Here is a 57,671-nt window from a genome sequence, read left to right on the forward strand (position 1 = left end):
TGGGGAATTCTGAAGAGAGAGCGATACTATGGAAAACGATACACTGATAGAGGTACTCTCGTAAAAATGATTGTAGATTATATAGATTACTATAACAATAAACGTTTGCAAAGGAATCTCGGAATTTTAACACCAATGGAAAAACACGAAATTTACTTGCAAGCTGCATAAAAACTGCCAGCAGATAAATTTCTGCTGGCAGGAAAATTTATATTTTTTCAATTGTCTACTTGACGGGAAGCAGTTCAGTTAGTGCGACAGCCCCTTATTTTTTACTTCTGCTTACAGCTCAGAAGTTCTTTTTAGTTATCGATCAGCTTTGTGGAGCCGTTCCAGCTGTACAGCTTACGAAGCTCTTCGCCGACAGCCTCTAACTGATGAGCGGCCTCTCTCTTTCTCATAGCCATGAAATGAGGAGCACCTACCCGGTTCTCGGTCAGCCAATCCTTTGCAAAGGTACCATCCTGGATATCAGAAAGGATCTTCTTCATTGCCTTCTTGGTATCCTCGGTTACGATCTTCGGTCCGGTGATGTAATCGCCGTACTCAGCTGTATTGGAAATGGAATATCTCATTCCGGCGAAGCCGCTCTCATAGATCAGATCTACGATCAGCTTCATCTCATGGATACACTCAAAGTATGCACTCTCAGGCTCATATCCGGCCTCAACCAGTGTCTCGAAGCCTGCCTTCATCAGGGCAGTTACACCGCCGCAGAGAACAGCCTGCTCACCGAACAGGTCGGTTTCTGTCTCTTCACGGAAGGTTGTCTGAAGAACACCTGCTCTTGCGCCGCCGATAGCCAGTGCATAAGCCAGTGCCAGGTCATGAGCCTTTCCTGTAGCATCCTGTTCAACAGCGATCAGGCAGGGAACACCCTTGCCGGCCTGGTATTCGCTTCTTACGGTATGTCCGGGTCCCTTAGGAGCGATCATGGTAACATCGACATCCTTGGGAGGTCTGATCTGACCGAAGTGAATTGCGAATCCATGAGAGAACATTAACATATTTCCGGGCTCCAGGTTGGGCTCTACGGATTCCTTATACATCTTTGCCTGCTTCTCATCATTGATCAGAATCATAATGATGTCAGCCTTCTTTGCAGCCTCTGCTGCTGTATATACCTCAAAGCCCTGTGCCTCAGCCTTTGCCCAGGACTTGCTGCCCTCGTACAGACCGATAATGACATGGCATCCGGATTCCTTTGCGTTCAGCGCCTGTGCATGTCCCTGGCTGCCGTAGCCGATGACTGCGATGGTCTTTCCCTCAAGAAGAGATAAGTTGCAATCCTCCTGATAATAAATCTTTGCCATAACTTTTTCCTCCATATAGCATGTTGTAAAATAAAATGTCTTTATGGACACACAAGATGTGCGTCCGGCTGAGGAAGTCCTGCTTCTCAGTCCGGTGAAACGGTGCCTCTGGGGAGACCCGTAATACCTGTCCTTGCCATTTCCTTCACTGTAAAGTCGCCGATCAGACGGATAAAGGCATCAACCTTTGCCTGGTTGCCGGTAAGCTCTACGATCATGGAATCCTCCGCCACATCAATGACCTTTGCGCGGAAAATATTGACGACCGACATCAGTTTTTCCCGTTCCTCCGGCTTCACTCCGATTTTAATAAGAAGGAGCTCTCTGCACACGGCAGTGGAATGAGATTTTAATTCTGTAATGTCGATCACATCGACCAGCTTTTCCAGCTGTCTGCGGATCTGCTCCAGGATCTCGTCATCGCCCCTGGCCACAACGGTCATTCTGGAATATAACGGATTCTCCGTCTCGCCGACAGTCAGACTGTCAATGTTATAACCTCTCCGGCTGAACAGCCCGGAGATCCTGCTTAAAACACCAGCGGTGTTCTCAACCAGCAGTGAGAATACTGCTCTGCTCATAAACATCCTCCCTTTTCAAACTCATGGAATCCATCTCCAAAAGGATTATCCCAATAATATCACACCAGTTCGGGAATTTCAATCGTTGTTCCTCGTTTTTTGTTATATTTCCCCCATATTTCCATATCCATTAGTTATACCTTTTATTCTCATTACACATAATCCGGATTTCTATCATGATTTCCTAATAATGTTCAGGCTTTTTTTAGAAACCATACAAACTCCGGTCACAATTGCCTGATATACTTTAAGCATAACAGAAATGAAGCTGATGGTAAACAAAAGCGCGCGATACGCTGTCAGCTTCGCCAAACAACAACTACCATTTATATAGATTGTCTTTTTCATACTCCGGCCGGTGCATACGCACCGGCCACTCCTCTCTTATTCCGAACAATCTCCCTCCGTCTTATATCAATTTCCCTAACAGATGAAGATTCAGCTTTCGAAGCAGCAGCACCGGATCCATTCCATGCTCCAGCGCCGCTTCCTCGATCGTTTCCCCGCCCGCTGATACGCAGCCGATACAACGCATCCCGGACTCCGCCAGAAGAGCTCCGGCCTGCTCATACTGCTCCAGCAGATCACAGATCAGCATATCCTTTTCGATCATTGTTGCTCCTCCTGTTTTCTTAAACAGCCGGAAATGGCCGCACCTTTTTGCTGGTACGGCCACTTACCTGATTTCATGGAAGCCTCACGCTCCCCGAACAAGTTTCTCTGATTTGCTTACTCGATTACCTTGAGCCAGCCCTTGGGTGCCTCAAGACGTCCCATCTGGATTCCGGTCAGCGTCTCATAAAGCTTCTTCGTTACCGGGCCCATCTCATTCATACCGCTGGGCATGCAGATTTCTTTTCCATGATCTACAATCTTTCCGACAGGAGAGATAACAGCTGCCGTACCGCAAAGACCGCACTCTGCGAAATCCTTTACCTCATCGAAATAAACCTCGCGCTCTTCTACCTCCAGGCCAAGATACTCTTTTGCCACATATACTAAGGAGCGGCGGGTAATGGAGGGCAGAATACTGGAGGACTTAGGTGTTACTACCTTATTGTCCTTTGTTACAAACAGGAAGTTTGCTCCGCCGGTCTCCTCAACCTTGGTTCTTGTCTTGGGATCCAGATACATATTCTCATCAAATCCGTTCTTATGAGCCGTTACGATGGCATGAAGGCTCATGGCATAGTTTAAGCCACCCTTGATGTGACCGGTTCCGCAGGGAGCCGCACGGTCAAAATCGCTGACGCAGATGGTAAGAGGCTTTACGCCGCCCTTGAAGTAAGGACCGACCGGTGTGCAGAAAATCCGGAACTCAAACTCATCGGCAGGCTTTACGCCAATAACCGCATTCTTTCCATACATATAAGGACGTAAGTACAGGGTCGCACCGGAGCCATAGGGAGGAACGTATGCTTCATTTGCCTTTACGACCTGGGCAACTGCATCCACGAACCTGTCCTGAGGGAATACAGGCATCTCCAGACGTGCAGCACTGTCTGCCATGCGGTCTGCATTCAGGTCAGGGCGGAATACAACGGTCTGTCCCTTCTCTGTCGTATAGGCCTTCATCCCCTCAAAGCAGGTCTGTGCATACTGAAGCACGCAGGCACACTCGCTCATAGTTACCATGGGATCGGAAATCAGAGCTCCCTCATCCCAGGCCCCGTCCTTATAATAGGAAACAAATCTCTTATCTGTCTCCACATAGCCAAACCCAAGGTTTGCCCAGTCAATATTTTTTTTCTCCATTTTGATATTCTCCAATCTGCCTTTCCGGCCATTTTCTCATAACTCCATAACAATCCAGTTCCGATTCATTTTGCTGATTCATTTTGCTGAATCGTTACCACATTGTTTTTATTATATCTCAAGGATTTTACTTTGTAAACTCCCCTTGACAGCCCTAAGCTATAACGGTTTTTTCTGTCAGCTATAACCAGTTCGGTCATGTAACTTTTTATATAACCGGACTTCCAATCATACAAAAAGCCTCCCAGGTACTATGTGACCGGGGAGACTTTTGACTGCTACTCTTTCGTCTGCTCTTCTGGATCCGATTTCTCGGCTCCAGGATTTCTTCCATATTATTTCTTGTTCGGTGTCTTGATGATCGCAGGCTTCGGCGAGATCTCCCCTGCCTTCGTCAATGCGATCTTGGTAAGGGTCGGTCCAACCAGTTCATAAATCAGAACCGAAAACAGCGTGATATTACGGATAATCCGGCCATGCTCACCCATCGTCTGTGTTACAGTCATGGACATACCAAGGGCAACGCCTGCCTGGGGAAGCAGGGTAATTCCCAGATACTTGTGAATCATTTCACCACACTTCATTAACTTGGATCCAAAGTAAGCACCGGTCCATTTTCCAATTGAGCGGGCAATGATATAAATTACACCAATTCCGACGATTGCAAGATTCTGGAACACACTCAGCTCCAGCTCTGCACCGCTCAGTACAAAGAATAAAATGAACAACGGAGCCGTCCACTTGTCTGCCCGCGCCATCATATCCTCAGAGAAATGACAGATATTACAGAAAATGGTACCCAGCATCATGCAGACAAGAAGAGAAGAGAAGCCGATATGAATTCCTCCTACATCAAACTCTACCATGGCAAGCGCAACCGTCAGAAGTACAAAGGTGATCACAACGGAAAGACGTTTGCTGTTCGACTCGAAATATTTTTCTGCAATCGTAAGAAGCCATCCCATAACGGATCCCAGAAGAAGCGACAGGATCACTTCAATCAGCGGCTCTACCAGGATCGAGGTGATATCGAGACTGCCGCTGATAAATGCCCTTGCCACACCGGAGGAAATAGCAAATACCACAAGTCCGATTGCATCATCCAATGCTACGATCGGCAGAAGGATTCTGGTAAGCGGACCGTCCGCCTTATACTGACGGACTACCATCAGGGTTGCCGCAGGAGCTGTTGCTGTTGCAATTGCACCAAGAATCAATGCCATGGGCATCGTTACCACATTAGGCATAGCAAAATGAAGCCCGATCATTATGACATCCACAAGCACCGTTGCAGACAGAGCCTGAGTGAAGGCCACAACCGTTGCCTGCCTGCCAATCTGCTTTAACTGCTTCAGACGGAACTCATTTCCGATATCAAATGCAATGAAACCAAGTGCTACATTACTGAATATATCATACTGCTTTACATTGTCCGTGCTGATAAAGCCGAGACCATGAACACCGATCTGTCCCAGCACATAAGGGCCAACCAGAATTCCGGCTACCAGATAGGCCGTAACCGCCGGCAGCTGCATAACCTTTGCCACACGTGACATGATCAGTCCCGCAATTAACGCAATGCTTAAACTAAACAACGCTTCCATAGCTTTTCCTCTTTTCTATCTTTCTTTCCTGTCTTCCTTTTTAACAGAGGAAATTATAACCCTTATTTTTCAAAAAGAAAAGTAACTATTTTCATAAATTTTTTAGATTTTTTATAAAAATTTTGGTAAAAAAAGTCAACCGTCCGTCCATGTCCGACAAAGCAGCTTCTATATATGCCTTCAGACGGACATGGATGAACGGCTTTTTTCCATACATCCCTAGGATAACAAAATCCTGTCATTATCCAGTGCTTTTCCGGTTCCCAGCTTAAACTGCTCCAGCAGATCCTCCACAGTCATGCCTTTCCGTTTTTCACCTGCCACATCAAGCACGATGTCTCCATCTGCCATCATGAGCGTCCGGTTTCCCAGCTCCAATGCCTGATGCATGTTGTGAGTCACCATCATACAGGTAATCTTGTTATCGGCAACAATCTGTGCTGTCAATTTCAGGATTTTTTCTGCTGTAGCCGGATCCAGCGCCGCAGTATGCTCATCCAGAAGCAACAGCTCCGGCGGCACGATGGTCGACATAAGGAGGGTCAATGCCTGGCGCTGTCCGCCGGACAGTAATCCCACCGGCTGGCTCATGCGGTCTTCCAGTCCCATGTCCAGCAGGCTTAACCGTTCCCGGAACAGTGCCTTGTCCTTTTTGGAGATCCGGCTGAATGGCGCGGCTCCCTTGGAGGTTCTTAAAAACGCCAGAGACAGATTCTCCTCGATCGTCATATGAGGGGCTGTTCCCCGTAAGGGATCCTGAAACAGCCTTCCAATAACACGGCTCCGTTTGTATTCCTGGACAAACGTAATGTCCTTCCCTGCCAGGGTAATGGAACCCTCATCCACATAAAAGCTTCCTGCGACTGCATTAAATAAGGTAGATTTCCCTGCACCGTTGGAGCCGATGATGGTCACAAAATCGCCCGGTGACAGATGGAGCGACAGTCCGCTCAACGCTTTCTTTTCATTGACGGTCCCAGGATTAAAGGTTTTCGAAATGCCTTCGATCTTAAGCATTGCCTTTTCCTCCTCTCCGTCTTGCACTCATCTTCCGCTTCTGAAGCGCGGCATAGCTTTTTAAGGTCGGCATGGCAATGGCAAGACCAACGATGATCGCCGTTACCAGCTTGAGACACTCAATAGGAACGATCTTGGTTTTCAGTACGATCGCATAAATAAAACGATACACCACACTGCCCACAAATACAGAAATGATCCCGCGCCGCACCGAGCCGCGTCCTACAATGGTCTCTCCGATGATGAGGCAGGCAAGCCCTACCACCACGATTCCGGTTCCGCCATTGATATCTGCCGCCTTCTGCATCTGTCCGACAATCGCTCCGGACAACGCGGTCAGCGCATTGGCGATGCAGAGACCGATGGTTATGGTAAAGACCGGATTCACCGAGGATGCGCGCACCATGTCACGATTATCGCCGGTCGCCCGGATCGATAAACCGATCCGGGTTCCCAGAAACCAGATAAGAAGCAGACCCATAAGGATAACGATCACCGCTGCCAGAATAAATTCATACCAGCTTCCACCGATACCAGTCGTTTTAAAAATCGTAAACACCGTACTCTGCTTTAACAGATTTACATTGGAGCTCCAGCCCATAGCCATCAGGTTGATGGTGTATAATCCGGTATTGGTCACGATTCCGGCAAGAATGGATGGCACTCCCAGCCTCGTCTGCAAAAATGCCGTAACAAACCCGGCGCAGGCGCCTGCCAGCATGGCTGCAGGAATTCCCAGGAAGGGATGCCCCTTTGCCGCCATGGAAACAGACACTGCCATTCCCAAAACAAACGCGCCGTCCGTGGTCAGATCGGCAATATCCAGTACCCGATAGCTTAGAAACAGCGCCATGGGCACCAGGGCATACATGAACCCCAGCTCCAGGGCTGTCTGTGCAATAAAAAGCATAAGAGCTCCCTTCTGATCATCTTAATCTTCGCTTGTAGTTACTTCTACGACCTGTCCCATGCTGTCAAATACGGAGTAGTCGATTCCAAGTCCGGCCGCTGTTTCTGTATTGACGGTGATAATGCCTCCGTCCATCTTATAAAAATCTTCCATGTCTGCCATTCCCTTTGTGATGGCTTCATAAGCAAGATCTGCTGTCTTTGTTCCAAGATCTGTATAGTTGACTCCGCAGGTTGCGAATGCACCGTTTCTTACAAAGGAATCCGCTCCGGTATAATGAGGGATCTTTGCATCAATAAAGGTATCGGCAAGAGCAAGCTCTGCGGACATTACCACGTTATCGGTAGGAGTAAAGATCGCATCCACCTGATCGGATACCAGAACACTTGCGGCAGCGATCACTTCATCGTTGGTGTTGCCGGTTGCCTCGGTGTAAGAAATTCCCTTGGCATCCAGATATGCCTTTGCTTCCTCGATGGGCTTTGCGGAGTTTGCTTCCGACAAAGAATACAACAGCCCCACCTTCTTCACATCGGGATTCTGAGCCAGCATCATATCCAGAATAAACTCGGTGTTCAGTGCATCACTGGTTCCGGTCACATAATCGATTCCGGTAAGCTCTGCAGCCTCAGGATCCGAGATTGCCGCATAAACAACCGGTGTCTTTGTCTCCTCTGCACAGGAGGTCATAACCTGTGCCGCCAGGGTTGCAACGGGAATGATCGCATCCACATCATCGCTGATGGCCTGATCGCCGATCTGCTTTAAGGTCGTCTGTTCTCCCTGTCCGGAGTAAATTTCATATTCAATGGTGATTCCGTCTTTCTTGGCGATCTCATCCAGCTCCGCTCCTATGGCGTTGGCGATCTCATCCAGAGACGCATGATCCATCTGTTTTACAATGGCTACCTTGTAGGTGTCCTTGCTTCCATCCGTCTTTTCTGTTCCGGCTTCGGTCTTTGCTTCCGCAGTCTCGGCTGCTTTCGTCGTTTCTGCTGCTTTTGTGGTTTCCTTTGTCTCACTCTTTCCACAGGCTGCCATGGACAATGCCATCGCTGCACTCAGTACCACTGCTGCTGCTCGTTTTACAAGGCTCATTCTTTTCATATTCATTTCCTCCATCTTTTTGCTGCGGGGATCTTCCCGCCCGGGTTTCCCGGATCTTCAAGTCGTGGCGGCAGATGGATTCCCGGTTTTGCCGGAACCGGAAAATGAAAGAAGCAGGAATTTTGTTTCACAGGAGGCACTTCCCTGTGAAATATTTTTATTTCATAAGATGCACTTCCCTGTGAAATAAAAAAAGCCTCTGTCCCACACTGGGACAAAAGCTGCTGCTTCTGCGATACCACCCAAATTGACGTTAAACGTCCTCTCGCTTTTCACGTACCATCTATACGTGTCCCGATGGATAACGGGTGGGTACCCGTCGGTCCCTACTGAAAAGCTCCCGGCGCTGCATTCCGCCTCCGCTTCCGTTCGGTCCGCCCTCCGAAGTCCATTCACCTGCCGCTCCCTGTCCCCCTCCCACCGCTGGGGACTCGCTGAAAGTTCGCTGTACCGGCTACTTCTCTCCGTCATAGGTTTCGCTGTCTGGTTTTCCTTGATTATAATCAGTCTGCCGGGGAATGTCAACCCCGGCAGTGAAATTTTTTATCTGTGAAACGACAGTGCATTTTTTATCTGCATTTTTATCTGCATTTTTATCTGCATTTTTATCTGCATTTTTTATCTGTCTTCAGCTGTGACTGAACCTCTTGCGTTTCTGCTTTCCGAAATCTCCTTCGGCAGTACAGAAAAAATACCAGATTGATCAGGATGCCGAACACGGTCGCAGCAGGCGCCGCAAGTCCGATGGCCGTCAGGCTCGCCTCCGGCTGGATACTCATATACCAGGACACAGGGAGCCGGACTAAAAAGGTCTGGGCAATTCCCTGTATCATGACAAACAGAGTCTGTCCGTGCCCGTTATAGTAGCCGATGAAGCTGAACAGGATACAGGTTACAATGGCTTCCACACTGAAGCCCTTCAGATACTGGGCCGACCGCTCTACCACACCGGCGTCCGATGCAAAAATCCGGGAAAGCAGATCTCCCCGAAAATATGCGATCAGTGTGATCATCACACCGATTGATGCGCCGATCACCATGCCGGTGACCATAGTGCGGACCGCCCGTCTTTCTTTTCCCGCACCCACGTTCTGAGCCACAAAGGAAGACATGGACTGCATGAGGGAACCGGGTACAAGCATGATAAAGCTTACAATTTTATTGGCCACGCCATAACCGGAGGAAGCCTCCAGTCCCAGACGATTGATAAACGCGCAGAGTGCCATAAACGAAATCTGGGTCAGCAGCTCCTGAAAGGCGATGGGAATGCCTACGCGGACAAAGTTCCCGATCTCCGGATTAAACTGCACATCGGAGCGTTTCATGGTAAACGGCAGCTTTTCCTTTCGGATAATCACCAGTGACAGAATCACGCTGACCGCCTGCGCCATGACGGTCGCCAGCGCCGCGCCGGCCACATTCATGTTGAGGACTGCAACAAAGAACAGATCACCGACAATATTCACCGCACAGGCTATGGCCACAAAGATCAACGGAAGTCTGGAATTTCCCATCCCGCGGAAGATACTGCTGATCACATTATATGCCACAATGAAGAACACGCCGCCTCCACAGATCCGCACATAGGACACGGTCAGATCCAGCGCCTCTTCCGGCGCCTGCATGAGTCTTGCCAGCGGTTTTGCAAATACCAGCATGCAGACCGCGATCACCACTGACAGTACCGCAAAAAAGCAGACCGCCCCGCCAATGACTTTTCCGATCCGGTTTTCTTTCTTTTCTCCGATATACCGGCCGATCAGCACCGTCACTCCCATCGAAAGTCCCGTCACCACAAAGACAACCAGATTGATGATGTTGCTTCCTGTCGAAACGCCGGAGATTCCTGCCGTAGTGCCAAACCAGCCTACTACCAGGATATCCACCGCTCCGTACATGGCCTGAAGGACCAATGCGCCCAGGATCGGAATCATGAATCTCAGCATTTTTCCGACAATGCTTCCCTGGGTAAAATCATTGGCCCGTTCCTTTCCTTCTTTCTCTGTCATGCAAATTCTCCTTACTGTCTCAAATCCAATCATCGGTTTCCGACAGAGCTGTTTTCCTCTTCTCCGTCCTGCCGTTTCCATATATCTAACAGACAAATCAAATACTTTCCTATTCTAACCGCTTCAAATGGAATGTTCAATAGTTTTCTGGATGAAGTATTTTCACAGACCGGAACGGCCCCTGTCATTGCTTTCCCCTCCTGTTTATGTTATTATCTAGGAAGAATTCCGGGGCGTTCTGCCCTGTGACAGGAGGAATAGCATCATGCGGCTTTCAAAGATTCAGCACGCGCTGACTGTAAAAAAAATTCAGTTTCAATATACAGAGGAGGATGGCTGCGGAAGCCTGGATTTCCAGTTCCGCGGACTGCGCTATCACATCTGGGAGTTTGAGGATGAGGGAGTCCGGGGGGTTGATACCAATGTCAAATGTGCGGGACGAAGCGAGGACATTCTCGGCGATTATGATACGGAACTGTCCGAACTGATCTTAACCTGGCCGGATATGGCGATTCCCGGTTAGGCACGGAAAGGAGCCCTTTATGATCTTACTTGTATGTGTGGATGACGCTCTCGGTATGGCATTCAATCACCGCCGCCAGAGCATGGACCGGGCACTGCGGGACCGGCTTCGGACTGTCTGCGCCGGGAAAAACCTGTTTCTGAGTCCCTATTCCATGAAGCAGTTTGAAAAAGATCAGGCTGATACGGATCTCACTATGGAGGCCTCTGATTCTGCAGCTACGGCTTCTTCCGGTACAGCTTCTACTGCCTTACCTGTTCGTTTTCATGCGGATGACTCCTATCTGTCACAGGCAGGAGCCGGCGACTTCTGCTTTGTGGAAACCGACGATGTTCTCCCACTGGAATCACAGGCGGAGGCCATGATCCTATATCGGTGGAACCGCCATTATCCATCCGATCTGACCTTTCGGATTCCGCTCGCCGGACATGGATGGCGACTGACGGCAGTAACGGAGTTTCCCGGCTTTTCCCACGAAAGAATCACGGAAGAGGTTTATAAAAAATGAATATAAATTCCAGATTTTCCCGACTGCCGGCATATCTGCTGGCTCTCTTTTTGTCCGTATCCACGGTATTGACGGGCTGCGGAGCTGTTTCTTATTCCAGTGTACAGACTGCTTCCCCGTCAGCAGCGGATACTTCTGGCGGGGAGCTCCGCTACGGCGATCTGGTCATTCCGGCTTACTCCGGCAAACCATACACCGTTTTAGCAGATAATGTTCCCACCTTCACTCCGTCTGAGGAAACAACGACCGCCTTTGAAGCCTATCACGCGCTTGACCGCCTGGGCCGCTGCGGCACCGCCTTTGCCTGCCTGGGAAAGGAACTCATGCCAACGGAAAAGCGAGGCGATATCAGCCAGGTAACGCCATCTGGCTGGCACAGCATCCGTTACGATTTTGTGGACGGCGGTTCTTTATATAACCGCTGCCATCTCATCGGCTTCCAGCTTTCCGGTGAAAATGCCAACGAAAAAAATCTGGTTACAGGGACTCGCTATCTCAACGTAGATGGTATGCTTCCCTTTGAAAACATGACTGCCGATTACATCAAAGAAACCGGAAATCATGTACTGTACCGCGTCACGCCCGTTTTCACCGGTGAAAACCTGGTCTGTGACGGCGTGATCATGGAAGCAAAATCCATGGAGGATGACGGGGAGGGAATCCTGTTTTATGTGTTCTGCTACAATGTGCAGCCCGGTGTTTCTATCAACTACGCTACCGGCGAAGCCAGCGAAACCGTAGATTCCGGCCCGGCTTCCGAAAGCCAGACCGCTGCAATGCTTCCGACAGCAGACAGTTCTTCTGAAAACAGGCAGGTAAATGCCGGCATTTCTGAGACAGACAGTGCAGAAGCCGCTTACGTTCTGAATACCAACACCAGAAAATTCCATCTGCCTTCCTGCCCCAGCGCCTCTGATATCAGTCCGGAAAACCGGATGGATTACTATGGTACCAGAGAGGCTCTGATCCTGGAAAATTACACGCCATGCGGACGCTGCAAACCATGAACTGTGCAGAACTATCCTGTATAAAAATCTTTCGTGATATGGGAAAATCCCCGGAAGTTTTTCTCTTCCGAGGATTTCTTTTACTTTTTATGCACTTATTGTTTATTCGTTTACCGTCCACTTCCAGGTGCACCAGTTCAGCTGCATTGCATCATCGTAATCAATTCCGCTGATCCGCTTATTATATGCTGCCAGTATATTGGAAGAATAGAGATAGCATACTGCAGAGTCATCCAGCAGATACTGCCAGATCGTCACATATTCCTCTTCCTTTGCTGCAATATCCAGAATTCTGTTTGCTTCGTTAAACAGCTTTGTATAAGTCGGCTCCTGAATGCAGGGGAAATTGGTGGTTCCTTCATTATTCAGCCATCCCAGAGGCTCGCTGGGATCGATACCGCCGGCAGAACCGCACATACTAAGATCATACTGTCCTTCACGCATCATCTGCAGCAGAGTTGCAAAGTCATACTGTGTGATATTTGTCTTTACGCCGATTGCCTGTAAATCCTGCTGGATCAGAACCGTAGACTGAATACGTACTTCATTTCCGGTAGGAACGATCAGCTCCAAAGTCTGATTAAAGTCAAAACCATTTGCTTCAAGCTGTGCCTTTGCCTTTTCCGGATCATATGCCGGAATCGTCAGCCTGGATTCATCTACAAACGGATGCTCATCAGAGAACGGGGCATAGAGAACCGTTCCCTCGCCCTCCAGCAGATGATCTACAATTGCCTGACGGTTGATTGCCATATTCAGAGCGTTTCTGCAGGCTGCATTGGGGATCTTGTCACTGGTAGTGTTGATGATCATTGCCTGATAAGCAAAATTTGAAACAGACTCGGTATCCAGCTCTTCATCTTCCTGTGCAGCCGGCCAGTCGGAAAGAGGAAGAGATGCAACACCTGCGCCTGCAACCACATCGATCTCGCCGCTCATCAGACCGGAAAGAAGCTGTGTTCCCTCTACCACACGTAATACCAGACGGTCAATGTCGGGAGTGCCGAGGAAATAATTCTCATTCTTTACCATTTCGATCCGCTCACCGTCAATGGAGGAATCATAGATAAACGGACCGGAACCGATCATATGATCCTTCCAGGTCTGTGCTTCGTTAAGCTCAGCCATGGTATACTGGCTGTAGATATGCTCCGGAACCACATAGAAATAACGGTTCATCATGGTCAAGAACGGTAGATCGTTCATTGCTTCTTTGAACACGATCCGTACTGTGTAATCATCAATCTTCTCAAAGCCGAAATTTTCTTCATCCTCACAAACGCCGCCAGACGTCGTACCCTTTACATATTTCATCTGATCGCGCTTTACCGAATTAAATTCCGGATTGGTATCCAGCTTTGCGCTGAAAATCACATCATCCGCCGTTACCGGCTCCCCATCACTGAACGTTGCTTTCTTATTCAAATGGATGATCATATTGGTATAATCTTCAGCCACTTCATAGCTTTCAGCCAGTCTAGGCTCTACGGTACCGTCTTTCTTTGTTACCCAGAGACGGTCATAAATCTGATCGGAGACAATGTCTGTATAGTTTCCGGAATCAAAGTAGGGACACCAACTTGCCCACGCATTGGTGATCGCCACCGTAACCGTCTTATTTCCGGTACTTTCTGTTCCTGCTGCTTTGGTTGTTTCCACCGCAGTCTCACCTGCAGCACTGCTCTTCGTGCTGTCAGTCTTTGTTTCGGAAGTCTTGGCCCCACCGCATGCTGCCATACCCAAGGCCATAATTCCTGCCAACACAGCCGACATGAACCGCGTTGTTTTTTTCATAATTTTCCTCCTTCTTGCCTGCTTTCTCACTTTTCATGCAGGCATGAACCTCACATCATGTTCTTGCATAAAAAAAACGGGGTTTCGTTTCTCGCAATCTCCCGATTTTCGGTTCGTAGTATAACATTATGGGTTCTTGAAGTCAATAGGGGGATCTATTTTCCGTCATCCTGTCTAAAAGGTTAACAAAGATTTATAATTCAACCAACGAAATAACAATATTCATAAGAGCTCTTATGATTCATACAGAAAAAGAAGATGGGAAAACCCATCTTCTTTTCAAAATTCCATACATTTTTTATTTTTCCGTTTTTCAGTCGATCACATTGACTGCACAGTACGGTGTCATACAGTACATGGAAGAAATTCCGATGCCATGAGCCTCGTCGATGGCGTGGATCACGCGGCCGCCTCCTATGTAAAGTGCCACATGGTAAATACTTCCGCCGCTCGCATAAAAGATCAGATCACCGGGCTGAACACTGCCTAAAGAAACCTGTCTTCCGTCTCCGGCCTGTGCTCTGGAGGTTCTGGAAAGGCCGTAGCCGAAATGTCCCAGCACACCTCTTGTAAAGCCGGAGCAGTCTGTTCCGTTTGTCAGGCTGCTGCCGCCCCAGACATACGGATTTCCGATAAACTGCTTTGCATACGCCACAATCGCATCTCTTTCGGAAGAATTTGCCGCTGCCGCTGCCTCTTCCTCCCGCTCCTTAGCTGCTTCCTCCTGAGCTTTTTCTTCCTCCAGGGAAACCGCTTTGTCAAACTTGATATAAACATCCATATACTGTTCCGCCACATAGCCGGTCACAGCATTTCCGTTATCATCATCACCAAGGGAAAGCTTTACAAATCCATCGGCCTGCTCCAGTACCGTATACGTTTCACCGCTCCAGAGCTTTGTGATCACATCACTGGTCGTATTGGGCTCCGTGCGGACCCGGAGGCCGCCCTCTTCCACATATCCGAACATCTGACCAATCTCCAGGGCCAGAGCTTCCGCTTCATCGCCGGTCACAAAATATTCTGCCTTAATATAACCTTCCACTGAACCGGAATGGATCTTATACCAGGTTCCGTCCTCTGCTTCCACCGTTTCCTCGATGGTCGCTGCACAGTGGTTATAAATCTTTCCGACAACCACGCCCGCGGTACCGGCCGCATCACGGATATTTACATAATCCTCATCGCCGTTCACTGTGGAGACCGCCACATTCTCATAAGGAGATGCCTGTGCTTCCTGCGCCGTCTGTGCCGCCTGGGCCACATTCTGGCCTGCTGCCGCAGCAGTCTGTCCCATGGCCTCCAGCGAAACGGTCTGCGCTGCCTCTGTACTCTGTGCTGTTTCATTTATATTCTGATCCTGAGAAGCCGCTGTTTTCGGCTCTACGGTCACCAGACTGGTCGCTCCCGGCATGGCAAAAGCTGTCGTGCTCATCATCATCGCCACACATGCACATCCGATCACGATCAATGTTCTAGTTCTCTTCATGAACTTCCTCCAGACTTTTCCTGTTACATTTTCAAGTGAATTATTACAGATTTGTTACAACAGCTATTAGTATAACAGGAGACGCCTGGCTTGTCAACCGCCTCAGACTTTAAAACAGCATAGTGAAAAAGTTTTTAGTCCCTTTTTATAATTTTTTCAGATTTTCCAATCCGTCTATTTTGCCACAGGATATTCGTTGCATAAGAGCCGATACGGCACTTCATCCTCCTCAATGGCAGGGAAACGTCCCAGCTTTTCATAAAACCGGTTATCCGTATTGTCATCATTGCACATGGATACTTCACCGATCAGAACCGTTCCCGTCCCGGCCTCTACGTTGAAATCATGGTACATATACGGATAGATCGTAATACTCTCACCGGGCTTTAAGCATACCTGCGTGCCCGCCGGGACCTGATACTCCCGTCCATCCGTATGAACAGTAACTGCCTCATCAGAAAACTTCCCGTCGTCCTCCTTATCTGCCATATAGACCCGAATCAGAAGATTTCCGCCGCCCCGGTTAATGATGTCCTCCATTTTATTCCAGTGGAAGTGCATCGGTGCATACTGCCCCTCCTTGACCATCAGAAGCTTTTCCGCATACACCTTGGAATACTTGTCCTTCATCTTCTGATTTCCATTGCGGATCGTCACCAGGGAAAATCCCAGCGTCTCAAAATGTCCCTCGCCATAGTCGGTGATATCCCAGCCCAGCATATTATCGCGGATCTCATCATATTCATGACTCTTGGCCTGCCAGTCCTCCGGCGTCCAGTGACAGAACGGCGGCAGTTCGAAGCGGTGCTCTGCAATCATCGCTTCCATTTCTTTAATTGCCTTGTTAATCTCCGATCTCTTCATAAAACCCTCCTGTTTTTATAAATCAGGTGCAGGCTCCACGCCCGCACCCGTTTTCTTCCCTTAGATTTTCCTTCTTACACCTATGCCTGAAGCAACTTACTTCTCAATGACAGAAGCACCAGGCTCATCAGAATCATGATTGCAATATTCACCAGTGTGCTGATTATGCCTAATACACTGGTCTGCAGTCCGGAGCTGGAAGCTGCCGCCATGGTTATCACCAGGATCAGAAGCTGGAGTGCTCCAAGGATAAAATTCATAACGATCACAAACATGGACAGCTTCTTTGCCGGCCAGCCGCTCTGGCAGATCTGGACTGCCGAGCTTACGCATCCGCGAAGCTTCACCAGATAAAGGATCACCAGGATCATCACGATCACAAAGATCACCATCAGAACCGGAAGCATTGCCAGAAGTGTCAAGTATGCCTCATAAGAAACAATATACTGGCTCAGCAGATTACTGTTGGAAAGTATGGACTGCATGGCAAACAGGAGCACCAGAAGCAGTGCAAAGCCCACGCAGGCCAGAACCAGAAGTGCAATCAGGGAACCGCGCACCAGCCCAAGGCCGCTTCCCTGCATCACACGGCCGCTCTTTGCCTCTCCGTAGCTCTTCCAGAGACCAATGCAGATCAGGATCATCGGAATCATCATCAATATGCCGAGGAACACCGTCATCATCAGGTTACTCTCCCCGTTCAGTGTTCCCGTCATAGCAGACTGACCGGTAAATAAAGAGATCAGAGACAACACCAGATTCGCTGTCAGAAGTATCGTAAAGATCAGAAACATCGTTGAACTGATGGTTTCTCTTAATGCCCGCTGCGCTATGGTTTCTCCGCCCGCTGCACCATACACGGGCTGGCCATAGCCCTGATTTCCGTATTGCGACTGACCATAGCCCTGGTTTTCGTACTGCGGCTGACCATAGCCCTGGGTTTCATTCTGCGGCTGGCCATAGCCCTGGTTTCCGTACTGCGACTGGCCATAGCCCTGGTTTCCGTACTGCGACTGGCCATAGCCCTGATTTTCATTCTGCGGCTGACCATAGCCCTGGTTTCCGTACTGCGGCTGGCCATAGCCCTGATTTTCATTCTGCGGCTGACCATAGCCCTGGTTTCCGTACTGCGACTGGCCATAGCCCTGATTTCCATACTGGGGAGTTTCTCCCTGACTGCCATACTGAGGCTGGCTGTACCCTTGCTTTCCATACTGGGGAGTTTCTCCTTGACCTTCATAGGTGCTTTGCCCATAGCTCTGGTCATTTGTGTAATTGTCACCCATACGCTTCTCCTCTCTGTTCTGTTCAAGACCTGCTTCTCTCATCTGTGTCTCCGATTTACTGTCGATTCAGACATCCTACCTGCATTATAACATAAAACACGCGCCGATTGACAAAATCTTTCTGTGAAACCAGAAAAAATGTCAGTCGGCGCGCTTCTTATACGATTTTCTGCCTACTTTGCAGGCTTGGGATTGGAGTTTCCTACCTGCGCCCGCTTCTCATCGGACAGAGTCGCCCGGTACAGCTCATACCACTCTGCTCTGGAAAGCGTCACATTGGAGGCCGTACAGATATCCTTTAAGCGCTCCTTGTTTGTTGTTCCGATCAACGGCTGGATCTTTGCCGGATGACGCAGGATCCATGCGATGGCAATGGCGGACGGAGATACGTTCTTTTCCTCTGCCATGCGGTTTACTACGGAATTCAGGATCGGATACTGGTCATCCTTCATGAATACGCCGCCGTAGAACCGAACCTGGAACGGTGACCAGGCCTGTGCCGTCATCTTGTTCATTCTCATATAAGTAAGAACTCCGCCGTTACGGTCCACATTGTCTGCCTCATTGAGCTGAACCGAATCCGTAGGATCGATCAGCGTCGTATGAGCCACGGAAAGCTGCATCTGGTTGATGATCAGCCGCTGGTTGATGCAGGACTGAAGATACATCAGATCCATGGTCTTGAAGTTGCTGACACCGAAATACCGAACCTTGCCGCTGGTGTGGAGAAGGTCAAACGCCTCTGCCACTTCCTCCGGCTCCATCAGCGTATCGGCCCGATGTAAAAGGAAGCTGTCCAGATAATCCACCTTCAGACGCTTCATGCTGTTCTCTACCGATTCGATAATATGCTCTTTTGTCGTATCAATGTAAAGTGTTTTTTCCGTATCGCGGATCAGCGCACACTTGGACTGAATCATGATCTTATTGCGAAGTCCGGGATTCCGCTCCAGGATCCGGCCGAAATATTCTTCGGAGGCACCAAAACCATAAACATCCGCATGGTCAAAGAAATTGATTCCCTCATCCACTGCCGTCAGCACCAGCTGCTCCGCATCCTCAAAGGGGATCCGACAGTCTCTCATACAGCCAAGAGCCATTTCCGAGGCTTCCATCACGCCGCCGATCATAATGTGTTTCATATTCTTCCTCCTTTTTCATATCCGATTTGCCCGCCACCTACTGCAGGTGTAATTTGATTTCATCATATCATATATGCCGGCCTTTTACCATACGCTATCCTGCCATGTTGCTGTCAGCATTTCGTTGACGCCTTTTCCCAAACCAGTTATAATAAATACGATGTACATTTTTATCATGGATGAATAGAAAGGACTCCTCTTTATGTGGACTGCCAACAACTGGAATGATTATGAAGTGATCGATACCTCGAACGGGGAAAAGCTGGAGCGCTGGGGGAATTATCTTCTGGTGCGGCCTGACCCGCAGGTGATCTGGAATACCCCCCGAACAGAACGGGGCTGGAAAACATGTAACGGCCACTACCACCGCAGCAGCCGTGGCGGCGGTGAATGGGAATTTTTCGATCTGCCGGAGCAGTGGAGCATCGGCTACGAACGGCTGGGACTTACATTTAATCTGAAGCCCTTCAGCTTCAAGCACACCGGACTTTTTCCTGAACAGGCCGTCAACTGGGACTGGTTCTCCGAAAAAATCAAAGCCGCAGGCAGACCTGTCAAGGTTCTGAATCTCTTCGCCTATACCGGCGGTGCGACTCTGGCATGTGCTTCCGCAGGAGCGGCAGTGACTCATGTGGACGCCTCCAAGGGCATGGTAACCTGGGCGAAGGAAAACGCAAAATCCTCCGGTCTTTCCGATGCACCGATCCGCTGGATCGTGGACGACTGTGTAAAGTTCGTAGAGCGGGAGATCCGCCGCGGAAACCATTACGACGGGATCATCATGGATCCTCCCTCCTATGGCCGCGGGCCGAAGGGGGAGATCTGGAAGATCGAGGACGCCATTTTCCCGCTGGTGGAGCTCTGTGCAAAGCTTCTGTCTGATGATCCGCTGTTTTTCCTGATCAATTCCTATACCACCGGGCTTGCCCCGTCGGTGCTCTCTTATATGCTCGGCATAACCTTAAAGAACTATCAGGGAACCATTTCCGCCGATGAAGTCGGACTTCCGGTCACAAAGACCGGACTGGTGCTCCCCTGCGGAGCCTCCGGGCGCTGGGAAAGCCATTAGGCTCCCAGCCCCAGTCTCTGCTTCACATTCTCTTCATAGGAATCCCAGTCCAGCTGTTTTCCTTCTTTTGCTGCCGCCTTGATCTCTCCAATTTCCTGGTCGGTAAGCTGCAGTGTCTCCCGGAAGAAGGTTTCGATCTCCATACGAAACTGATTCAGCACATCTTCATTATCCCGCACGATCCCGTCGGAAACTGCCTCATCAATCATCTTCAGGGCCTGGCAGTCACCGGACAACGCATAGGAAATCCCATAGTAGGCCGATGAAGCTGCAGGCTCCTCAAGAGCTTTCTTCGTCTGCTCCATGGCTTTCATCCAGTTCCTTGTACTTCCCACTTCCCAGTATTTCTGATACTCTGAACCGCTTACTCCGGCGTTCGTGTAGGCATCATAAAGCCCCTGATAATCACCTTTTTGATAATATTCCTCCAAAACCGCCACGACATCTGCACCTGATTCCTTTGTGCCCTGCTTTCCCCGCTTCTGGATCATGGATTTCGCCACCAGAACGAGAAGCACCGCAAATGCACACAGGGCCACTGTTCCGAGCAGCCATTTCAGCCGCCCCTCTCCGCTGTTTTCTTTACCGCCGCGGTGTCTGCCTTGGATCGTCATGCTCTGTTTTTCCTCGCTTTCTGTTTTTTTATGTTATAATAAATACACCTATGATATCACATGAAAGGATTTTTTCTATGAAGAATCTTACTGCTTACGTTACCGGCGCTTCCCGCGGGATCGGGCGCGCCATCGCTCTGCGTCTCGCCCGTGAGGGCTGCCGTCTGGTAATCTGCTCCAGAGGAGAAGAGACGCTTCTGAAAACAAAAGCGGATATTGAAGCCCTGGGAACGGATTGTCTGGCTATCACCGCCGATGTGGGCGATCCCTCAGACTGTGAACAGCTTTTTGATGCAGCCCGCTCCTTCGGTACTCCGGATCTTCTGATCAACAATGCCGGGATTTCCCGGATCGGACTTCTTCAGGACATGTCGCCTGCTGAGTGGAATCAGGTCATCGGCACCAACCTTTCCTCCGTGTTTTACTGCTGCCGCCTGGCCATTCCCTTCATGGTCTCGGCCCATGCCGGGCGGATCCTGAATATTTCCTCCGTCTGGGGCTCGGTCGGTGCTTCCTGTGAAGCGGCCTATTCCGCATCCAAGGGCGGCGTCAACGCGTTGACAAAAGCGCTGGCAAAGGAGCTGGCTCCCTCCGGAATTCCGGTCAATGCCATCGCCTGCGGTGCCATTGACACCACGATGAACCAGTTTCTGGATGAGGACGAACGGACGGCACTGATTGACGAGATCCCCGCCTGTCGTCTTGGAACACCGGATGAGGTCGCCGAGCTTGCTTTCCAGCTTCTGACCTCCCCCGCCTATCTCACCGGACAGATCATCACGATGGACGGAGGCTGGCAGTAATCTTTACTCCGAAAACAGCAGGATTTCCCCGTCATGCTCCGCATAATAAGGCGCTTTGCCTTTTTTTATCACGGCCTTTCCTCCGGTGGCCTCGGTGATCTTTTTGATGAACCCGTCACAGATCTCCTCCGGAGCCATGACGCGGGCAGTCACCGATTCGGTGTATTCCGTATCCAGGATCTGTACACCGTTTTGCACGGCAAGATACTGGAGCTTTCCAAGCCCGTTGTAATCACAGGTGATGAACAGCTCCTGCCCCGGCTTTTTATGAAGGATAACACTGTGCTTCAGCCCTTCCTTTACCGCACCGGAATATGCCCGCACCAGTCCGCCTGTTCCAAGCAGGGTTCCGCCAAAGTATCTCGTCACCACCACACAGATATTATGGATCTGTGCACCGGTGATCACATCCAGCATGGGCCGGCCGGCTGTTCCGCCCGGTTCTCCGTCGTCACTGCATCGGAGCGTTGGATTCACAAGACCGACAGAAAACGCACTGCAGTGATGCCTGGCATCCCAGTATTTTTTCCGCACCTCTTCCATAAACGAAGCTGCCTCTTCCTCTGATTTTATCGGGCGCACCTGTGCAATAAACCGGGATTTTTTTTCGATCAGTTCTCCCTCACCGCCGCGGTAAGCCTCCAGATAATCTGTTCTCATAGATTTTCCTTTCCTCTCCTTCGTTTTACGCCCTCATTGTAATACAGATTTCCCATCGGGGCAACCATCGTTTTTACTATTACCCCTTTTATCCCTGTCTGTTTTTTGGTATACTGAAGGTCTAGGAGGTCACTCTATGAATTATGGAAAAAACGGATTGAAAAAGCAGCTCCGCCATCTGACTTCTTCTGGTGTCCGGCACAGGAGCCGGATCGCGGTCACTGCGTTCAAAGCCTTTTTATTTGGGATTTTCGGTCTGCTGACCGTTCTGATTTTCATCGGCCTCGGCATGTTCCGCGGGATTCTGAATTCCACACCGGATCTGGCGTCTCTCGATATGTCGCCTAATGCATCCGCTACGATCCTTTATGACGCCGGCGGGAACGAGATCCAGACTCTTGTAATGGCAGGCTCAAACCGCCAGCCGGTAGAATATTCCGAAATGCCGAAGAACCTGATCAACGCGTTTGTCGCCATTGAAGATTCCCGGTTCTGGACCCATAACGGTGTCGATGTCAAGGGCTTTGCCCGGGCGGCCGTCAGCGCTGTCACCTCCGGCGAGCTGGATCAGGGCGCCAGTACCATCACCCAACAGCTTATTAAGAACGTGGCGTTCGGCGGTGGAATGGAATCCTCCCTGGGTGCCAAGATCAAGCGAAAGATCCAGGAGCAGTATCTGGCAATCCAGCTGGAGAAAACCATGGATAAGACGATTATCCTCCAGAATTATCTGAACACGATCAATCTTGGCGCCAACACGCTCGGTGTAGAGTCGGCTGCCCAGCGTTATTTCGGGAAGCATGTCAGTGAACTGGAGCTTTCCGAGTGCGCCGTTATCGCGGCCGTTACCTCGAACCCCACCCGCTACAATCCCATCACCCACCCGGAGGAAAATGCCAAACGGCGGGATATTGTGCTGGAAAACATGTTTGATCAGGGCTATATCAGTACCGATGAACTGAAGGAAGCCCAGCGGGATGATGTTTACACGGAAATCGCGGATCATGATACCGCACGCGAAGCGGAATCCTCTGTTTACAGCTATTTTGTTGATGAAACCATCGTCCAGGCGCTGGCTGATCTGGAGGACGCCGGCTATTCGGAAGCGGAGGCAAGAAACCTTCTTTACAGCGGCGGTCTGCGGATCTACACGACCCAGGATCCACAGCTTCAGACCATCATGGACGAGGAGATCTCCAACCCGGACAATTATGCCCATACAGAATTAAAATACAGCTTTACTTACCGTCTGTCCGTCACTCATAAAGACGGCTCCACCGAGCATTTTTCAGAAAACAATGTCCGAAGCTATATGCGCCAGAAGAACGGAGCGGCCTTTAAGCTGATCTTCGCCACGGAAGAGGAAGCACGCGCCTGTGCCGCTGAATATCGCAGCACAGTAGTCGGAGGCGATGACACGGTGGACGGCGAACGGCTGGATATCACACTTCAGCCTCAGGGCTCCTGTGTCCTCATGGATCAGGAAACCGGTTATGTCCGTGCCATCAGCGGAGGCCGCGGGGAAAAGACCGCTTCCCTCAGCCTGAACCGTGCTACAGACAGTCTCCGCCAGCCAGGTTCCACCTTCAAGGTTCTGACGGCGTTTGCTCCTGCTCTGGACAGCGCCGGTGCGACTCTTGGAAGCGTTTACTATGATGCGCCTTACTCCTTTGAGGATAAGACCTTCACCAACTGGTGGGGCGATGAATACGTGGGATATGCCAATATCCGTGACGGAATCGACTACTCCATGAACATTATCGCATTAAAGACCATGATGAACACCGTCACCCCCCAGCTCGGTTATCAGTACGCACTGGATTTCGGGATCACCTCTCTGGTAGAGAGCGAGACCGGAGCCAATGGAAAGGTATACAGTGATATTGGTTCTGCCCTCTGCCTCGGCGGTATTACCCATGGTGTCAGCAACCTGGAACTGACAGCCGCTTACGCTGCCATCGCCAACAAGGGGGTTTACACCAAACCGGTCTACTATACAAAGATCGTAGACAGCAATGGAAGAATCCTTATCGACAAGGAGCCCGAAACCCATACCGTTATCAAGGAAACCACCGCATGGCTTCTGACAGACGCCATGCAGGGAGTCTGCGTATCCTCTCATCTGTATAATCACGGAAACATCGGAACCAGTTCCTTTGAGACCAAGATCGAAGGGCTTCCCACTGCCGCAAAGAGCGGTACGACCACCGGAAGCAATGATATCTGGTTTGTCGGTTATACGCCTTATTATACCCTTGGCGTATGGCAGGGTTTTGATGAAAACACCTCCGTGACGGAAAGCTCCGATGTCCGCCAGCTCTGGTACAGCATCATGTCCCGCGCCTGTAACGGTCTCCCGTCAAAGGAGTTCCCGGAACGTCCCTCCTCCATCGAGGAGGTCACCATCTGTCACAAATCCGGGAAGCTGGCGATCCCCGGTGTCTGCAATGCCGACCCGGCAGGAGATATGACTTATACGGAATATTTCGTAAAGGGTACCGCTCCTACAGAGGTCTGCGATCACCATACCAGCGTCACCGTCTGCACCTTAAGCGGCTGCCTTGCCACTGAGTTCTGCCCGCCGGAATTAAAGTCCAACCGGGTCTACCGGACGATCACGGATGAATCCACCGGAAGTACCGATGACACCAGCTATCTGCTGCCGGCGGCCCTGAAAAACAGCTCCTGCTATATTCATACAGGAAGCGCATTCCCGTTCCTGGAGCCGTCTTCGGAGGCCGATGAAAGTAATTCTGACAGTCTGAATAACGGTTCTGAAAGTGGCTCCGGAAACCAGAATTCTGATCATCCTGGAAACAGTTCCGGAAGCGGAACCGGAAACAACAGCTCCGGCGGAAGTCCCGGTTCCGGAAACGCAGCACCCGGAAACGCCCCCGGTCTGCTGGCTCAATAGCGTATAAAAAGATCCATAGTGCACACACTGTTCTTATGACAGAAAGGTGGTGTACTATGGATTTTTTTAAAGCATTTCTCATTGGCGGCTCGATCTGTGCGCTGGTTCAGATCCTCATGGATCATACGAAGCTCATGCCCGGACGCATTATGGTGCTCCTTGTCTGTACCGGAGCTGTTCTTGGATTTCTGGGGCTCTATCAGCCCTTTATCGACTGGGCCGGCGCCGGCGCCTCGATTCCTCTTCTCGGCTTCGGAAATACACTGTTTCGCGGTGTAAGGGACGCCATTGACGAAAAAGGCGCCCTCGGCCTCTTCCTGGGCGGGTTTCGAGCCGGTGCCGCAGGAATCAGCGGGGCGCTGATCTTCGGTTATCTCGGTTCTCTGTTCTTTGAACCGAAAATGAAAGATTAAAACCAGATTAAACACATTATTCAAACCGGCAAAGCAGTCTGTATGATCCGAACCGAAGCATAACACACTGCTTTCCTTTAATAAAACACATGACTTCCGATAATGATCCCGTCATAGCCGGGAAGCACCGTCCGGAAATGGAGCAGACCGCCGATATAGTTTTCGGATCCACTCATGGCCACCTGGGCTGCTCTGGTACACTCCGAAGGTACACCGTTTTTCAGGGCCTTCTGATACTTGGGATATCCCCAGGGGCTGAACTGTCTCTTCTGGGACAGCACGCCAAGCATGGTATTCGGATACCGGCTGCTGGCGATCCGGTTCATAATGACATTTCCGACAGCAACCTTCCCTTCCCAGGGCTCCATGTTAGCTTCCCGGTAGATCATGGCTGCCATCAGTTCCAGATCGCTGTACGCCGAATAATCAAACTCATCGGAGGACTGCGTCGGCGCCTGGGTTGGTGCTTCCGTTGGTGCAGGAGCCTGTGTCGGTGCACTGGTCGGTGCCTGGGTTGGTGCTTCTGTGGGTGTCTGGGGCGGTGCCTGCGTCGGCGCAGGAGCCTCTCCGGACGGCTCTGCCGAACTGTTTCCGGAATTCTGGCTTCCATTTTGTGACGAATCCGAGCGGTTGTCTGCCGTCTGATTTCCGTTCTCAATCTGTGCCAGCTTATCCTCCGCCTCCAGCTCCCGTTTCTGAAGCTCCGAGCGATACTGAGCCAGCTGTCCCTTCGTATCCTCCAGATCTCCGCTGCACTGATCCATCTTATCTGCGGTATCGGCGATGGCCGCCAGAACCTCGTTCTGTTTTTCCTGCGTATCCGCCATATTCTGATCCAGATTGGTCTGCTCCGCACGCAGATCACTTTCCTTCTGCGCCACCAGCTCCTTGGTCGCCTTGTAGGCCATCAGCATATTCCGGTCGTAGTCCGCCATCTCCACAGCATATTCTGCCTTGTTTAAAATCCCTGAAAGGCTGTCCTCTGAAAAAATCAGCCCGACAAATCCACCATCCCGGTTTTCATACATATACTGGATCCGTTTTTTCATGGACGCATACTGGGTGCTCTCCGTCTCTTTGGCCGCTTCCAGCTCCTGTTCGGTTCCCGCAAGCTGCGTTTCCAGCTCTGTCTTCTGAGCTGCCAGTGCTTCCAGTTCCGCATCCAGATCATCAAGCTGTGCTTCCAGATCACTCAGATATCCCGCCAGCCGTTCGCTGGCTTCTTCCAGGCTCTTCGCCCGAGACTCTGCCTGACTGGCACGTTCCTCCAGATCATCTCCTGCTGCCATCGCTCCGAGCACCGGAGCGGCCGCCAGAAGAAGCGCCAGAATACCGATCCATCTTCTGTGTTTTTTCATATAATAAATCTCAGTCCTTAAATATCAACACTTCCGGTCTCAGTCTCGTTGATAACATAATATACCTTGTTTTCCTCAACCTTGACATACAGCTGCATGCTCTTAATGTCACCGATCTTATTTTTTTTCGCTGTCCAGTCTTTCTTTACCAGCGCGATCATTTCCTTATCGGAAACATCCTTGCCCATGTACTGAACCGAAATTCCGGTCTTTACTTCTGTCTTCTTCGCCGCAGTCTTCTTTACTGCCTTCTTTGCTGCCGCTGCGATCTTTTTCCCGGTCTTTTCTGCTGCTTCTGCTGCCTTTCCGGCTGCCTCTGCGGCCTTTTCCGCTGTCTTGGAAACCAGCTCCTCGGCCTTTACTGTCTCCTCAGCCTTCACTTCCTCCGCCTTCGGTTCTGCTGCTTCCGCTTTTACCTCTTCTGTCTCGGTTTTTACTTCTGCCGTCCCGGCTTCTTTCTGAACTTCAGGTGCTTTCTTTGTCTCTGCTGCTTTTACAGAGGCCGCTGTTCTCGTATAGGTCTTCTTTCTTGTCATAATAATTCTCCTCTTTTCTCATTTCCTGCCGTTTTTTCCAGTCACGCGGCAGAACTCTGCTATAGTCACTATCATACAGCGTTCCGGCGCTTTTTGCAAGTCCCGGCAGGATTCCCCTCTACACGGTCTCCCTGCACACATCTACCCAGCCCATCGCCCCGGCGGCTTCCTCCAGCTCCGGAATCGTCAGCTTCACTGCGCTGTGGTCATCGCCGGCTGCCGGATAAACGGTCGTAAACTGTTTCAGGCTTTCGTCCAGATACACCCGGACTCCCTCCCGGACTCCAAAGGGGCAGACACCGCCCGGCGCATGGCCGATCCAGGTTTCCACCTCATCAAAGGGGATCATCTTCGCTTTTACATGAAAGGCAGCTTTGTATTTCCGGTTGTCAACCTTTGCTGTTCCCTCGGTTAAGATCAGCACCGGCTGATCATCCTGGAGAAAGGACATGGTCTTGGCAATCATTCCCGGTTCCACCCCCAGCGCTTCCGCTGCCATGGCCACCGTCGCCGTTGAATGCTCCAGGCGGATCACATGATCCAAAAAGCCTTTTTTCTCCAGATATTCTTCTGCTCGTTTCTGTGACATAATACAGTTCCTCCATTATCACCGAAAGCTCCACGCTTTCTCGTTAAAATCCGGAGCTTACCTTCCAGCTTTCCATGTCGGCTTTCGCCTCTTCCGCAGTCATAAACCGTATCCCGCTCAGGGTTTTCTCCCACATTACCTGTTCGTCAAGAGGACAATCAACCACGTTATAAAATGTAAACAGCTTCTCCAGACTTTCCATATCGGCCCCGGCTGCATAATCAAAGTAGATTTCCCATCCTCGCTTTGAGGAGGAAGCAGCAAAAGAAGTCAGCGGATTTCCGCAGAGATTCAGATATTCGACTTTTTGGGCTCCGGGGAGCTTTAATTCAGAAATCTGATTTCCGCTCAGATCCACTACATCAAAATCCCGTTCCGCCTGAATCCCCAGATCCACCAGCGGCTGCATATCTGTGATCTGGTTATCGGCAAAGCTCATATCACGAAGATGCCTGGAGTAACAAATCTCCTCAATCGAAGAAATTCCGTTTTCATCCGCCGAAATCAGTTCCAGAGCGGTCATCGTTTTCAGGGGAGAAAGATCCTCCACATAATTCCGGTCAAATTTCAGTTTCTTCAGTGAACTCATATCGGTCAGGGGAGAAAGATCTGTCACCAGATTATCTCGGAAGGAAAGGTACGTCAGCTTTTCCCGGCTTTTTGCCAGCACCGACAGATCAGCGACCGCATTGCCATCGATGGAAACCGTACTCAAAAGCGTACAGTTTTCAATTCCGTTCAATTCAAAAATTTTATTCTCATCTGCTTTCAGGCTGGTCAGTCGCAGTGCCTGTTCCAGACCGGAAAGGGTTTCCAGCTGATTTCGGCTTACGCTGATCGTCTGAAGCGATTTACAGGACACCAGTGCTTCCAGGGATGTGAGCTGATTATCATCTGCCTTCAGGTTCACCAGCTCTTCCATTCCGGATAACGGAGCAAGATCCGTAATCTGATTTCCGGAGACATCAAGTCCCCGAAGCCCCGGCAGCGCATAGAGCGGAGACAGATCCGTGATCTCATTTTGTTCCGCCGCCAGATCACTCAGAGACGGTACCGCACCGACCAGATTTTCCAGACTTCCCAGCCCCAGTTCATTTGCCGTCAAATATTCCAGGGATGTACAGTCCGATAAGGGAGTGAAATCCGAAACACCGGTCTGGCTGACATTAAGGCGGTACAGACTGCCGGCCAGATTTGTCAGATTACTCAGATTTGTCAAATCTGCATTTCCGCTCAGATCCACTGTATCTAATTCGGACAGTCTTGACAGATCAATGGCCGAAAACTGACTGTCTGTTAATCCACAGTTTTTGATCCGCAGATTCTCCAGCTTCTCCAGAGCGGACAGAAACTGATAGTTTTCCACTCCCGTGCAGTTTTCCATGCAAAGGATCCTCAGTCCCTCTGCATTCGTCCCGATGGCAGCTGCCGCTTCATCATCAAGCGTACAGTCTGTCAGATAGACAGCCTCCAGTTTCTTCATGGAAGAAAGGGCCTTCATGTCCTTTGCCGTCAGCATTTTATTCGACAGATACAGATTCTCAGCATCCTTCTCCACCTTCTGTCCGCTGATTTCCATCTTCCCCCCAAAAAACAGCTTTGGAATTCCATTCAGGCATACATAAATGACTGCGATCAGCACAATCGGTATGAGCCAGATGCCCCTCTTCTCTTTTTTCTCCGGTGTCTGATGGCGTTCCGGCTCTGCCAGACGCTTTGCTTCTGCTTCCCTCCGGGCGGCCTCTTCTGCCTGACGCTTTGCTTCTGCTTCCCGCCGCGCGGCCTCTTCTGCCTGACGTTTTGCTTCTGCTTCCCGGCGGTGCGCTTCTTCCGCCGCTTTCTGCTCTGCCTGACGCTGTGCGGCCTCTTCCGCCTGACGCTTTGCTTCTGCTTCCCTCCGGCGCGCTTCTTCCGCCGCTTTCTGCTCTGCCTGACGCTTTGCTTCTTCTTCCGCCTGGCGGTGCTTCTCCTCTGCCGCCTTCAGCTTTTCTTCCGCCTCCCGCCGCGCAGCCTCTGCCTGACAGCGTGCCTCTTCCGCCGCTTTCAGTTTTCGCTCCATCTGGTGTTCTGTTTCCTTCGCCTGACTGTCGGTGTTCGCATCCGCTGTCTCCGGTTCACTGCGGAACCATTTATCACTGAAGCTGTCTCTCGGTTCACGCGTCTCCTCAAACAGGCTTTCCTCCTCCGTTTCGTAATCCTCCGGACGGGAAACCTCGATCTGCGCATCCGGCAGGCCCATGGATGATTCCAGCATCCTTGCCGCATACAGCTTCTTATAGAATTCTTTTTCCGATTCCAGCGTATACTTAAAAATCGCCTGGGTCGCCGCCAGCTGCATTTCCATGCCCATGGACATCTGAACCGGCTCCAGGATCACTGAAATAAACGGCTTTTTCTTTAATAATGCGAAATTGATCTCCCGTTTACAATTATGGGAGTTTACTGCATTTTCCGTAATGAACGCTACACAGGCAGCACTTCCGTTTAAATGACTGGCAATGATTTCCGGCCACTCCGATCCCGGATCAATTCCCTCGTCATACCAGACCCGGTAACCATCCCGTGCCATCTGTTCAATGATCGGAAAAACGCTTGCTCTGTCTTTATGACAATAGCTGATAAAAATATAAGCTTCCTGCCCTTCATAGGGCTTTACGGAGCATCGTCTCACAGCTCTACCTCGTTTCCATCTGTTTGTTTTCTGTCACGTTTCATCAATCCTCTTCAATAAACAGGATCTCATCAAATCCGGATTCCTTTAATGCCTCCATGACCGGCTCTGAGACATGGACCAATATCATCTCAGCACCTTCCTGTTCATCAATGATCTGCTGCACTGACAAAAGGCTCCGTAACGCACCACTGGCCAGATACGTGATCTTTGACAGATCCAGCCGGATTTTTCTGCATACGGAGACGGCTGCCATAAGCTCATCTTCAAACTCATGAGCAACCTCATTGCGGATCTCTCCCTCCGCTTCCATGTAAAAAATATCGTCTTTCATCTGTTCCCGGATACACAGCACTCTGGTTCCATCCAGAAGGATCTCCAGAACCCCATCAACCATTTCTCTTGTTATCATCATAAACTCCTGTATTCTTCTGCAAGTTTTCCGTCCGGCTTCAGCTCTTGTCCGTCTGATGCGATTTCATATAATCCAGAAATTTTTTATAATCCGGCGCCGCTGATGCCGCCGCTACAAGATCCAGATCCTCCTCAGAAAGCTCATCATCCACCGCCTCCACCAGTTCTGTCAGTTCGTCATTTGGCGCAAACTCCTGTGTTTTTGCCGCCAGCTTCAAAACCTTTTCCATATCCATTTCCAACATTCCTTTTCTTTCTGGCATTTTTGCGAACATATCAGAAGAAGACGGCTTTTATAGGCCGCCTGTTCTTCCGGTTTTTCCAAACTCCATCCTACCGCTTCTTTGTTTAAAGCCCGGTATGTCAGCTTTAGCTGACGGTTTTTTCTGTGGAAACGTGACCCCTTTACCGTCTGCACCATCCCATTCTGCCTTTTGCATATCTGGCATATAAACGTCCTGCAACATACGCGCCTCCAATGATCGCTCCGGCTGCCACGATACCGATTCCGCCGGACACCTGATCCAGGCTGTCCTCAGAAAGCTCATCTCCATTCTCCAGAAGGCTGTTTACATGCTCCACCATCTGTCGGATCTCTTCGTCACTCATCTCAATTCCCTTGGATGCAAACAACTCCTTTAACTCTGCCTTACTCTCACAGTTTAATACCTTTTCCTCAAATTCCTGATCCTGAAATGCGTCTTCCATTACCTTTACACTGATTTCTGTCATGTCATGCTCCTCCTGATTTCTGTGTTTTGTTTTGATTTTCTGTTTCTGCTCTGATCTTTTTCCTTTATCTATGCTGCCCGATGGTTCGGCGCGTTTTTCTTCCTTCCGCCCGCAATGCTCCGTCTTTCTCAGGAATCAGCATCTTTTGCGCATTCCTCTGTAGAAGCCGTATAAAAATGCTACTCCGGCTCCGATGGCTACCACTGCCGGTGCAATTCCTCCGGATACCTGATCCAGACTGTCCAGCGAAAGCTCTCCGTCCTTCTGCTCCTTCAAGCCCTCGTAAAGCCCCTTTGCTTCTTCCTCACCGATTTCTGCTCCGCACTCTGCAAGGATCTGCCGGAATGCTTCCAGAGATTCTGCTTCTACCAGACGCTTTACCTGCTCTTCCTTTACGGTTACCTTTTTTAACTCTTCCATTAACTTATTCTCATTCATGATCCATTCCTCCGCTTTTTTATTTTTATCAGCTCCCGCTGTCACTTAGTTATACACATGATCCGGAAATCTGTTACAGGCTTTTCCGGATTTTTTTTAAAAGTTTAAAAAATTTACCGGAGAATGCCGGCACGGCCAAAACGCGTTATGCTGCCAGACCGGATTCATGAAAGCTGGCGGTTTGCCAGTTCATAAAACAGGCCCTTTTTCTCCATCAGCTCCTCATAGGAGCCCTGTTCTGCGATCCTTCCCCTGTCCAGCACCAGAATCCGGTCACAGCGGATCACCGTGCTGAGACGATGTGCAATCACAATTCTGGTAGAATCCATAGCCTCCAGCGTATCACAGATCATACGCTGGGTTACATTATCCAGCGCGCTTGTGGCTTCATCAAACAGCAGGATCTTCGGGTTGGAGATGATCGCCCGGGCAATGAGGATCCTCTGCTGCTGACCTCCGGAAATGGTTCCGCAGTCCTCGCTGAGCATCGTGTGGAGTCCCATGGGCATGGCCGCAATATCCTTCTTTAATCCAACTGCCTCCACAACACGCTCCACATCCTTTATGGAAGCTTCCGGAGCTATGATGGTGATATTTTCATAAATGCTTCCGGAAATCAGCTTTCCGTCCTGAAGCACCACCCCCATTTTTCTCCTCAGCTCCCGCTTATCCAGACTGTCAATGTCCTTATTGTCATAATAAATCTTCCCGGAAACCGGCTTTTCAAAGCCAAGAAGCAGCTTTAACAGGGTTGATTTGCCGCACCCGGAGGTTCCGACGATCCCGATATATTCCCCGGCCCGGATGTTCAGAGAAAGATCCGATAAAACCACAGGAGCATCCGCACTGTAACGGAACGATACATTATTGACCTCCACCGCACCGCTCAGTTCGCCGGGAAGCTCACTGGCCTCCTCAAATTCCGGCCGGTTCTTAAACACCGGCTCTAACCGTTCAAGCTCCGGCTTTGCGCTGCGCACCTGGATCAATGCCTGAACAAGCTGAAGGGCCGATGCCGTAAAGGTTCCGAACACCGTCTGAAACCCGAGGAATGATCCGAGACTGACCTCCACGCTTCCTTTCATGACCACCAGATAAAGGATCATGGCAAACACTGCGCCGGAGACCAGATTCATGGTCTTTCCGAGACTCAGGATCCTCCGCTTCCGTTCCTCACAGTTTCGCAGGCTTACATAGGGCTTCATATATTCATATAAGGCCCGGTCCTCCACTCCCGCGATCCGGAGCTTTGCGATCCCATTTAAGAACTGATACATCATGGAACCGGTTTTTCCCTCCAGCTCCACCACCTTCTTTTTATAACGCAATGACCGCACGGAGATCCCATAATAAAAGAGCCCGTAAATGACAGTCATAACGATTCCGGCCCCGGCCAGCTTCCCGGAATAACCGATCATCTTTCCCAGACAGATTCCCAGAAACACCAGGCTGACCGCAGTCATCAGAACCGCCGAACCGATGGTTCCCGCCAGTACACCTGCCCCCATGACCCTCTGTGCCAGATCTGCCGATTCATAAGTCCGGTAAAAACTTTCAGGAAGATTAAACAGACGGTCATAAGCCGCAGTCTGAAGCTCGCAGGACATCCGGCTGATGATCCGGAAATTTACAAGATTTTTCACAATGCCGAACAGAATATCTGCAATCAGAAATGCTCCCATCAGGCATCCGATCTGAAGCAGGATTGTTTTCGCTCCCAACGGAATATAGACATCATACAGAGAGGAGGTAATGATCGGGAGCAGCAGCTCAATGAGCGCCGTCACCACCGTTAACACAAACAGCAGGATCATATCATTCCTTCGGATGCTTTTTTTGCAGAACCGGATCAGCTCCTGCCGTCCCGCCTGCTCTGGCAGCGGCCGGTAAATCACATACGCCTCCGGCTCCAATGCAGCCGCCAGCGCTTTCGTCACCGGAGTTAATGTCTCTTTTTCTGTATCATAAAGCAGATAACCACCATGCTTTTTGGGCAGACATACATACGGCTTTTTCTTTTTATTAAAAACAAGGAGCGCTCCGCCGTCCATCCGCTCCCAGCCTTCGGTCAGAAGGACCCGCCGGTATGCAAAATGAGACAGTCTCGCAATTTCCGCGATACTGCCATCTTCTCCGCAGACCTCCTTCACCTTTTCATATGGTGCAATGGAAATCTCCCGTTCCGCGCAGAGCACTGTCATGACATCATACAGCCGGTTTCCCGTGCGTTCCGTTTCCGGTACAGACGCCTCTTTCCGAAATGCCCCTCGGATCAGATTCCTTGTACGCTCCGCCGCATCGATCCGCCGTTTCTGGCTTCTCCTGATAAAACCATCCTCCACCACAATGTTTTTCCGATAGCGGTCAGTAATGCATCCTTCAAAGCCTTCTTTTCCATAGTTTTTCAGATCCGCCTTCCTGACAAAACGCTCTCGCAGGACTCTGGTGCTGCCGAAGGGAATGACCTCTACCGAAACCGCCTCTACCGGCACAATACAGAACCGCCACTGGCAGTAGTCCATGTCCTGATGACAGAATCCGGGGATCACCTCTCCTGCTTTTATTTCATATAAAAAGGAACGTCTTCCGATCTCTTTTTTTCGAAGCGGAACAATATAAAGAAATGCGGTACCACCCAGAATCCGGTACGCACTGGTCATCTCTTCTGTCAGGAAGTATTCTCCGCCCTGTAAAGAAATCGTCTTCTTGTCTTCCATACTCTGTCTCCCTGTTCGCTGTCTATAAGTTCTGGATAAAGGTCTGGTAATGTCCCTCCGCGGCCGCCAGCTCCCGGTGGGTTCCACGCTGGACAATCTGTCCCTCCTCCATGACAATAATCTGATCACAGTCACGGATCGCGCTGAGCCGGTGTGCAATGATGATACAGGTACAGCCGCGCCGCTTGATGTTGTCGATGATCTGTTTTTCCACAATCGGATCCAGCGCACTGGTTGCCTCATCCATGATCAGAACCGTCGGATTTGTCACCAGCGCACGGGCAATTTCCAGCCGCTGTCTCTGTCCGCCGGACAGATTGGAGGCTCCCTCCGCCAGACGGAAATCATAAGCTCCCGGCTTCTGGGAGATCACATCATGGATACAGGCATCCTTTGCCGCCGCAATCATGTCGGATTCCGAAATGCTGTCATTCCACATGGTCAGATTGTTTCGGATGGAGTCTGAAAACAGGGTAATACTCTGGCTGACGGTGGATACACTGGCATTTAAAACCTCCGCCGGGATCTGCTCCATGGGAATTCCATCAAACAGGACCTGGCCGGTCCATGGCTTATAAAGTCCGCTGATCACCTTGGAAACCGTAGACTTTCCGCAGCCGGAAGAGCCCACGAAGGCGATGGAAGAGCCACACGAAATCCGACAATCAAAGCCCGACACGATCGGCGGCTTTAGGGCACTGTAGCCGAAGGAGATGTCCCTTAACTCAACCTGACCCTCCAGCTTTGTCTTTAAGGTTTTCTTTTCCGTTTCACCGGAAAACCGTTCATCCTCCGGATAATTCATAATATCCTCCACACGGCTGATATCTGCCTTTGCCGTCTGGATCTTTTTCATGAAACCGGCCAGCTTTTCGACCGGCTCATGGAATGAACCAAATAAGGATAAAAACGCCGCCAGCATACCGATGCTCATCTTCCCGTCAATCACAAGGGATCCACCGACCAGCAGAAGAAGCACCTCCGTGCACATCTTTACGGTATCCGGAACGGCATCGAGGATCTGCTGATTCCGGCCGAGCTTCTGATTCATCTGCTCCACCTTTGCATGATATCCAAGGATCCGTCCCACATACTCATTCTCCGCACCGGAGGCCTTCAGGGTACTGGTAATACTCAGCCCCGCACAGACTGCGCCGCTCAGTTTTCCGGCATCCTGAGAGAGCTTCATGCCAGAATCCGCGATCATTCCGGAGGTCATCTTTACCACTGCCAGATCCAGGCCTACCGAAAGGACAGCTATCAGCGTCAGGATCGGGCTGTATAACAGCAGCAGGATCAGATAAAACATCGCAATCAGCAGATTCAGGATCGTCTCCGCCAGATCTCCTGCAAGAAAATCACTGACACTGGCATTATTAGCCGCACGGCCGGAAAGATCACCCACATACCGCTGATCAAAAAAGCTGATGGGCAGACGGAACATTCTTCCGAGAAACGAATTCGCAGACAGCAGTACCATCTTTTTCTGAAGTCTTGCCAGCAGCCGGTCCCGATAGAGAGAAAGGCAGATCTGCATAAGCACTGCTGCCGCCATAAATAAAAGAATCTTTGTAAACCAGCTTTGATTTCCCGCGATCAGGATTTCATCCAGAAACACCTGCGACAGCACCGGGATCAGAATCCCCGGAAAGCTTAAAAGCAGTCCCACCGCCAGAAGCTTTCCAAGGACACCATACTGTCCCTCCAGCCGCTGTCCGATAAAGGACTTCCAGGTATCTGTCTTTTTCTGTTTTTCAAACCGTTCTCCCGGCTGAAAGGTCAGAACAATCCCTGTAAAGGATTCATCCAGCTCCTCCGGCGTCAGCTTCCGTCTTCCCACAGCCGGATCATTGATATAGGCATGCCTTCCCTTAAAGCCCTCAAGCACCACAAAATGATTAAAATTCCAGTGAATGATACAGGGCATTTTCTGTGTCCGGAGTGCATCCGGCTCCTTTCGGTAGCCATGACATTCCATGCCATATTTTTTTGCCGCCCGCATGATATTTCCGGCGCTGCATCCATCCCGGGAAACACCGGTCTCGATCCGAAGCTGTTCCAGCGGAAGATGCTTTCCGTAATACGCAAGGATCATCGACAGGGAAGCCGCACCGCATTCTGTCGCCTCAAGCTGATAAACCGTCGGTGTTTTTGCATACATTCCTCCCATGTTTAATCCTCCAGTTTATCCTTCATGCTTCCAATCAGCTTTGTGATCGGTGCATTTTCACTGATAATGATCTTTCCGGACACAAAGGTTCCGTTTGAAAGCGTCAGCTTCCTTCCGTTTTCATTGCTCCAGTAATAACCGTTCTGAGAAGCAGCATCTGTCCGCAGGCGGCATACCACTGCCGTCACAGGTCCCTCTGCCAGGAACTGCTCTGACACCTGATTATCCTTTCCCAGAACATACCAGAGATTCGGATTCTCTGCCGGATAGGCTCCTACCTCTTCGATCCATGCCTCCATATGTCCATATTTCTGAGCATCCACCCACTCGGGTGAAATCAGCACCTTCATGTCCTTCTTTAACTGGCCGGCTTTGACCGTCGGCACATAAAATACCGCTGCCTGGGTACTTTCCGCCTGTGGCGTATACCGGATCAGCTCCTTTCCCGGATAAATCTCCTCTCCGGCTTCCACCAGAACTGCCGTCACCTGACCGCTCTGCTCTGCCAGGACCTGGTATTCTGTCCCGTTTCCTCCTTTAAGCACAGCCGTCACCTCGCCGGCCTGCACCTGGTCTCCCGCTTTCTTTTCAAGCCTGCTCACGGTTCCGTAATTCTCCGCGCAGATCACTCCCAGATTGGTTTCGGATACCACCATCCCGCTTGCCTGGAGCGTCTCAGGCAGTGTTCCGAATATGCTCCAGAAAATTACCGCCACAAACACAAGCGCTGCTCCAAGAAGCGCCAGCCAGGATAAAGGCGAAGTGATCCGAAGCTCGGTATCCAGCTGTTCCGGGCTGGACAGCCTTTCCAATGAGGTTTTTCTGTATATCTGAGCCATTGCTATTTCTCCCATCTGATGTTATGTTCTTCACAATAATCCCGAAGCTTTCCCAGCGCCCTCATGGCCTGGATGCGCACATTTCCCGGCCTGATCCCGAGGCGGTCTGCAATCTCCCCGTTCTCAAATCCTTTAAAATATTTTAAGATCAGAATTTTCTGCTGGGTATCATTCAGAGTCTTCAGAGCCTCTGCCAGCCTGCTTCGCATGGAAGAAATATACTGAGCCTCCGCCATCTCATCCTCAAAGACTCCCGGTGACTGATAAGAATCATCCAGCTCCTCCTGTTCCCTGTGATCCCGGTAATAATTTTTGATCTTGTTTCCGAGAACAACAAAAAACCAGGTACGGAACGACGCCTTCTCCTCATTGAACTGCTCCCGCTTCTGATAACAGGAGGCAAAGGCTTCCATCACCAGATCCTCTGCATCACTGAATACCGGGATCTTTTTGCATGCATAGCCCAACGCCTCCTGATAATGTGCTCTAAAGTACCGTTCATAAGTCACTTCTGTCAGCATCCTCTGATCCTTTCATACTCTGTTTTTTATTCTCTGTTATCCGTTCCTTGCTGCCGGATTACGTCCCCTTACTGATTTTTCCGAATCTCAACCGTTCCCGGATTTTTATCTGCGCGAACAATTTTATTTTACCACAAGTACTCCGGGAGGGGCAATGAATTGCAGACGAAAAGTTTACAGTTTACATTTTTCCTGAAATGTATTAAAATCCTTTTTGTGGACTAAAACACTATTAAAAAGGAGATTGTACCATGAATATTTCACCTTTGCAGAAAGCAAGATATGACTATTCCCCCAAGCTTCCCGGAATGCTCCGTCACGGCATTGCGGATATCTGTGTAAAAGAGGGAGAAGCCACTCAGAGTGTTGCTGATCAGGACAAGATCAAGGCTCTGTTCCCTAATACTTACGGAAAGAATGAGATTACCTTTGAAAAGGGTCAGAATACTTCCGAAAACAAGAAGCAGGTTGTCGGTGTAATCCTTTCCGGCGGACAGGCTCCCGGAGGACATAACGTTGTCAGCGGTCTGTATGATGCATTAAAGGCTACGAATAAGGAAAACGTTCTTTACGGTTTCAAGGGCGGTCCCAGTGGTCTGATCGAAGACGATTATATTATTTTTGATGATGCATACATCAATCAGTACCGCAATACCGGCGGTTTCGATATCATCGGCTCCGGCAGAACCAAGCTGGAAACTGAGGAGCAGTTCAAGATTGCCTCCGAGGTATGCAAGAAGCACGGAATCACTGCGATTGTAATCATCGGCGGTGATGATTCCAATACAAACGCAGCAGTTCTGGCTGAGTACTTTGCTGCTCACAACACCGGTGTTCAGGTTATCGGCTGCCCGAAGACGATCGATGGCGACTTAAAGAACGAAGATATCGAATGCTCCTTCGGTTTTGATACCGCTACCAAAACCTACAGTGAGCTCATCGGAAATATCGAAAGAGACTGCAATTCTGCAAAGAAATACTGGCACTTCGTAAAGGTTATGGGACGTTCCGCTTCCCACGTTGCCCTGGAGTGTGCTTTAAAAACCCAGCCCAACATCTGCCTGGTATCTGAGGAAGTTGCCGAGAAAAAAATGTCCCTTTCCCAGATTGCCGATTACATCGCTGATTCCGTAGCTGCAAGAGCTGCAAAGGGCATGAACTTCGGTGTTGCGATCATTCCCGAGGGCGTTGTGGAATTTGTTCCCGAATTCTCCGTTCTGATCCAGGAGATCAACGAGCTTCTGGCCGGAAGCAAGGCTGATGAGTTCAATGCGCTTTCTTCCTGGGCTGATAAGTATGCATTCATTGAAAAAGGCTTAACTGCCGCTTCCATGGAAGTATTCAAGATCCTTCCCACGACGATCCAGCAGCAGTTATTCTTAGAGAGAGATCCTCACGGCAACGTACAGGTTTCCCTGATCGAGTCCGAGAAGCTGTTCTCCGCTCTTGTAAAGGACAAGCTGGAAGCAAGAAGAGCAGCCGGCACCTACAACGGCAAGTTCAATGCCCTTCATCATTTCTTCGGTTATGAAGGAAGATGTGCTTTCCCGTCCAACTTTGACGCAGACTACTGCTACTCTCTGGGCTACAACGCATTTATGCTGATTCAGTACGGCTACACCGGATACCTTTCCAAGGTTTCCAACCTGTCCGCACCGGCAAGTGAATGGGTAGCCGGCGGCATGCCTATCACCAAGATGATGAACATCGAGAGACGTCACGGCGAAGACAAGCCCGTTATCAAGAAGGCCCTTGTAGAGCTGGATGGTGCTCCTTTCAAATATTTTGAAGCACACCGCGATGAGTGGGCAAAGGATACCTGCTTCGTATATCCCGGTGCGATCCAGTACTACGGACCTGCTGAGGTATGTGACATCACAACCGTTACCCTTGCTCTTGAGCATCAGAAATAAAATCCAGTTTTATTCGGACTGGATATCACATGTGCCCCGGGAAACCGGGGCATTTTGTTATATTGAAAAGCTTTTGCATTTTTCAGCATTTTTGTTTCATAGGACACACGTTCCTATGAAGCAGAAAAAACCCCGGAAAAGGATCTCTCCTGAACCGGGGCTTTTTGTATTTCATGTTTTGTTTTAGTTGTTCTTCTGAGCAATAGCTGCCTGTGCCGCTGCCAGTCTTGCGATCGGTACACGGAACGGTGAGCAGGAAACATAATCCAGGCCCAGCTTATTGCAGAACTCTACGGAGCTGGGGTCGCCGCCGTGCTCGCCGCAGATACCGCAGTGCAGGTTCGGACGGGTCTTCTTTCCAAGCTCGATTGCCATTTCCATCAGCTTGCCAACGCCACTCTGATCCAGCTTTGCGAAAGGATCATTCTCGAAGATCTTGGCATCGTAGTAAGCATCAAGGAACTTGCCGGCGTCATCACGGGAGAAGCCGAAGGTCATCTGGGTCAGGTCATTTGTACCGAAGCAGAAGAACTCAGCATCCTTTGCGATGTCATCAGCTGTCAGAGCTGCTCTGGGGATCTCGATCATGGTACCAACTTCGTACTTCATATCGATGCCTGCTGCAGCGATTTCTGCATCAGCAGTCTCAACAACAAATTTCTTTACATACTTTAATTCCTTCTCATCGCCAACTAACGGAATCATAAGTTCAGGCTCGATGCTCCAGTCGGGATGAGCTTTCTTTACGTTGATCGCCGCGCGGATGATAGCCTTGGTCTGCATCTTTGCGATCTCCGGGTAGGTTACTGCCAGACGGCAGCCACGATGACCCATCATGGGGTTGAACTCATGGAGACCTGCGATGATGGACTTGATCTGCTCAACAGTCTTGCCCTGTGCATCAGCCAGCTTCTTGATATCAGCTTCCTCTGTGGGAACGAATTCATGCAGCGGCGGATCCAGGAAACGGATCGTTACCGGGCAGCCCTCCAGAGCTTCGTACAGCTTTTCGAAATCGCCCTGCTGTACCGGAAGGATCTTGTCCAGTGCTGCTTCTCTTTCTTCTACGGTATCGGAGCAGATCATCTCACGGAATGCGTCGATTCTGTCACCCTCGAAGAACATATGCTCCGTACGGCAAAGACCGATGCCTTCAGCACCCAGCTCACGGGCTTTCTTTGCGTCAGCCGGAGTATCTGCATTGGTTCTTACCTTCATGGTTCTGTACTTGTCAGCCCATGCCATGATTCTTCCGAACTCACCGGCAATCGCTGCATCTACGGTCGGGATTGCACCGTCGTAAATGTTTCCGGTTGTACCGTCAAAGGAGATTACATCGCCTTCATGGTATTCCTTGCCGGCAAGGGTGAATTTCTTATTCGCCTCATCCATATCGATGGCGGAGCAGCCGGATACACAGCATGCACCCATACCACGGGCAACTACAGCTGCGTGAGAGGTCATACCACCACGAACAGTCAGGATACCCTGGGAAGCCTTCATACCTTCGATATCCTCGGGAGAGGTCTCCAGACGAACCAGAACAACCTTCTCGCCTCTTGCTGCCCATTCCTTGGCATCATCTGCTGTAAATACAATCTTACCGCAGGCAGCACCAGGTGCGGCAGCCAGAGCCTTTGCGATAGGTTCTGCCTTCTTTAATGCTTCTGTATCAAACTGAGGGTGAAGCAGGGAATCCAGGTTTCTGGGATCGATCATGGATACTGCCTTTTCCTCGGAAATCATACCCTCATCAACCAGGTCACAGGCGATCTTCAGAGCAGCCTTTGCAGTTCTCTTGCCGTTTCTGGTCTGGAGCATGTAAAGCTTCTTATCTTCAATGGTAAATTCCATATCCTGCATATCTCTGTAATGATCCTCCAGAGTATCGCAGATCTTTACAAACTGATCATAAACCTCAGGCATGGTCTCATGAAGCTGAGCGATCGGCTGAGGAGTACGGACACCTGCAACAACGTCTTCGCCCTGTGCATTCATTAAGAACTCACCCATAAGCTTCTTCTCGCCGGTTGCGGGGTTTCTTGTGAAGGCAACGCCGGTACCGGAGGTCTCACCCATGTTGCCGAATGCCATCATCTGTACATTTACTGCAGTACCCCAGGAATAAGGGATATCGTTGTCGCGGCGGTATACGTTTGCACGAGGGTTGTCCCAGGAACGGAACACAGCCTTGATTGCTTCCATCAGCTGTTCCTTGGGGTCGTCAGGGAAATCAGAACCGATCTTTGCCTTGTACTCAGCCTTGAACTGTCCTGCCAGCTCCTTCAGATCCTCAGCAGTCAGGTCAACGTCCTGTGTAACACCCTTTTCTGCTTTCATCTTATCGATCAGCTGTTCAAAATATTTCTTTCCGACCTCCATAACAACGTCGGAGAACATCTGGATAAATCTTCTGTAGCAGTCCCAAGCCCAACGGGGATTTCCGGACTTCTTGGAAAGTACTTCCACTACATCCTCATTGAGACCCAGATTCAGGATTGTATCCATCATACCAGGCATGGAAGCTCTTGCACCGGAACGTACCGATACCAGAAGCGGATTCTCCTTATCACCGAATTTCTTTCCGGTGATTTCTTCCATCTTGCCGATGTATTCCATAATCTGTCCCATGATCTCGTCATTGATCTTCCTGCCGTCTTCATAATACTGCGTGCAGGCTTCTGTGGTAATAGTAAAGCCCTGAGGTACGGGAAGACCCAGATTGGTCATCTCAGCCAGGTTTGCACCTTTACCGCCGAGGAGTTCGCGCATGTTTGCGTTACCCTCTGTAAACAAATATACCCATTTTGCCATGTTCAATTCCCTCCTGTGTTAATTTAGACGCTAAATAGCAGGTCGGCCCACCTGCTGTTCCTATTATACCATAATCATACTAGATGGCAAATATTTTTTCCGCCATTTTTTATAGTTTTTGTATATTTTTCGAAACAATTTTTGTGTATTTTTTATCAAATCACAAATTCGCCAAAATTCTCTCCAAATCGCGCACGGAAAAATGATAATGCTCCTCGCAGAAATGACAGGACACTTCAACAGGCTTGCCTGCCCGGATCATATCCTCCAGTTCTTCTTTTCCGACACTGATCAGTGCCTTTTCCACCCGCTCCTTCGAACAGTTACAGTAAAACCGGGTAGGAATCCGATCCATGATCTCCAGTCCGAACTCCCCCAGCACCTCCTTCAGGATATCCTCCGGTGCCATTCCGGTATCCAGCATTGACGTGATCGATGTGATCCCGGCCAGATGCTTTTCCAGCCGGTCGATCAGCTCGTCCTCTGCCCCCGGCATGAGCTGGATAATAAATCCGCCTGCCTGGCGCACCGTATTTTCCCGGTTCATAAGTACCCCCAGCGCCACGCTGGAGGGCACCTGCTCCGATACCGCATAATAATATGTGAGATCCTCCGCCAGTTCTCCGCTGACCAGCTCGATCTGTCCGGAATAAGGCTCTTTTAAGCCGATATCCTTAATAACTGTCAGTGTTCCGCGTCCCACAGCCCCTGCAACGTCCAGCTTTCCTTTTTCATTGGCATGGAGCAGTACCTCCGGATTGCCCACACAGCCCTTCACGTCACCGTTCGCTTCTGCAGTCACCGTAATGCTTCCGATGGGACCGTCCCCCTGTACCCGCAGCGTCAGTACATCACTGTCATTCTTCATGGTGCTTCCCATCATCGCTCCTGCCGTCAGAAGCCGTCCCAGCGCCGCTGTTGCCACCGGGCTGGTGTTATGACGCACTCTCGCTTCCTCCACCAGGCTTCTGGTCGTTGCCGCAAAGGCGCGGATCCTGGCGTCTGCTGCCGTAGCGCGGACAATATAATCCTGATAACCGGCTGTTTCCTGTATTATTTTATTTTCCATATAGCAAATTCCTTTCTGAGTTTTTTCTGTTCCTGCTCAAATCTGATCCGGCTTCTTTCCGTGTTCTCTTAATACCACATAAACCCGCTCGCTGTCTGCCTTCGGCTCTTCCTTCGTGAATGCCTCATAGCAGGCTTCCCAGATCAGTCCGGCTTCTTTCGCCGCCCGCCGGATTTCCTCCAGGCGATATGCCTTCTGATAATGGACTTCCTCATATTTGTAATACAGAGGCTCTTCTTCGTCTGCTTTCACAAAAACTGCCAGCTCATACTCATTGATCCGGCTTTCCCGGTCATAATAATTATCCCAGATGAAGCTGGCCTCCTCCCGGTTTTCTGCGATCGTGCGATCGCCTAAAAGCTCCTGATATTTATACTCTGTGTTCAGATCAAAGATAAAGACGCCGCCCGGATCCAGATAATTATTGACCAGCTTCATCACCTTCACCAGATCCTCATACTCGGTAATGTAATTCATGGAATCGCAGATGCTCACGATCCCGCCCACGGTTCCGTAAAGTTCAAATGCCCGCATATCCTGCAGCAGATACAGGATATTCTTTCCGGAGACCGCCCGTTTTTCCATGGCGATATCCAGCATCTCCTCCGAATTATCAATCCCGATCATATCATATCCGGCATCGTCCAAAAGCTCCGTCAGGCTCCCCGTTCCACAGCCGAGATCCACCAGAAGACAGTTCTCACAGCCATATTCCTTTAACAGTCCTGCCAGATATTCCGCCCACTCCCCGTAGGGAACATTATCCATAAACTGATCATACACCTCCGCAAAGCCGGTGTATGCCACTCGCTCCTCTTCTATTTTCATCAGAACACCTCTCATTCCGGACGAGTATACCATAGATTGAAAGAAAAAAAAAGGAGGTATAAGTTTTCTCATTCCGGGCATACTGTAACCAGTACCAAAGAAAAGAGAAATACTTATCCTCCCCTTTTGAACCCCTGCAGGTGCGCGTTCGCCGCGTCCCTGTGGGGGATGTTAATTTAATATCTTTCCGTCTTATAAGCGCCGCTTTTATTTTTATACATACCGTATGCGATTGCGGTACTGGACGCAGCCGCCATAAGGAGCCCCCCTGTCAGCTCAGTCCAGTAAGCTCTGGCGATCTCGCCATACTCCTGCATCAGACCGGGAAGGGCCTGGTATGCCTCAAAAAATGTAATATCGTACCCTTCCAGTGCCTTTTTGAGTTCGATCGTATAACAAATATTCTGAGCAAAATACAGCGCTGCCATGGTCATAAGAATACTGATAATAATTCCTGCTATATTGATTTTTCCACCAAACTTCTCATAGCCCTTCAGCGCACAGACCGAGCCGACCACGCCGGCGAGTCCGGCAATATACCCCAGCTGATAGATCAGAACCCATACCGCACCTCCTAGAAGGGCTCCGAACAGGGCGCCCACCAGACCGGTCACCATATTTCCCTTTTTTGCCTTGATTTCCTGACGGTTCTGCTCCAGGTTATTGCATATATTACTGTAACATTCCTCGCAGATAAAATCCATGGCCCCATTGATACTGGTAAGTGCAGCCGGAACTTCTTTTCCACAGCAGCCGCAGCAGGTCACATAACCATTCCGCATGAAATACTCTGCGGTCTGATCCAGAACCGCACGTACCTTCTGTGCAGCCCCTGTCATCGTCCGCAGGACGATCGTAATCTTTTTTCCGTCATAATGTCCCGCTTTGATCTTCCGGATTCCCGCACGAAGCTCCTTCAAAAATTCCTCGGCAGACACCGCCGGCGGAAGCGCTCCTTCCCTGGCATCCATGATAATCGTCCAGCTTCCGGCCTCCGGAATATCCGGACATACAACCGTGTGAAATCCGCCGACTTCGCCCTGAAGGACATTTTTCGGCCGCTCCTCCAGATGATCTCTCCCTGCAATCATCTGTACCATTGTCTGTTTCATCCCAGTTCCTCCTTTTTTCTCCTTTTTTCTCTCATCTTATAAAGCCGCAAAGTGCTCTTTCACATCCGCTTTCACCTTTTGTCTGTCAGATATCTCTGAAACGTCCGCATACAATCGCTCCCTAACATCACAACATTCTCCGGGTGAATGAAATCGGTAACATTTTTATCATAAAGGATCGTGATCTTCGCCGGAAACTCCTCATCTCCGTCCCAGAACACAACCCGCATGGGGACTCCGGGAAATGCCTGTACCTGAAATCCGGCATCCCCATAGGGAATCGGCAGAAATCCCTGTTTTTCCCCTGCTTCCCGAAACTCCTTCAAATGGCCGGAAAAGCTTTCCGCAAACGGGATCAGTACCTGATTCCGGAATGCCAGGTCAAAAACACCGGCACTCTTCACATCCCGAAAATTCACCCATTCTCCGGAATTGACTGCTCCCTCTCTGGAATAATAAAAGTAATTATAAAATGCCATGGATTCATCAAAGCCCGGACGATATTCCGTCTTTTCCGGACAGGTGATCTCCCCGGTTTTCCGGTCGATCCGGTGCAGTACGCCGAAATACCGAAGCAGAATCTCGTTCTCATCATACGTATTGATGTGAAGCTTTCTGCAGATAGCTTCCTGATCCCAGGTCAAAAATTTTTTCCGCCACTCCTCCACCACCTTCGTATAATTGGAATCGGGGCCGCTTCTTCCGCCCCAGGCGCCCTCACCGTTCATCCATACGGTCTGATCCTGTTCTTTCATCTGTTTTCGCCGTCCTTTTCTTTTATTTTTCCTGCCTGTCGGCACAGGCTTTCAGAAACCGGATCTCTTCGGCCCATCCGGCATCATCGTTGGGCGTTTCCAGAATACAGGGAAGTCCCTGCAGGGCCGGATGGTTTACAATCTGCCGAAAGGTCTCCTTCCCGATGGTTCCCTCGCCCAGTCTGGCATGACGATCCTTATGGCTCCCCATGGGATTTAAGCTGTCGTTGGTATGAAGCGCCTTCAACCGGGAAAGGCCAATGACCCGGTCAAATTCCTCCAGTACACCGTCCAGATCATGAACAATATCATAGCCGCCGTCCCATACATGACAGGTATCAAGGCAGACTCCCATCTTTTCCGGCTCCTTCACCTGATCAATAATAGCACGAAGCTCCTCGAAACGGCCGCCTACCTCGCTTCCTTTTCCTGCCATAGTCTCCAGCAGTACGATCACCTTCTGCTCCGGCCTTATGATGGCATTCAGGGTCTCCGCGATCAGTCGGATTCCCTCTGCACTTCCCTGTCCCACATGGCAGCCCGGATGAAAATTGTAATAGATCTGAAGCTCCGGTATCGCATCGTTCATGACCTGATCCAGCCTCCCGATATCCTCCGTCATGGTCTCCCGTGCAAAGATCCGCAGTTCCTCTTTCGCCGCACAGGCATTGAGGGTATACGGAGCATGGCCCACTATGGGACCCAGCGGCCGCTCCAGGAACTGGTTCCGAAAGGCCTCCGCATCCTCCGGATCAAAGGCCTTCGCCTTTCCTCCTCTGGGATTTCTTGTGAAAAATGCAAACGTATCTCCCCCCAGCTTTTTGATCTGCCTTCCCATGGCGGCATAGCCTTTTGACGAAGAGATATGACTTCCTGCGTAGATCATTCTTTCCTCCTTTGACCGCATCTGCTCTGCAACAGAAACAGGGAGGTCTCCCTCCCTGCATCAATGATTTGTGGTCTCCTTGATCTTTTTCCATTCTTCCTGCGAGCCAAACCGTGCTCCCTCCCAGTTTTTCCGCATGACAATCAGGGCGATCACCATGTTTCCGATACAGATACCCGGATATTTTCCCACAAACAACTCAATCGTTGCTGCAATTCCAAAAATTCCAAAGGTATAAACGCTTTTCCGCTCATTGGGACGGATCTCCCGGAAAAACAGCATGGCAATGTAAATGCCAGCCAGCAGAAAAACACTCTGGCTGAACCGTACAATTCCCAGAAGCACCCCAAAGCTCACAGCGATCGCCTTTCCGCCGTGGCTGTTTTTCCAGAGCGGATAGGCATGTCCGATGACCGGTGCAGCCAGGATTCCGGCAAAAAACACGCTGGCCGGCGTAAGAAACCTCGTTGCCCAGACTACCGGCAGATATCCTTTTCCGATATCAAATAAAAGGCACACAATTCCAACCGGAACTCCAGCGTATTTCATAACATTTGCCGTTCCCGGATTATGATCCTCGCTCACCTTTGTGATATCGATCCCTTTCAGATATTTCGGAAGCAGATAACCGTTCATCACACTTCCCATCACATATCCCAGCGCCGCAAACAACAGCGCTTCCAACATTTTAAGACTCATCTCTAGTCCCTCTTATCGCTCCTTGCAGAACGCCTCCAGGTAATCACAGATGGTCACTGCCGCTTCCGCATTGATGTAATGCTTCTGTGCTTCTCTCATTCGCTCCTGCTCTGCCTGGTTATGAAGCAGCTCCAGCACCCGTTCACCGGCTTCCCGGTCACTCTGTGCTGCCGCAGACATTCCATGCTCGGAAAAAAACGCGGCATTTTTCGTCTCACAGCCGGGGATTGGCGCTGAATGTACCAGCGGAATTCCCTTGGCCGCCGCCTCCGTGGTCGTAAGACCGCCAGGCTTTGTCACCAGCACATCGCAGATATCCATATAAAGATCGACCTGTGTGGTGAAATCAAGCACCTGAACCATTTTATGTCCCTTGAACTCTCTGCGAAGCTTTTCTTTTAATTTATGATTATTTCCACCGAGAATAATGATCCGCCCATCCTCCGGCAATCCCTTTTCGATCACCTCGATCATGTCAGCGATATTTCCGAAGCCCATGCTTCCGGTCATGACCAACACCACCGGTCCGTCCGTTCCGATTCCCAGTCCACGTCTTGTTTCCAGCTTTTCCTTCCGGCTTCGAAACTTCTTCGACACCGGAATTCCCGTCACAACCAGCTTGGATTCCGGGATTCCCCGGTCAATATACTCGCAGGCCAGTTCTTTACTGGGAATAAAATACCGGTCCATCTCTGTCTCCTCTGTAAAGGGGATACAGGTATAATCTGTTGCTACGAAAAAACAGGCCGGCCGGAATGGATAATGTCTCCGGATATAAGTCACTGCCTCTGCCGGAAACAGGTGAGGCATAACGATACAGTCATAGCCTTCCTTTTTGATATAATCATACAGCTTCTGAGAATAGAACGTATTGGCCAGATATATCGGCGATTTTCGATGACTGGAGCTGATAACTCCCCCCGCCTTGTATGCCAGTCCGAACGCTGCCGGAAATGACGTTGTTGTCTTTACATAAACCTTCGAAGCCCGCCCGGAGGTTTTGGGCCGCCCGAACCGTAATGTATCCAGCATTTTACAGGGAATTCCACGGCGCAGCAGCTCTTCTCTTACTGCTTTTCCCGCCGTATTGTGACCCTGGCCTGTATTGCAGGAAAGAATCAGTACCTTCATGATTTCTCCTTTTTTTCAATCAAATCAAAGATTGCATGTGTCATCAGGATATGATATCCTGCCAGGATATCCTCCGCCGCGATCTCCTGTCCGTCAGTCTGGAGCCATTCCCGGATAATTCCGGTCATACTGACCGAATAATACCTGGCAATGATCTCTTTCTTCCAGATTCTTACCCCCGGCTGTTTTTTCAGCGGATTCTTCGTCAGATATTCCAGAAACAGCTCATACAGCCTGGTTTTCAGAATCTCTTCAAAGGAATTCTGCCCAGTGATCTCAAAGGCTTTCCTGTAAAAGCTCCGTTCCTTTTCCATTCGGAAAAAAAGAATTTTTACAGCTTCCTCCTCCATATTATCCTGGATCAGCTCCCTCATCTGCTTTTCAATATCCTCGCAGAAAATTCCCTCCAGAAGCTCATACTTATCCTGGAAATAATTATAAAATGTGGGGCGCAACACCCCGGCCTCATCTGTGATCATCTTTACGGTGATCTTCTCAAAGGAATTCCGCTTCATCAGTTCCTTCAGGCCTTCTTCCAACAGGATTCTGGTTGCTTCCTTCTTTCGTTCCATAAGACCGCTCCTTTGCGCCCCATTATATCATATATTCTCTTTTTCTGAAAGTCTTAATCCGCTTTCTCTGCTTCAGAAATTTTCCGCATTTTCCAAACGATCAGAATTATTTATTCCGCATCCTTCTTTTTATAGTTGCAGTAGCCCTTCTGTACAAAATGATGCTTCTCCCACAGTGCTTCTGCCTCCGGCTTCCAGTTTGCAGCATACTCCTTGCACTTATCACATAAATGCTCTACACTCTCCTCCGACTGCATATCGGTGGAATGCGCTCCGCTCTCATGAACCATCTTTACCAGGATCTCCGGATTTTCCAGCATGGGACAAGGTCTCAGATGGTTGTTGTTGAATGGCTGATTGTCACGGTATGCCATGAACAGCGGCTGCTTCAGTGCGTCCAGCAGGCTTACCTCACGGATATTGGCTCCGGAGTAGTGGATAAATACGCAGGGCTCCACATCCCCGTTGGGATTGATATGGCAGTAATTTCGTCCTCCGGCGATACAGCCGCCAACAAACTCTCCGTCATTCTGGAAATCCATGGTGTAGATCTGCTTTCCGCCGGTGGCACCGCGGATTTCACGGATCCGATGATACATATATTCTCTCTGCTCCCTGGTCGGCAAAAGCTCCGGAGCCGCATCGTTTCCAACCGGCATATAGTGGAAGTACCAGGAAAACCGGCACCCCTTTTCAATGATCATATCCAGGAATTCATCGGAGGTTACCGTCTCAATGTTCTTGCTGGTATAACAGATCGAGGTTCCGAACAGCTGCCCGTTTTCCTTTAACAGATCCATCGCTTTCATGACACGGTCAAACACACCCTTACCGCGGCGCAGGTCATTGACCTCATTAAAGCCTTCCAGACTGATCGACAGGGACAGATTTCCCACCCGCTTCATCTCATCACAGAATTCCTGATTAACCAGTGTACCGTTCGTATAGGCATGGAATGCACAGTCGTTATGCTTCTCACACAGACGGATAATGTCTTTCTTTCTCATAAGCGGTTCGCCGCCGGTCAGCATATAGAAATAAATACCCAGCTCCTTGCCCTGGGTGATGATGCTGTCCAGTTCCTCAAATGTCAGGTTCAGCTTATGACCGTATTCTGCTGCCCAACAACCGGTACAGTGAAGGTTGCAGGCGCTTGTGGGATCCATCAGGATCAGCCAGGGAATATTACACTGATGAACCTCTCTCATTTTTCGAATGGTCTTTGTTCCGTAAAACGCAGCCTCAAATCCTAGATTCAGCGCTGTCATTTTTACTACGTTGGGATCCAGCTCATCCAACGCCCGGTTAATATACTGCATCCACTTGGAATCCGGATTCTGAATCATTTTTCTTACATTATCATAGGACTCTGCCCGAAACTGATCTCCCATAAATTTCTGAGTCAGATCCGTAAGCTGTAAAAAACCCTGTTCTCTGTCCTTGTAAACCTTTTTCATAGCCAGATCGATCGCTTTACTGAATGCCAGACGCTCTGCCTTATGTGTAATCGATGCCATTTTCCATTCCTCCGTTTTCTTTTTCTTTAGTTTTAGATAATACGCGTAATACAGATCTCAATTCCGGCGGCAATAAGAATCAGACCGCCGATGATCTGTGCTTTATGCTTCTGTTCATATCCCAGTCGATAACCGGTTACAATTCCTGTGATAACTGCCAGTACCGTCATGATTCCAATCGCAAGGATCTCCAAAAACAGGGAGGTATCCACAAATCCGAACCCGATTCCTGCCCAAAATGCGTCCACACTGGTCGCCAGGCTTAAAAGAAACAGTTCTTTTGCATTTCCCCACGGCTCAACCTGTTCGAACATCATCTCTCTGTGGATTCCTTTATGAAGCATATAAAACCCGATCCCAAATATGATCAGAGCGGACAGTCCCGACCAGATCAGACTGAATCGTTCCGATTCTCCGGCGAACGCAGGAACCAGCATAATCAGGTTCCCTATGAGCAGGGCACACATCTGCCAGCCGGTAAAGATCAGGCACATCTGCGCCAGCTTTCTCCCGTCAATTTTCCGAATCTTGGCTCCCTTGCAGACCGCAACCGCATAAACATCCAAAGACAGCCCCACAGAAGCAGCCAGTATTTCACCTAAATTCAAGATGCCACCTCCTGTCTGTGCCTTTTTTTATTATATACCGGCTTTCTCTCTTTGGCCTGTTACACCCTCCGCATCCTGTCATCTGAACCATGACATTTTTGTAAATCTGTCATTTGAATTTCTTCCTTGATTTTCTTCATCGATTTTCTGCATTGATTTTCTGCCTGGAAACCGCTATACTAATTCCAGAAAGTGGGGAACCTTCTCCTGTTCCGGTTTTTTAATCCAGAAATCCTTCGGATTTATTGAAGACGCTTTCATAATTATTTATGCCGCCGCCAGGCGGCGGAATGGAGATTTTATGAAAAATTGGAAACAGATTCTCTGCCTTATCGGCGTTATCGTTTTAGTCGGCCTTTACCTGATCACCCTGATTTTTTCCTTTACAGATCACACGCAGGCAAAATCCTGGCTCAGTGCCTCCCTTTATGCCACAGTCATCATCCCGGTTTTTCTGTACGCATTTTTCCTGATCTGCCGGCCCCTTTCTGATCGAAAGCAGAAGCGTGAACAGGTTCTGAAAAACAGTAACGCAGCTGCAGAAGTCTCCTCTAAAACTCAAGGTGCATCTGGTGCGGATGAGGCCCAAGATAAAGCAGACTAAGCCTTGCGCTCATCAGGATGCATTTCATTTGCAACGCAAAAAAGAAATACCGGCAGCACAGACGCACAGTTTCCATAAAACGGACAAATATCCATATTTCGGAAATAGCTTCCCTTTCGCTGTCGGTATTCCTTTTTATTTTTCTTTTGCTGATTGTTTCTCTTACATTTCTTTTACTGATGTTTTCTTTTTCTGATTGTTTCCTTTTACCGATTGTTTCTCCGTTATTCCCGATCCGCCTTTACGGTCCCGTTTTTCTGATCCTTTTTGATCAGAAGCTCCACAGCCCGCACCGCCGTCTTTATGGCAAGGGACGTATCATGACAATGAGGATCGGTAAGTCCGGCTTTCTTCCGTTCCTGATTCCAGATCACATTCAGTACACAGCCTGCCCGGACTCCCAGAACCTGGGCAACAATATAGAGTGCCGCACTTTCCATTTCTGAGGCAAGACATCCTGCTTTGATCCACATCTCCCATTTTTCTTCCAGTTCCCGCCCGCAGGGCATTCTTCCCGGATCATGCTGGCCATAGAAGCTGTCTTTGCACTGAACAATTCCCAGATGAGCCGTCTCTCCCAGTTCATCTGCTGCCTGTTCCAATGCCTTCGTTACCTGAAAATCTGCCACTGCAGGAAATGCCAGATCCACATACTCCCGGCTGGTTCCCTCCATTCGAATCGCTCCGTTTGCAATTACAAGGTCGCCTCCAACTACCTGCTTCGCCATTCCTCCGCAGGTTCCAATCCGAATCATGGTATGAACTCCGATCCGATAAAGCTCCTCCACTCCGATTGCCGTGGATGGACCTCCCATTCCGGTAGACATTACTAATACCGGCTCTCCCGAAAGCGTTCCGATCCAGGTAGTATACTCCCGGTTCTGATGCAGAAAACGGGGATTTTCCAGCTTTCCTGCAATCTTTTCCACTCTTCCCGGATCCCCCGGAAGAATCGCATACTTTGCTCCATGGCTGTCATCCAGTCCGATATGATACATGGGTTCCATTGACATCCCTCCTTTTCAGAAGATCTATCTTTTAACAGAACAAGTCACTTTTTCATATCCCGGCAGACTGTTTTTCCTTCTCTCACTGTCTGCCGAGAACCTTATTTATTTCTTATGCAAACGGATTTTCACTGGGATACAGCATTCCCTTCGGCTGGTTGAAGCCGATATCCTCTACGCCGAGATAGCGGAACGTATTATACAGTGCTTTTCCAAAATGACCGAATGCAACAGCGCCGTGATGAGGGAAGTTCTTTTCCACTAATACATGACGGTAGAAACGTCCCATCTCCGGAATTGCAAATACGCCGATTCCGCCGAAGGAACAGGTAGGAACAGGAAGTACCTCACCCTCTGCCACATAGGCACGAAGCTTGCTGTCTGCAGTGCTCTGAAGACGATAGAACGTAATCTTTCCGGGAACGATATCTCCTTCCAGAGTTCCCTGTGTAGATTCCTCGGGAAGGGTTCTTGTCATGATCAGCTGATACTTCATCTCACAGGAAACCAGCTTGCCAGCTGCCGTGTTGCCACAGTGGAAGCCCATGAACGTGTCCTTATGGGTATAATCATACCTGCCCTTGATATCCTGCTCATACATATCATCCGGAACAGTATTGTTGATATCCAGAAGGGTTACCGTATCCTGGCTTACCACAGTACCGATGTACTCACTCAGCGCACCGTAAATATCAACCTCACAGGAAACCGGGATTCCTCTTGCAGTCAAACGGCCGTTCACATAGCAGGGAACAAAACCAAACTGTGTCTGGAATGCGGGCCAGCACTTTCCTGCAATAGCAACATACTTTCTGGAGCCCTTATGTGCCTCTACCCAGTCAAGCAGCGTAACTTCATACTGAGCCAGCTTCGGAAGTACCTCGGGCTTCTTATTGCCTTCACCCAGCTCTGCTTCCATCTCTTTTATGATTCCGGGGATACGCTCATCACCGGCATGCTTCTTAAAGGATTCAAACAGATCCAGCTCAGAATTTTCTTCAATTTCAACACCAAGATCATACAGACGCTTGATCGGCGCATTGCATGCCAGAAAATCCTGGGGACGGGGACCAAAGGAAATAATTTTTAAATTTCGAAGACCTACAACCGCACGGGCAACCGGTGCAAACTCATGGATCATATCCGCACACTCATCTGCCGTTCCGACAGGATATTCCGGAATATACGCCTTGATCTCGCGAAGCTTTAAGTTATAGCTTGCATTGAGCATACCGCAGTATGCATCGCCTCGTCCGTCAATAAGATCTGTCTTTGTCTCTTCAGCCGCAGCCACAAACATCACCGGACCGCCGAATTCCTTTGCCAGCAGAGTCTCCGGTGTTTCCGGACCGAAGTTTCCGAGATATACCACCAGTGCATCACACTCATTTTCCTTTAATTCAGACAGTGCCTTCTTCATGTCCACTTCATTCTCAACACAAGTAGGACATTCATAGATAAAACCATACTTCTTTTCGTAGGAAGCCACAACTGCCGCTCTTCTGTTTGCGGACAACGACATCGGAAAGCAGTCTCTGCTTACTGCCACAATTCCAATCTTAATTTCAGGGATATTGTTCATTTTCTTCTCCTCTCTTTTCTAAAAACCCCAGTCATTATGTTCTTTACAAGCTCACCGGTATGAAACGTGCGCCGCCGGGTTCACTATTATTACAAAACAAGCGGCAGGTGAGACTGCCGCTCATTTGCATTTCTATTATACTAATCTTTTCTCAGAATGTCATCAGCAATATCCTGCTTTTCTGCCTGATTAACCAATCGTCTTTTCAAATGCCTTCATGATCAGCATTGCCACAGCAGCTCCGGGATCCTTTAAGCTTCTGGAAGCTTCTCCACGGGTTGCCGCTCTTCCGTGAACCGCAATCATGGTCGTGGTATGCTCAAAGCCCTTTTCTGCAGCTTCTCTTGCTTCTCTGGCAGCGGTCTTTACATCCTTTCCGGCTTCCTTTGCCGCATTCATCGCCTCCACTGCAGGAACCATGCCATCCAGGAAGGTCTTATCGCCGACCTTTGCTTTTCCGAGGCTCATAACACCCTCTGCATACCCCTCAAACAGAGCGGCATACTCTGCCAGTCCGGGCTCTGTGTTTCCGCGCAGCTTCTTTCCGGCCTGCATAAGACCGGAGGACATCAGCGTTCCCATGGTCGAAGGCACCGCGATCGACATGGCTTTACCGGCATTATAAAGAACCTTTCCCGAATCTGCTTCACCGGTTCCGTGAACTGCATCGTATGCGGCAGTAAATCCATCGGACATGGTAAGTCCGAGATCACCGTCACCGACAACACTGTCCAGATCGATCAGGTAATCCTTGTTTTCTGTCATGATCTCGCTGACATTCTTCAGGAATCCAACCAGCGGATTTACATCCTCTGCGTTCTTTTCAACCTTCTTCTCCTCTGCCACGCCTTCCTGCTTTGCCGCCATCTTTACGGTTCCTTCGCTGGAAACGCTTCCCTGCTGGAAGAACGGGGTTTCTGCCGGTTCTGCAATCAGCCGTTCCAGTTCTTCATCCAGCTTCAGGACAGAAATCGATACACCTGCCATTTCCAGAGCCGTTGCATATTCGCCGACATAATATTTTTTTACGGTAATATTTCTTGCTTTCAGAAGCTTGTCGATCTTTCTGGTTACAATATACTGCTCATCCAGCGTCGTTGCACCAAGACCGTTTACCAGAACAGCCACATCACTGCCGTCGATCTCATCGAAGTCCGCCAGGATCTTCTCCATCATTTCTTCTACGATCTGATCCGCAGGCTCCAGCTTTCCGCGGCGGATACCGGTCTCACCGTGGATTCCCATTCCGATCTCCATCTCGTCCTCACCGATGGAAAAGCCGGGATGGCCGACACGGGGAACAATACAGGGAGTCAGCGCAACACCCATGGTCCGGACATTCTGGTTTGCCTTCTCTGCGATTCTCTTTACATCGTCCAGGCTCATCATCTCATTCGCTGCCGCGCCTGCACATTTATATACAAAGAAAATGCCGGCCACGCCTCGGCGAATGCTCTTCTCTCCATCCTCAGGGCGGGGACCGGAGGCCACATCATCGGCTCCAAGGATTGTCTCCACGCGGATTCCGTCTTCAAACTCGGCCATTTCAGCTGCCATATTGAAATTAAAAATATCTCCGTTATAGTTTCCGTAAATATAAAGAACACCAGCGCCGGAATCAATAGCCTTCGTTACTGCCAGCATCTGCTCCGAGCTGGGAGACTGGAATACATCACCGACACAGCAGCCGTCCAGCATGCCTTTTCCAACATAACCTAAGAACAGGGGAAGGTGACCGGAACCGCCGCCGGTTGCAATACCGACTTTTCCCTCTTTCTTATTTGCAGTCACCAGGCAGCGCAGATCATTTCCTACATAGGTAACAAGATCCGGATGTGCCGTATAGATACCTTCCAGCATCTCATCCACATAATTTTCAGGTGCGTTAATGATTTTTTTCATTTCAGAACCTCCGCCTATCCATTTGCTAAATTTTAGTTGTTCGATTTAAAACTTAATTTTATACTAACAAGTTCACCCGTCCTTGTCAAGCAATATTTTCGGCATTTTATATTGTTTCTTTTTTGTTCATAAAATGTTTTTATATATTTCTCCCATGTTTTTTCTGTCGTTTTTCATATTTTTATTTTATGGACTAAATTTTAGCATTGATTTTAAGTTCAGATTATGTTACAATAAGAACACGATATTGGGAACAAACGATCTTTTGTCCCTGATATCGAAGCATATCGGAGAATGCGTTTTAT

The 57,671-nt window shown here is 49.7% G+C and carries 52 protein-coding genes; 10 read left to right on the forward strand and 42 right to left on the reverse strand.

Annotation, left to right across the window (positions count from 1 at the left end; translation table 11 throughout):
• The first annotated feature begins 9 nt into the window (after nt 1-9).
• A complete protein-coding gene (locus ACTQ3K_RS05675; RefSeq protein ID WP_441578591.1) occupies nt 10-171 on the forward strand; it encodes an IS3 family transposase in 162 nt (53 codons plus the stop codon).
• A gap of 131 nt (nt 172-302) precedes the next feature.
• Here ACTQ3K_RS05675 and ilvC read toward each other — a convergent pair whose 3' ends face one another.
• The 9 genes from ilvC to ACTQ3K_RS05720 form a co-directional block, all read right to left on the reverse strand.
• Nucleotides 303-1,328: a ketol-acid reductoisomerase gene (gene ilvC, locus ACTQ3K_RS05680; RefSeq protein WP_441566460.1), complete on the reverse strand. Its 1,026-nt coding sequence runs from the start codon at nt 1,326-1,328 to the stop codon at nt 303-305.
• A 71-nt stretch (nt 1,329-1,399) separates the two neighbouring features.
• Entirely contained in the window at nt 1,400-1,894 is a 495-nt protein-coding gene (ilvN, locus tag ACTQ3K_RS05685; RefSeq protein WP_441566456.1) for an acetolactate synthase small subunit, read from the reverse strand.
• Nucleotides 1,895-2,303: 409 nt separating this feature from the next.
• Nucleotides 2,304-2,507, reverse strand: coding sequence for a DUF1858 domain-containing protein (locus ACTQ3K_RS05690; RefSeq protein ID WP_441566454.1), 204 nt, complete (start codon nt 2,505-2,507; stop codon nt 2,304-2,306).
• 116 nt (nt 2,508-2,623) lie between these two features.
• Nucleotides 2,624-3,649, reverse strand: a complete 1,026-nt coding sequence (locus ACTQ3K_RS05695; protein WP_441566452.1) for a branched-chain amino acid aminotransferase — start codon at nt 3,647-3,649, stop codon at nt 2,624-2,626.
• Between the two features lie 335 nt (nt 3,650-3,984).
• Nucleotides 3,985-5,253 carry a cation:proton antiporter gene (locus ACTQ3K_RS05700; protein WP_441566450.1) on the reverse strand — a complete coding sequence of 423 codons (1,269 nt, stop codon included), beginning with the start codon at nt 5,251-5,253 and terminating at the stop codon, nt 3,985-3,987.
• Nucleotides 5,254-5,472: 219 nt separating this feature from the next.
• Nucleotides 5,473-6,270 (reverse strand): ABC transporter ATP-binding protein, encoded by a 798-nt coding sequence (locus ACTQ3K_RS05705; RefSeq protein ID WP_441566448.1) that lies wholly within the window; start codon nt 6,268-6,270, stop codon nt 5,473-5,475.
• Complete coding sequence (locus ACTQ3K_RS05710) at nt 6,263-7,180, reverse strand: ABC transporter permease (protein WP_441566446.1); 918 nt, start codon at nt 7,178-7,180, stop codon at nt 6,263-6,265. The genes ACTQ3K_RS05705 and ACTQ3K_RS05710 overlap by 8 nt, the downstream gene beginning before the upstream one ends.
• A gap of 21 nt (nt 7,181-7,201) precedes the next feature.
• Nucleotides 7,202-8,287: an ABC transporter substrate-binding protein gene (locus ACTQ3K_RS05715; RefSeq protein WP_441566444.1), complete on the reverse strand. Its 1,086-nt coding sequence runs from the start codon at nt 8,285-8,287 to the stop codon at nt 7,202-7,204.
• Between the two features lie 605 nt (nt 8,288-8,892).
• Nucleotides 8,893-10,296, reverse strand: coding sequence for an MATE family efflux transporter (locus ACTQ3K_RS05720; RefSeq protein WP_441566442.1), 1,404 nt, complete (start codon nt 10,294-10,296; stop codon nt 8,893-8,895).
• A 265-nt stretch (nt 10,297-10,561) separates the two neighbouring features.
• Between ACTQ3K_RS05720 and ACTQ3K_RS05725 the strand changes: the two genes are divergently transcribed.
• The 3 genes from ACTQ3K_RS05725 to ACTQ3K_RS05735 are packed head-to-tail and all read left to right on the forward strand — an operon-like array spanning nt 10,562 to nt 12,334.
• The gene (locus ACTQ3K_RS05725) at nt 10,562-10,819 is read left to right on the forward strand and encodes a kinase (RefSeq protein WP_441566440.1); all 258 of its coding nucleotides are present in this window, start codon (nt 10,562-10,564) and stop codon (nt 10,817-10,819) included.
• 19 nt (nt 10,820-10,838) lie between these two features.
• Nucleotides 10,839-11,327 carry a ribonuclease Z gene (locus ACTQ3K_RS05730; protein WP_441566438.1) on the forward strand — a complete coding sequence of 163 codons (489 nt, stop codon included), beginning with the start codon at nt 10,839-10,841 and terminating at the stop codon, nt 11,325-11,327.
• Nucleotides 11,324-12,334 (forward strand): DNA/RNA non-specific endonuclease, encoded by a 1,011-nt coding sequence (locus ACTQ3K_RS05735; RefSeq protein ID WP_441566436.1) that lies wholly within the window; start codon nt 11,324-11,326, stop codon nt 12,332-12,334. Before ACTQ3K_RS05730 ends, ACTQ3K_RS05735 begins: the two co-directional genes overlap by 4 nt.
• A 102-nt stretch (nt 12,335-12,436) precedes the next feature.
• Here the strand turns inward: ACTQ3K_RS05735 and ACTQ3K_RS05740 are convergent, their stop codons facing one another.
• The 5 genes from ACTQ3K_RS05740 to ACTQ3K_RS05760 all read right to left on the reverse strand — a co-directional run bounded on the left by ACTQ3K_RS05740 (nt 12,437) and on the right by ACTQ3K_RS05760 (nt 18,909).
• Entirely contained in the window at nt 12,437-14,128 is a 1,692-nt protein-coding gene (locus ACTQ3K_RS05740) for an ABC transporter substrate-binding protein (protein WP_441566434.1), read from the reverse strand.
• Between the two features lie 313 nt (nt 14,129-14,441).
• Nucleotides 14,442-15,617, reverse strand: coding sequence for a C40 family peptidase (locus tag ACTQ3K_RS05745; protein ID WP_441566432.1), 1,176 nt, complete (start codon nt 15,615-15,617; stop codon nt 14,442-14,444).
• Nucleotides 15,618-15,791: 174 nt separating this feature from the next.
• Nucleotides 15,792-16,481, reverse strand: a complete 690-nt coding sequence (locus ACTQ3K_RS05750; protein ID WP_441566430.1) for a D-lyxose/D-mannose family sugar isomerase — start codon at nt 16,479-16,481, stop codon at nt 15,792-15,794.
• Nucleotides 16,482-16,561: 80 nt separating this feature from the next.
• Nucleotides 16,562-17,809 (reverse strand): hypothetical protein, encoded by a 1,248-nt coding sequence (locus tag ACTQ3K_RS05755; RefSeq protein ID WP_441566429.1) that lies wholly within the window; start codon nt 17,807-17,809, stop codon nt 16,562-16,564.
• A gap of 131 nt (nt 17,810-17,940) precedes the next feature.
• Nucleotides 17,941-18,909: an aldo/keto reductase gene (locus tag ACTQ3K_RS05760; protein WP_441566427.1), complete on the reverse strand. Its 969-nt coding sequence runs from the start codon at nt 18,907-18,909 to the stop codon at nt 17,941-17,943.
• 202 nt (nt 18,910-19,111) lie between these two features.
• Here ACTQ3K_RS05760 and ACTQ3K_RS05765 point away from each other — a divergent pair, with 202 nt between their 5' ends.
• Complete coding sequence (locus ACTQ3K_RS05765; RefSeq protein ID WP_441566425.1) at nt 19,112-19,978, forward strand: class I SAM-dependent methyltransferase; 867 nt, start codon at nt 19,112-19,114, stop codon at nt 19,976-19,978.
• Here ACTQ3K_RS05765 and ACTQ3K_RS05770 read toward each other — a convergent pair.
• Nucleotides 19,975-20,592, reverse strand: coding sequence for a hypothetical protein (locus ACTQ3K_RS05770; RefSeq protein ID WP_441566423.1), 618 nt, complete (start codon nt 20,590-20,592; stop codon nt 19,975-19,977). The genes ACTQ3K_RS05765 and ACTQ3K_RS05770 overlap by 4 nt on opposite strands.
• A 77-nt stretch (nt 20,593-20,669) precedes the next feature.
• Here ACTQ3K_RS05770 and ymfI point away from each other — a divergent pair, with 77 nt between their 5' ends.
• Nucleotides 20,670-21,395, forward strand: a complete 726-nt coding sequence (ymfI, locus tag ACTQ3K_RS05775) for an elongation factor P 5-aminopentanone reductase (protein ID WP_441566421.1) — start codon at nt 20,670-20,672, stop codon at nt 21,393-21,395.
• A gap of 3 nt (nt 21,396-21,398) precedes the next feature.
• Here ymfI and ACTQ3K_RS05780 read toward each other — a convergent pair whose 3' ends face one another.
• Nucleotides 21,399-22,055 (reverse strand): YigZ family protein, encoded by a 657-nt coding sequence (locus ACTQ3K_RS05780; RefSeq protein ID WP_441566419.1) that lies wholly within the window; start codon nt 22,053-22,055, stop codon nt 21,399-21,401.
• Between the two features lie 136 nt (nt 22,056-22,191).
• Between ACTQ3K_RS05780 and ACTQ3K_RS05785 the strand changes: the two genes are divergently transcribed.
• Both ACTQ3K_RS05785 and ACTQ3K_RS05790 read left to right on the forward strand, forming a co-directional pair.
• The gene (locus tag ACTQ3K_RS05785) at nt 22,192-24,969 is read left to right on the forward strand and encodes a transglycosylase domain-containing protein (protein WP_441566417.1); all 2,778 of its coding nucleotides are present in this window, start codon (nt 22,192-22,194) and stop codon (nt 24,967-24,969) included.
• Nucleotides 24,970-25,025: 56 nt separating this feature from the next.
• Entirely contained in the window at nt 25,026-25,382 is a 357-nt protein-coding gene (locus ACTQ3K_RS05790; protein ID WP_441566415.1) for a SpoVA/SpoVAEb family sporulation membrane protein, read from the forward strand.
• A 77-nt stretch (nt 25,383-25,459) separates the two neighbouring features.
• On the opposite strand, the gene ACTQ3K_RS05795 is transcribed toward ACTQ3K_RS05790, so the two are convergent.
• The 12 genes from ACTQ3K_RS05795 to ACTQ3K_RS05850 all read right to left on the reverse strand — a co-directional run bounded on the left by ACTQ3K_RS05795 (nt 25,460) and on the right by ACTQ3K_RS05850 (nt 38,367).
• Entirely contained in the window at nt 25,460-26,740 is a 1,281-nt protein-coding gene (locus tag ACTQ3K_RS05795; protein WP_441566413.1) for a cell wall hydrolase, read from the reverse strand.
• Between the two features lie 17 nt (nt 26,741-26,757).
• Nucleotides 26,758-27,276: a DUF6465 family protein gene (locus ACTQ3K_RS05800; RefSeq protein ID WP_441566411.1), complete on the reverse strand. Its 519-nt coding sequence runs from the start codon at nt 27,274-27,276 to the stop codon at nt 26,758-26,760.
• Nucleotides 27,277-27,394: 118 nt separating this feature from the next.
• Nucleotides 27,395-27,865 carry a YbaK/EbsC family protein gene (locus ACTQ3K_RS05805; protein ID WP_441566409.1) on the reverse strand — a complete coding sequence of 157 codons (471 nt, stop codon included), beginning with the start codon at nt 27,863-27,865 and terminating at the stop codon, nt 27,395-27,397.
• Between the two features lie 43 nt (nt 27,866-27,908).
• Nucleotides 27,909-30,536 (reverse strand): TIR domain-containing protein, encoded by a 2,628-nt coding sequence (locus ACTQ3K_RS05810; RefSeq protein WP_441566407.1) that lies wholly within the window; start codon nt 30,534-30,536, stop codon nt 27,909-27,911.
• Nucleotides 30,537-30,579: 43 nt separating this feature from the next.
• Nucleotides 30,580-30,951: an STAS domain-containing protein gene (locus ACTQ3K_RS05815; protein WP_441566405.1), complete on the reverse strand. Its 372-nt coding sequence runs from the start codon at nt 30,949-30,951 to the stop codon at nt 30,580-30,582.
• Between the two features lie 37 nt (nt 30,952-30,988).
• The gene (locus tag ACTQ3K_RS05820; RefSeq protein ID WP_441566403.1) at nt 30,989-31,186 is read right to left on the reverse strand and encodes a hypothetical protein; all 198 of its coding nucleotides are present in this window, start codon (nt 31,184-31,186) and stop codon (nt 30,989-30,991) included.
• A 169-nt stretch (nt 31,187-31,355) separates the two neighbouring features.
• A complete protein-coding gene (locus tag ACTQ3K_RS05825; RefSeq protein WP_441566401.1) occupies nt 31,356-31,682 on the reverse strand; it encodes a hypothetical protein in 327 nt (108 codons plus the stop codon).
• A 135-nt stretch (nt 31,683-31,817) separates the two neighbouring features.
• A complete protein-coding gene (locus tag ACTQ3K_RS05830; RefSeq protein ID WP_441566399.1) occupies nt 31,818-32,120 on the reverse strand; it encodes a class IIb bacteriocin, lactobin A/cerein 7B family in 303 nt (100 codons plus the stop codon).
• Nucleotides 32,121-32,284: 164 nt separating this feature from the next.
• Nucleotides 32,285-34,837: an NHLP bacteriocin export ABC transporter permease/ATPase subunit gene (locus ACTQ3K_RS05835; RefSeq protein WP_441566397.1), complete on the reverse strand. Its 2,553-nt coding sequence runs from the start codon at nt 34,835-34,837 to the stop codon at nt 32,285-32,287.
• A 22-nt stretch (nt 34,838-34,859) separates the two neighbouring features.
• The gene (locus tag ACTQ3K_RS05840; RefSeq protein ID WP_441566396.1) at nt 34,860-37,007 is read right to left on the reverse strand and encodes an NHLP family bacteriocin export ABC transporter peptidase/permease/ATPase subunit; all 2,148 of its coding nucleotides are present in this window, start codon (nt 37,005-37,007) and stop codon (nt 34,860-34,862) included.
• Nucleotides 37,008-37,009: 2 nt separating this feature from the next.
• A complete protein-coding gene (locus ACTQ3K_RS05845; protein WP_441566394.1) occupies nt 37,010-37,846 on the reverse strand; it encodes a biotin/lipoyl-containing protein in 837 nt (278 codons plus the stop codon).
• 2 nt (nt 37,847-37,848) lie between these two features.
• Complete coding sequence (locus ACTQ3K_RS05850) at nt 37,849-38,367, reverse strand: RNA polymerase sigma factor (RefSeq protein WP_441566393.1); 519 nt, start codon at nt 38,365-38,367, stop codon at nt 37,849-37,851.
• Nucleotides 38,368-38,618: 251 nt separating this feature from the next.
• Here ACTQ3K_RS05850 and ACTQ3K_RS05855 point away from each other — a divergent pair, with 251 nt between their 5' ends.
• Nucleotides 38,619-40,280: a diphosphate--fructose-6-phosphate 1-phosphotransferase gene (locus ACTQ3K_RS05855; RefSeq protein ID WP_441566391.1), complete on the forward strand. Its 1,662-nt coding sequence runs from the start codon at nt 38,619-38,621 to the stop codon at nt 40,278-40,280.
• A gap of 183 nt (nt 40,281-40,463) precedes the next feature.
• Here the strand turns inward: ACTQ3K_RS05855 and ppdK are convergent, their stop codons facing one another.
• From ppdK to ACTQ3K_RS05910, 11 genes are all read right to left on the reverse strand, one after another.
• Complete coding sequence (gene ppdK / locus ACTQ3K_RS05860) at nt 40,464-43,094, reverse strand: pyruvate, phosphate dikinase (protein ID WP_441566389.1); 2,631 nt, start codon at nt 43,092-43,094, stop codon at nt 40,464-40,466.
• 160 nt (nt 43,095-43,254) lie between these two features.
• Nucleotides 43,255-44,163 (reverse strand): Hsp33 family molecular chaperone HslO, encoded by a 909-nt coding sequence (gene hslO, locus ACTQ3K_RS05865; protein WP_441566387.1) that lies wholly within the window; start codon nt 44,161-44,163, stop codon nt 43,255-43,257.
• Between the two features lie 36 nt (nt 44,164-44,199).
• A complete protein-coding gene (locus ACTQ3K_RS05870; protein WP_441566385.1) occupies nt 44,200-44,991 on the reverse strand; it encodes a class I SAM-dependent DNA methyltransferase in 792 nt (263 codons plus the stop codon).
• Between the two features lie 176 nt (nt 44,992-45,167).
• On the reverse strand, nt 45,168-46,103 hold the full coding sequence (locus ACTQ3K_RS05875; RefSeq protein ID WP_441566383.1) for a hypothetical protein: 936 nt from the start codon (nt 46,101-46,103) through the stop codon (nt 45,168-45,170).
• Between the two features lie 71 nt (nt 46,104-46,174).
• Nucleotides 46,175-46,858 (reverse strand): DUF3786 domain-containing protein, encoded by a 684-nt coding sequence (locus ACTQ3K_RS05880; RefSeq protein WP_441566381.1) that lies wholly within the window; start codon nt 46,856-46,858, stop codon nt 46,175-46,177.
• A 22-nt stretch (nt 46,859-46,880) separates the two neighbouring features.
• Nucleotides 46,881-47,744 carry a deoxyribonuclease IV gene (locus ACTQ3K_RS05885; protein ID WP_441566379.1) on the reverse strand — a complete coding sequence of 288 codons (864 nt, stop codon included), beginning with the start codon at nt 47,742-47,744 and terminating at the stop codon, nt 46,881-46,883.
• Nucleotides 47,745-47,804: 60 nt separating this feature from the next.
• Nucleotides 47,805-48,443 (reverse strand): glycerol-3-phosphate acyltransferase, encoded by a 639-nt coding sequence (locus tag ACTQ3K_RS05890; RefSeq protein WP_441566377.1) that lies wholly within the window; start codon nt 48,441-48,443, stop codon nt 47,805-47,807.
• 12 nt (nt 48,444-48,455) lie between these two features.
• Nucleotides 48,456-49,574, reverse strand: a complete 1,119-nt coding sequence (locus ACTQ3K_RS05895; protein WP_441566375.1) for an MGDG synthase family glycosyltransferase — start codon at nt 49,572-49,574, stop codon at nt 48,456-48,458.
• Nucleotides 49,571-50,146 (reverse strand): TetR/AcrR family transcriptional regulator C-terminal domain-containing protein, encoded by a 576-nt coding sequence (locus ACTQ3K_RS05900; protein WP_441566373.1) that lies wholly within the window; start codon nt 50,144-50,146, stop codon nt 49,571-49,573. The genes ACTQ3K_RS05895 and ACTQ3K_RS05900 overlap by 4 nt, the downstream gene beginning before the upstream one ends.
• 110 nt (nt 50,147-50,256) lie before the next feature.
• Nucleotides 50,257-51,663 (reverse strand): radical SAM protein, encoded by a 1,407-nt coding sequence (locus ACTQ3K_RS05905; RefSeq protein ID WP_441566371.1) that lies wholly within the window; start codon nt 51,661-51,663, stop codon nt 50,257-50,259.
• 32 nt (nt 51,664-51,695) lie between these two features.
• Entirely contained in the window at nt 51,696-52,271 is a 576-nt protein-coding gene (locus ACTQ3K_RS05910) for a manganese efflux pump MntP (protein WP_441566369.1), read from the reverse strand.
• A 301-nt stretch (nt 52,272-52,572) separates the two neighbouring features.
• Between ACTQ3K_RS05910 and ACTQ3K_RS05915 the strand changes: the two genes are divergently transcribed.
• Nucleotides 52,573-52,875, forward strand: a complete 303-nt coding sequence (locus ACTQ3K_RS05915) for a hypothetical protein (protein ID WP_441566368.1) — start codon at nt 52,573-52,575, stop codon at nt 52,873-52,875.
• A 224-nt stretch (nt 52,876-53,099) separates the two neighbouring features.
• On the opposite strand, the gene udp is transcribed toward ACTQ3K_RS05915, so the two are convergent.
• The 3 genes from udp to ACTQ3K_RS05930 all read right to left on the reverse strand — a co-directional run bounded on the left by udp (nt 53,100) and on the right by ACTQ3K_RS05930 (nt 57,366).
• On the reverse strand, nt 53,100-53,882 hold the full coding sequence (gene udp, locus ACTQ3K_RS05920) for a uridine phosphorylase (protein WP_441566366.1): 783 nt from the start codon (nt 53,880-53,882) through the stop codon (nt 53,100-53,102).
• Between the two features lie 112 nt (nt 53,883-53,994).
• Complete coding sequence (locus tag ACTQ3K_RS05925; RefSeq protein ID WP_441566364.1) at nt 53,995-55,464, reverse strand: L-fucose/L-arabinose isomerase family protein; 1,470 nt, start codon at nt 55,462-55,464, stop codon at nt 53,995-53,997.
• Between the two features lie 189 nt (nt 55,465-55,653).
• The gene (locus ACTQ3K_RS05930) at nt 55,654-57,366 is read right to left on the reverse strand and encodes a dihydroxyacetone kinase family protein (protein WP_441566362.1); all 1,713 of its coding nucleotides are present in this window, start codon (nt 57,364-57,366) and stop codon (nt 55,654-55,656) included.
• Between the last annotated feature and the right edge of the window lie 305 nt (nt 57,367-57,671).

It is taken from the genome of Candidatus Paralachnospira sp. LCP21S3_A2 (assembly GCF_052118925.1).
Taxonomy (GTDB): domain Bacteria; phylum Bacillota; class Clostridia; order Lachnospirales; family Lachnospiraceae; genus Lientehia.

Bases quoted from the DNA above. Each gene is read 5' to 3' on its own strand.
- ilvN (WP_441566456.1), bottom strand. From the start codon at position 1,894: ATGAGCAGAGCAGTATTCTCACTGCTGGTTGAGAACACCGCTGGTGTT.
- ilvC (WP_441566460.1), bottom strand. From the start codon at position 1,328: ATGGAGGAAAAAGTTATGGCAAAGATTTATTATCAGGAGGATTGCAAC.
- ACTQ3K_RS05695 (WP_441566452.1), bottom strand. From the start codon at position 3,649: ATGGAGAAAAAAAATATTGACTGGGCAAACCTTGGGTTTGGCTATGTG.
- ppdK (WP_441566389.1), bottom strand. From the start codon at position 43,094: ATGGCAAAATGGGTATATTTGTTTACAGAGGGTAACGCAAACATGCGC.
- ACTQ3K_RS05880 (WP_441566381.1), bottom strand. From the start codon at position 46,858: ATGAAAGAACAGGATCAGACCGTATGGATGAACGGTGAGGGCGCCTGG.
- ACTQ3K_RS05720 (WP_441566442.1), bottom strand. From the start codon at position 10,296: ATGACAGAGAAAGAAGGAAAGGAACGGGCCAATGATTTTACCCAGGGA.
- ACTQ3K_RS05855 (WP_441566391.1), top strand. From the start codon at position 38,619: ATGAATATTTCACCTTTGCAGAAAGCAAGATATGACTATTCCCCCAAG.
- ACTQ3K_RS05790 (WP_441566415.1), top strand. From the start codon at position 25,026: ATGGATTTTTTTAAAGCATTTCTCATTGGCGGCTCGATCTGTGCGCTG.
- ACTQ3K_RS05760 (WP_441566427.1), bottom strand. From the start codon at position 18,909: ATGAAACACATTATGATCGGCGGCGTGATGGAAGCCTCGGAAATGGCT.
- ACTQ3K_RS05765 (WP_441566425.1), top strand. From the start codon at position 19,112: ATGTGGACTGCCAACAACTGGAATGATTATGAAGTGATCGATACCTCG.
- ACTQ3K_RS05900 (WP_441566373.1), bottom strand. From the start codon at position 50,146: ATGGAACGAAAGAAGGAAGCAACCAGAATCCTGTTGGAAGAAGGCCTG.
- ACTQ3K_RS05755 (WP_441566429.1), bottom strand. From the start codon at position 17,809: ATGAGAGAAGCAGGTCTTGAACAGAACAGAGAGGAGAAGCGTATGGGT.
- ACTQ3K_RS05750 (WP_441566430.1), bottom strand. From the start codon at position 16,481: ATGAAGAGATCGGAGATTAACAAGGCAATTAAAGAAATGGAAGCGATG.
- ACTQ3K_RS05770 (WP_441566423.1), bottom strand. From the start codon at position 20,592: ATGACGATCCAAGGCAGACACCGCGGCGGTAAAGAAAACAGCGGAGAG.
- ACTQ3K_RS05690 (WP_441566454.1), bottom strand. From the start codon at position 2,507: ATGATCGAAAAGGATATGCTGATCTGTGATCTGCTGGAGCAGTATGAG.
- ACTQ3K_RS05815 (WP_441566405.1), bottom strand. From the start codon at position 30,951: ATGATGATAACAAGAGAAATGGTTGATGGGGTTCTGGAGATCCTTCTG.
- ACTQ3K_RS05725 (WP_441566440.1), top strand. From the start codon at position 10,562: ATGCGGCTTTCAAAGATTCAGCACGCGCTGACTGTAAAAAAAATTCAG.
- hslO (WP_441566387.1), bottom strand. From the start codon at position 44,163: ATGGAAAATAAAATAATACAGGAAACAGCCGGTTATCAGGATTATATT.
- ACTQ3K_RS05925 (WP_441566364.1), bottom strand. From the start codon at position 55,464: ATGAACAATATCCCTGAAATTAAGATTGGAATTGTGGCAGTAAGCAGA.
- ACTQ3K_RS05895 (WP_441566375.1), bottom strand. From the start codon at position 49,574: ATGAAGGTACTGATTCTTTCCTGCAATACAGGCCAGGGTCACAATACG.
- ACTQ3K_RS05820 (WP_441566403.1), bottom strand. From the start codon at position 31,186: ATGGATATGGAAAAGGTTTTGAAGCTGGCGGCAAAAACACAGGAGTTT.
- ACTQ3K_RS05705 (WP_441566448.1), bottom strand. From the start codon at position 6,270: ATGCTTAAGATCGAAGGCATTTCGAAAACCTTTAATCCTGGGACCGTC.
- ACTQ3K_RS05825 (WP_441566401.1), bottom strand. From the start codon at position 31,682: ATGACAGAAATCAGTGTAAAGGTAATGGAAGACGCATTTCAGGATCAG.
- ACTQ3K_RS05715 (WP_441566444.1), bottom strand. From the start codon at position 8,287: ATGAAAAGAATGAGCCTTGTAAAACGAGCAGCAGCAGTGGTACTGAGT.
- ymfI (WP_441566421.1), top strand. From the start codon at position 20,670: ATGAAGAATCTTACTGCTTACGTTACCGGCGCTTCCCGCGGGATCGGG.
- ACTQ3K_RS05730 (WP_441566438.1), top strand. From the start codon at position 10,839: ATGATCTTACTTGTATGTGTGGATGACGCTCTCGGTATGGCATTCAAT.
- ACTQ3K_RS05780 (WP_441566419.1), bottom strand. From the start codon at position 22,055: ATGAGAACAGATTATCTGGAGGCTTACCGCGGCGGTGAGGGAGAACTG.
- ACTQ3K_RS05835 (WP_441566397.1), bottom strand. From the start codon at position 34,837: ATGGAAGACAAGAAGACGATTTCTTTACAGGGCGGAGAATACTTCCTG.
- ACTQ3K_RS05870 (WP_441566385.1), bottom strand. From the start codon at position 44,991: ATGAAAATAGAAGAGGAGCGAGTGGCATACACCGGCTTTGCGGAGGTG.
- ACTQ3K_RS05785 (WP_441566417.1), top strand. From the start codon at position 22,192: ATGAATTATGGAAAAAACGGATTGAAAAAGCAGCTCCGCCATCTGACT.
- ACTQ3K_RS05800 (WP_441566411.1), bottom strand. From the start codon at position 27,276: ATGACAAGAAAGAAGACCTATACGAGAACAGCGGCCTCTGTAAAAGCA.
- udp (WP_441566366.1), bottom strand. From the start codon at position 53,882: ATGGAACCCATGTATCATATCGGACTGGATGACAGCCATGGAGCAAAG.
- ACTQ3K_RS05840 (WP_441566396.1), bottom strand. From the start codon at position 37,007: ATGGGAGGAATGTATGCAAAAACACCGACGGTTTATCAGCTTGAGGCG.
- ACTQ3K_RS05845 (WP_441566394.1), bottom strand. From the start codon at position 37,846: ATGGCTCAGATATACAGAAAAACCTCATTGGAAAGGCTGTCCAGCCCG.
- ACTQ3K_RS05830 (WP_441566399.1), bottom strand. From the start codon at position 32,120: ATGAATGAGAATAAGTTAATGGAAGAGTTAAAAAAGGTAACCGTAAAG.
- ACTQ3K_RS05875 (WP_441566383.1), bottom strand. From the start codon at position 46,103: ATGAAACAGACAATGGTACAGATGATTGCAGGGAGAGATCATCTGGAG.
- ACTQ3K_RS05735 (WP_441566436.1), top strand. From the start codon at position 11,324: ATGAATATAAATTCCAGATTTTCCCGACTGCCGGCATATCTGCTGGCT.
- ACTQ3K_RS05700 (WP_441566450.1), bottom strand. From the start codon at position 5,253: ATGGAAGCGTTGTTTAGTTTAAGCATTGCGTTAATTGCGGGACTGATC.
- ACTQ3K_RS05930 (WP_441566362.1), bottom strand. From the start codon at position 57,366: ATGAAAAAAATCATTAACGCACCTGAAAATTATGTGGATGAGATGCTG.
- ACTQ3K_RS05885 (WP_441566379.1), bottom strand. From the start codon at position 47,744: ATGATCTACGCAGGAAGTCATATCTCTTCGTCAAAAGGCTATGCCGCC.
- ACTQ3K_RS05710 (WP_441566446.1), bottom strand. From the start codon at position 7,180: ATGCTTTTTATTGCACAGACAGCCCTGGAGCTGGGGTTCATGTATGCC.
- ACTQ3K_RS05745 (WP_441566432.1), bottom strand. From the start codon at position 15,617: ATGAAGAGAACTAGAACATTGATCGTGATCGGATGTGCATGTGTGGCG.
- ACTQ3K_RS05740 (WP_441566434.1), bottom strand. From the start codon at position 14,128: ATGAAAAAAACAACGCGGTTCATGTCGGCTGTGTTGGCAGGAATTATG.
- ACTQ3K_RS05805 (WP_441566409.1), bottom strand. From the start codon at position 27,865: ATGTCACAGAAACGAGCAGAAGAATATCTGGAGAAAAAAGGCTTTTTG.
- ACTQ3K_RS05795 (WP_441566413.1), bottom strand. From the start codon at position 26,740: ATGAAAAAACACAGAAGATGGATCGGTATTCTGGCGCTTCTTCTGGCG.
- ACTQ3K_RS05850 (WP_441566393.1), bottom strand. From the start codon at position 38,367: ATGCTGACAGAAGTGACTTATGAACGGTACTTTAGAGCACATTATCAG.
- ACTQ3K_RS05915 (WP_441566368.1), top strand. From the start codon at position 52,573: ATGAAAAATTGGAAACAGATTCTCTGCCTTATCGGCGTTATCGTTTTA.
- ACTQ3K_RS05905 (WP_441566371.1), bottom strand. From the start codon at position 51,663: ATGGCATCGATTACACATAAGGCAGAGCGTCTGGCATTCAGTAAAGCG.
- ACTQ3K_RS05890 (WP_441566377.1), bottom strand. From the start codon at position 48,443: ATGAGTCTTAAAATGTTGGAAGCGCTGTTGTTTGCGGCGCTGGGATAT.